Here is a 45,728-nt window from a genome sequence, read left to right as displayed (position 1 = left end):
ATCCGACCCCGGCGATGTACGCCTACGACCGCACCAAGCAGGCCGCCCGGCTGGAGACCGAGCGGCCGTACGTGCTGCGCGAGGCCATCATGGCCTGCCGCAACGGCGGCGTGGTGTCGGTGATCGGCGTCTACGGCGGGTTCGTCGACAAGTTCCCGATGGGCACCGTCATGAACCGTTCGCTGACGATCCGGTCCGGGCAGTGTCACGTGCAGCGCTACATGCGGCCGCTGCTGGACCGGATCCGCTCCGGTGAGATCGACCCGAGCTTCGTCATCTCGCACCGGATGCCGCTCAGCGAGGCGCCGCGCGGCTTCGAGCTGTTCAAGCACAAGCAGGACGAGTGCAACAAGGTCGTGCTCACGACGTAGCCGCCGAGCGCGGGGGAGGAGGCGTCAGCCCCGCCGGCCCTTCTCCCCCGCGTACGCGACCGCCGCCCAGACGGACAGCAGGACGGCGGCGGCCGCGAACACCCACCAGCTCCACGACGCGGTGAGCAGATTGATCAGCGCGCTCACGACCGCCGACAGCACCGCGCAGCCGGCCGCCGCCGCCCCGTTTCTCCGCGATTTCCGGTGCTTTCTTCCGGGCGCTCTTCCGGGCGCTCTTCCGGGCGCCCTTCCGGGCGGTCCCGGAGAAACCGGCTGCGGCGGCTGCGGGGACGACTGGTGTTTCCCGCCGGCCACGATGTCCCCGGTCCCGTGATGCACCGCTTTTCCGATGCTGCCCGGCCCGTATTGGTGGATCTCGTCGCCGCCGTTCATCGCGTCTCGATGTTTCCGGCGCCGTGGTGGGTCGCTTTCCCGATGCTGCCGGCGCCGTACTGGTTGATGACCTCGTTGCGGCCCACGGCGTGGGTGATGTTGAAGGTCATCGGCGGCAGGTCGAGCTTGCCCACGGCGGCGGTGAGATCGGCCGAGAGCTGGTCGATCTCGCCTCGGTCGGTGCCCCAGACGGCCTCGCGCTCGACTCCGGCGGTGCCGATGACCAGGCCGTACACCGGCGGCAGCCGGAGCACCGCCACGAGCCGCCAGATCAGCAGCGCGAGGACGACGACGAGCGCGAGCGTCCAGATGTCGCCCAGCGCCCCCACGAGGACGCCGCCGAAGATCAGGGTGAGCAGGGCGCGGACGACGAATTTCCGCCACGCCGCGCCCTTGTCCGCCACCAATTTCCGCTGTCCGATGTGCGTGATGGTCCGCAGCGCGTAGGTGTCGCTGCCGACCTGCATGACCCCGTCGCGAACCAGCACCTGCACCGGCGCGTATTCAGTTCCCATTGTCCCGCCCCCTTCTGGAGATACGAAGAAATCTATGTTTCGGTGGCGGCCGATGGGCGGATTATTGATAACTAGTTGGATTCATTGGATCGACATTCGCGTAACTGTAAATTCCGAAAAAATAATAAAAGATGAAATGCGGCAATATGTCCGGCGAGGGCTGCGAAGGCGGTCCCGCCTGCGCCGGCGGGAGCTTCTCGGGACGAAACGGGAGAAGTCAACTCTTGCCCTGCGGGAAGATCGCGGGGACACTGCGGTCGGACCCGTGCTCACGTCCGGCTGGAGGCGCCACCGTGCGAAGCCTGCTCCTGACCGTTCTGCTCATCCTGACCGCCGTCACCGCGCCCATGAGCGCGCCGGCCGCCGCGGCGGAGGAGGAGCAGGACCCGCTGGACCAGCTCAGGGCCGTCCCCGGCCTGACCGTGGTGTCGGAGACGCGGCCGGCCGGCTACCGGTTCTTCGTCCTCAGCTACACCCAGCCGATCGACCACCGCGACCCGCGCAAGGGGACGTTCCAGCAGCGCCTCACCCTGCTCCACCGCGCCGTGGACGTGCCCGTGGTCCTCTACACCGGCGGCTACGGCCTGGCCGCCGACCCCGCCCCCTCGCGGACCGAGCCCACCAGGATCCTCGACGCCAACCAGGTCTCCGTCGAGCACCGCTTCTTCCGCTCCTCGCGCCCCGTGCCCGCCGACTGGCGCGACCTGAACATCTGGCAGGAGGCCACCGACGAGCACCGCATCGTCCAGGCGCTCAGGACGATCTACCCGGGGCGCTGGATCCAGACCGGCGCCAGCAAGGGCGGCATGACCTCCGTCTACCACCGCCGCTTCTACCCCGGCGACGTGGACGGCGTCGTGGCCTACGTCGCCCCCGACGACCCGGTCAACCAGCTCGACCGCGACTACGACCGCTTCTTCGCCGAGGTCGGCACCGCCCCCTGCCGGCAGGCGCTGGAGACCCTGCAGCGCGAGGCGCTGCTGCGCCGCGACCGGATGGTCCCCCTGCTGGAGGCGGACGCCGCCCGCAACGGCTACACCTTCACCAGGACGCTCGGCAGCGCCGACCGCTCGTACGAGATGACCGTCCTGGACACGGTGTGGGCCTTCTGGCAGTACTCGACGGTTGCGGACTGCGCCTCGGTGCCGCCCGCCACCGCGACCGACGAGCAGCTCTACGCCTGGATCGACAACGTCGCGTTCTTCGGCTTCTACACCGACCAGGGCCTCGAGTACTACTGGCCCTACTACCACCAGGCCGCCACCCAGCTCGGCTGGCCTGACCTCGCCTTCGCCCACCTGCGCGGCCTCACCCGGTACCGCGGCCTCTACCAGCCCAACTCGGTGCTGCCCGTCGAGCTGCGCGCCCGGCACCAGCCCCTGCCCATGCTCGACGTGGACTTCTGGGTGCGCAGCCAGTCGGAGCGGATGATGTTCGTCTACGGCCAGAACGACCCCTGGAGCGCCGAGCGGTTCACCCCGTCGGGGCGGGACTCGTACCTGTACGTCGTGCCGGGGGCCAACCACGGCGCCAACATCGCCTCCCTGCCCGAGGCCGAGCAGAGGGAGGCCGTCGCGACGCTGCGGCGCTGGGCGGGGGCGACGTCGCTGCTGCGCTCCCCGGGCACCGCGACGCTGCCGGACGACGACATGCTCATCCACCGCCGCCCCGCGTGATCATCCGGCGCGGGTGTCGATCACCCGCCCGAACGGCACCCACCGCTCGCCCTCGAAGCGCGAAAGCTGCTCCGCCTCGATCGGGAAGGCGTCACCCGGCCCGGTGGACAGCGTGATCCCCGGCAGCAGCATGCCGAGCCGGACGTCGTCCAGCCGGTGCGCCGCCGCGCGCAGCGCCTCCCGCGAGGGGCAGCGCATGCTCCGCAGCGTCTTGACGAACGCCTCCGCCGCCAGCCAGCCGAAGACCACCTGCTGGCTGCCGGGGTCGGCCTCGGGGGCGTAGCGCTCCAGCGCCGTCAGATACGTCCGCACGGCCGGGTCGTCGGCCCACTCCGGCGCGGCCGGGTCCTTCTGGAACCCGGCGGTGATCACACCCTGCACCTTGTCGTAGCCGACCGGCTTGAGCACGGCGGGGGAGGCGGCCACGCCGTTCAGTATGTGCAGCGGGTTCCAGCCGGTCATGGCGGCGTCGGCGGCCAGCGCCTGCGCGGCGAACTTCGGCGTGCTCACGTCGAGCAGCACGTCCGCCTTCGACGCGGCGAGGTTGGCGAGCTGGCCCTGCACGCCGGGGTCGGTCACCTCGTAGCCGCGCTCGGCCACGATCCGCACCGAGGTGCCTTCGATCGCGCGGCGGAAGCCGTCCAGCAGCTCGTGGCCGAAGTCGTCGTTCTGGTAGAGTACCGCGACGCGGGCGTGCGGCACCTCCTCGGCGAGGTAGCGGGCGTAGACGCGGGCCTCGGCGACGTAGCTCGGCTGGAAGCCGATCGTCCAGGGGCGGCGCGCGGCCTCGGCCCCCCATGCGGCGGCCCCGGTCGCGACGAACACCTGCGGCACCTTCCACCGGTGGGCGAACTCGCGCACCGCCGCCGTCGAGGGCGTGCCGAGCGTCTGAAACAGCGCGAACACCCGCTCGTGCAGCACCAGCCTGCGGGCCTCCTCGACCGCGCGGGCCGGCTCGTAGGCGTCGTCGCGGACGAGGAAGTCGACGCGCCGCCCGTCCACGCCGCCGTGCCGGTTGACGTGCGCGAAGTACGCGCCCGCGCCCTGCGCCACCGCCGCGTAGGCGGAGGCGGGCCCCGACAGCGGGTAGATCCCGCCCACCTTGACGTGGTCCGCGCCGATGCCGGTGCCGTCCTGGCCCGCGCACTCGCCGGTGAGCACCGCGCCGCCGCCGCCGCCCGTCCGGCACCCCGTCACCAGCAGGAGCATCAGGACCAGCAGGACCCGCCTCATGCCCGCCTCCCCGCCGGGAGCCGGGCGGCCACGGCGGCGGCGGCCCGGCGCAGCAGCCCCGCCAGGCCGGTCGGGGCCGCGTAGACCACCACGACGATGAGCAGCCCGGACACCAGGCCGGGGGCGGCCGGGTCCAGCTCGCGGGCCGCGGCCGGCACCGCCGTCACGACCAGCGCGCCGAGCAGCGGCCCGGCCGGCGTCGCCAGGCCGCCGATCACCGCCCCGGCCAGCAGGGTGATGGACAGGCTCAGCGTGAAGGTGTCCGGCGCGACGAACCCCGTCGTCCACGTGTGGAGGGCGCCCGCCACGCCCGCGTACATCGCGCTCCAGGCGAACGCCCGCGTCAGGTGGGACGCGGCGCGCATGCCGAGCACCTCGGCCGCCGCCGGATGCTGCCGGATCGCGGTGAGCGCCCGCCCGCCGCGCGAGCGCGTCAGGTTGCGGATCCCGGCCACGGCCACCGCCGCCGTCGCCAGCACCAGGAAGTAGATCCACTGGTCGTCGTCGAGCCAGGCTCCGCGCGGCGTGGCCACCGGCATCCCCATCGCGCCGCCGGTGACCTCGGGGAACCGCTTGAGCAGCGGCGGCAGCACCACCGCGACGGAGAAGGTCACCACGGCCAGGTACAGGCCGCGCAGCCGCAGCGCGGGCAGCCCGGCCGCCCAGCCCAGCCCGTACGTGACCAGCGCGGCGGCGGGCAGCGTCACCGGGTACGGCAGCCCCAGCCGCCCGATCATGACCGCCGCCACGTACGCCCCGACGCCGAAGAAGGCCCCGTGCCCCAGCGAGATCTGCCCGCTGTGTCCCACCACGAGGTCCAGCCCGAGCAGCGCCACGGCGTACACCAGCACCAGCGTCACCTGGAACAGCCGGTACGGCGGCAGCACGAACGGCAGCCCCACGGCCGCCACCCCGATCACCACGAGCGCGGCCCGCCGCCACGGCCACGTCGGCCGCCGGTCGCCGGCCGCCAGCCCCACCGCCGGCCGCCGGTGCCCGGTGAGCGCGGCCCCCTGGACGCCGGTCATGCCCGCTCCACCGGAGCCGAGCCGAACAGGCCCTGCGGGCGCAGCAGCAGCACCGCGACCACGATCACCAGCGGCACCGCGATCTTCAGATCCGCCCCGACGAACCCGAGGTACGTGCCCGCCAGCGTCTCGGCGACCCCGACGGCCAGCCCGCCCGCCACCGCGCCGAGCGCGCTGTCGAACCCGCCCAGCGTGGCGGCGGCGAAGGCGTGGACCAGCACCCCCGTCATCATCGAGGGCTCCAGGAAGAGCGCCGGGGCGAGCAGCACCCCCGACAGCGCGCCGACCGCCGCCGCCGCGCCCCAGCCCAGCGCCAGCACCCATCCCACGCGCACGCCCGAAAGCCGCGCCGAGCGGGCGTCCGCCGCGACGGCCCGCATCACCAGGCCGAGCCCGGTACGCCGCACCACCAGCGCGAGCGTCCCGAGCACCGTCCCCGCCACGCCCGCCGCCGCGAGCGCGGCGAGCCCCGGCGGGGCGTCGGGGAACGGGCTCGGAAAGGCCCGCAGCGCCGCCGTCCACACCAGCGTGGCCAGCGCGTTGACCAGCACGTAGAGGCCGATCGTGGTCACCACCAGCGTCACCTCGCCGGCGCCGCTCTCCAGCCTGCGGATGACCAGCCGCTCGGTCACCACGCCCGCGGCGAAGGCGAGCGCCACCGTCACCGGCAGCGCCACCCAGTACGGCATCCCGGACACGACGAGCTGCCAGGCCACGTACGTGGCGAGCATGGCCAGCTCGCCCTGCGCGAAGTTGACGATCCCGGTGAAGCGGTAGGTGAGCACCAGGGCGAGCGCGAGGGCCGCGTACCCCGCGCCCGCGCCCAGCCCTTCCAGGAGTTGCTGGCCGAACACCGGCTCACCACCTCCCTCGGACGCGCCTGGCGGTGATCCGGCCCGCCTCCATGAGGAAGGACCGGTGCGCCACCTCCAGCGCCGCCGGCACGTTGTGCTCGACGATGACCATCGTGGTCCCCTCGTCCCTGTTGATCGCGTGGATGGTGCGGAAGAGCAGGCCCGCCGTCCGGGGGGCCAGGCCGCGCATCGGCTCGTCCATGAGCAGCAGCCGGGGGCGGGCCATCAGCGCGCGGGCGATGGCGAGCAGGCGCTGCTCGCCGCCGCTCAGCGTGCCCGCGGGCTGGCTGAGCTGCGCCCGGAGCACCGGGAACCAGCCGAACAGCCGCTCCAGGTCCTCGCCGGCGCCGCGCCGCGGCCACGGGCGGGCCCGTGCGCCCACCCGCAGGTTCTCCTCGACGGTCAGCGGGCCGAACGTGCCGCCCTCCTGGGTGACGTGCGCGACCCCGAGGCGGGCGATCTCGTCGGGGGCGCGGCCGAGCAGCCGCGTCCCGCCGAGCGTGGCCGTGCCGCGCGCCCGTACCAGGCCGGACAGGGCGCGCAGCAGCGTCGTGCGGCCCGCGCCGTTCGGGCCGAGCAGCACCGCGATCTCGCCCTCCGGCACGGTCAGGTCGACGCCGTGCAGCACGCGGGCCGCCCCGTACTCGGCCCGCAGCCCCCGCACCTCCAGCCCGGCCCCGCCCGTCGGGCCCGTCATGGCGTGACCCCCAGGCAGGCCGCCACCACGGCGGGGTCCCGGCGGACGACCTCCGCCGGGCCGTCGGCGATCTTGTGTCCCCGTTCCAGGCAGACGATCCTGCGGCACAGCGACAGCACGAAGTCCAGGTGGTGCTCCACGACGACGATCGTCAGCCGCAGCTCCGCGTGCAGCCGCCGGATCAGCCCGGCGAACGCCGGCACCTCGGACGGGGCGAGCCCGCCCGCCGGCTCGTCGAGCAGCAGCAGCCGCGGCCCGGACGCCAGCGCCCGCGCGATCTCGACGAGCTTGGTCGTCCCGTACGGCAGCGCCTCGGGCGGATGGTCGGCGTACTCGCCCAGCCCGAACCGGGCCAGCAGCGCGTCCGCCGTCTCCCGCAGCCGCCGCTCCTCGCCGGCCGCCAGCCCGAGCGCCGCCCCCCAGAACCCGGCCCGGCCGTGCCGGTGCGCGCCCGCCATCACGTTCTCCCGCACCGACAGGCCGGGGAACAGCGCCGTGTTCTGGAAGGTGCGGGCCACCCCGCGCCCCGCCACCCGGTGCGCGGGCAGCCGGGCCAGGTCCTCGCCCGCCAGCAGCACGTGCCCCTCCTGCGGCGCGCACCGCCGGGTCAGGCAGTCGAACAGGGTGCTCTTGCCCGCGCCGTTGGGCCCGATGAGGCCGACGAGTTCGCCCTCACCGACGGCGAGGTCCACGCCCGAGAGCGCGGTGACCCCGCCGAAGCGCATGGTGAGCCCGGAGACCTCCAGCAACGCGGCCATGTCGCCGGCTCAGCCCGCCGTGGGGACGGTGTAGCCCTCGGCCAGCTCGGACACGGCGGCCTCCTTGACGAGCGTGGCGCCGCCGACGGCGTCCTTGTCCGGCTTGACGATGTACGACGCGCGCGAGGCGGGCCGGTCGTAGACGCTGAAGTCCATCGGCGTGCCGCCCAGGCCGGCCTCCCACGCCTTCTGCGAGCGGTGGGCCGCGATGATGCCGGCCCGGCTGAGGTCCTTGTTCTCGCACGCCTTGCGCAGGGCGTCGCCGACGATGACGGCCGCCGTCCAGCCCGCCGCCACGCCGCTGTCGAGCGGCTGGCCGGCGTACTTGGCCCGGTAGTCGGCGATGAGCTTCTGGTAGGCGGGCAGCGGCGCGCTGATCGGCGCGCCGGCGGTCACGTAGTAGAAGTCCTTCAGCAGCGCGGGCGCGGCCGGCGTGTCGAGCAGCTGCGGGCTGTAGGCCGAGTTGCTGCCCATGAACGGCACGTCCATCCCGCCGGCCAGGGCCACGCCGACCAGCGAGGCGGCCTGGCGCGGGCCGGCCGAGACCAGCACGGCCTTCACCCCCGCCTTCTTGAACGCCGCCACCTGGGCCGTCATGTCCTGGTCCGTCGCCTTGATCTTCTGTTCGACCACGGTGAGGCCGAGCTTGCCCGCCGCGTACGTGGACCCGGCGAGCGCGCTCTCGCCGTAGTCGCCCTCGAAGTACAGGTGACCGATCTTGTCGCCGGACTTCAGCCCCTTCTCCTTCACCAGGAAGTCCATGCCGTTGATCATGTCCACGTCGTACGTGGTGCCGGTGACCTGGATGGCCTCGCTGCCGAGCAGCCCGGTCGCCCACGCCATCGGGATGGTGAGCACCTTGTCGGCGTTGATCTTGTCCTTGAGCGCGGTCACCATCGGCGAGCCGATGAACTGCGGGATCGCCGCCGTCTTCGGCGCCACCTCGGCGTAGGACGCCATCGCCTTCTGCGCGTCGTAGCCGTGGTCGCGCACGACGGTCTCGATCTTCCTGCCGCAGACGCCGCCCGCCTGGTTGACCTGGTCGAAGTAGAGCTGCTGGGCCTGGGTGAGGCTCTTGCCGAGTGAGGCGTACGGGCCGGTCAGGTCGGTGAGCAGGCTGAGGGTGATCGTGTCGGCGGTCACGCCGGGGCCCGTCTTGACGCCGTCGCCGCCGGTGGCGCTCGCCTGGCCGCCACCGCCGGTGGCCTTGCCGCTGGCGCAGGCGGTGGCGGCCAGCGCCAGGGACACGAGCGCGGCCACGACGGCCTTGCGGTTACTGGACATGTCAGCTCCTGGTCTCGGGGGACGGGGTGGGGTTCGCGGACAGGGGGAGCCGCAGGCCGGGCAGCCGCCGGCGCAGCGAGTGGAGCAGGCCGAGCAGCCCGCCCGGCAGGAAGAGCACGACCGCGACCACGGCCGCGCCGTACAGGAGGCGGGCGGCCTCGGCGGGGGAGACGCCGTCGCCCGAGCCCGGCGCGGCCACCAGCGGCAGCGCGTCGCCGTAGCGGGTCAGCAATTGCGGCAGCAGGGAGACGAAGACCGCCCCGATCACCGCGCCGCCCACCGAGCCGAGGCCGCCGATCACGATCATCGCGAGGTAGTCGAGGGAGAGCAGCATGCCGAAGTAGTCCGGCACCGTACGCTGGAAGACCAGGGCGAGCAGCACGCCGGCGAGGCCGCCGTACATGGACGACAGCACGAACACCCCGGCCCGGTAGCGGGCGACCGGCACGCCCATCACCCCGGCGGCGATCTCGTGGTCGCGGATGGTGTTCATGGCCCGCCCGGGACGGCCGCGCAGCACGCCGCGCGCGAACAGCGCCGCCGCCAGCAGCACCGCCCCGCCGAGGAACCACAGCCGCTCCAGCGCGCCGAACGGCACGTCCATGACGACCAGCTCCGGCGTGTCGGCGAAGGCGAAGCCGAACAGCTCCAGGGGCGGCACCGCGCGGCCGTTGAAGCCGCCCGTCACCGGCCCCGCGTTGAACAGCAGATGCTGGCCCAGGAAGATCAGCGCCAGCGTGGCGATGCCCAGGTAGGCGCCCTTGAGCCGCCCGGCGATCGGGCTGAACAGCCCGCCCGCCGCCCCCGACAGGATCACGGCGAGCACGGCGGCGAGCGGCGTGGGCAGCCCCAGGCCGCCCAGCGCCTCCGTGGGCTCGGCCGCGAAGTACACGTAGGCGTAGGCGCCCACCGCCAGGAAGAACGCGTGGCCCATGGAGAGCTGGCCGGTGGCGCCGGTCAGCAGGTTGATCCCGATCGCGCCGACCGCGGCCGACATCGCGAACAGCCCCGCCTGCAGCCAGAACCCCTCCAGGTAGAAGGGCACCGCCACGAAGGCGGCCAGCACGCAGGCCCTGATCAGATGCCTAGACACGGGCGAGCTCCTTCGTGCCGAACAGGCCCGAGGGCCGCAGCAGCAGGATGGCGATCATGACGAGGAACGGCGCCACGTCGCCGATCCCGCGGCCCAGGAAGGTCAGGTCGTTCTGGTAGCCGGTCATCAGCGCCTCGGTGACCCCGACGACCAGGCCGCCGACCAGCGCGCCCGTCGTGGAGTCCAGACCGCCGAGAATGGCCGCGGGGAACGCCTTCAGCGCCGCGAACGAGGCGCCGCGGTCCAGGCCGGGCGTGGGGAAGACGCACAGGAACAGCGCGGCCACCGCCGCCAGCGCCCCGGCCACCGCCCACGCGCTGAGCGACACCCGGCCGAGCCGCACGCCCATCAGCGCGGCCGTCTCCGGGTCCTCGGCCGTGGCCCGCATCGCCACGCCCCACCCGGTGAACTTGAACGCCAGCAGGAACACCGCGATCAGCAGCGCCGCCGTGACCAGCGCGACCAGCCGGGTCTCGGCCACCGGGACCGGCCCGAGGTGCACCACCCGCGACCCCCACGGGTCGCCCATGGCCAGCACCTCGGTGCCGATCCTGCGGGTCAGCTCGGTCGTCAGCACGATGTCCACGCCGATCGTCACGATCGCGAGCACGCCGTGCGCGGCCGCCTTGGACCGGCGGATGACGAGGAACTCCACCAGCGCGCCGAGCACGGCGGCCACGGCGATCCCGGCCAGCAGCGCGGGCCAGAAGCCGATCGCGCCGTGCAGCCGCGCCACCACGTAGCCGCCGGCCAGCAGCAGCGAGGCGTGCGCGAAGTTCACCACCTCGGTCGCCTTGAAGATGACGACGAAGCCGAGCGCGATGAGCGCGTACACGGCCCCGATGGAGATCCCGTTGACGAGCAGCTCCAGGAACGTGATCACGAGCCCTCCCCGGTGCCCAGGTACGCGCCGACGACCTTCGGATCGTTCTGGACCTCGGCGGGCGGGCCGTCGGCGATGCGGCGGCCGAAGTCCAGCACGGTCACCCGGTCGGCGAGGCGCATGACCATGCCCATGTCGTGCTCCACCAGCAGGATCGAGATCCCGAGGCTCTCCCTGACCGAGACGATCAGCTCGGCCATCTCGACCCGCTCGCCGCTGTTCATCCCGGCCACCGGCTCGTCGAGCAGCAGCAGGCGCGGCTCCATCGCCAGGGCGCGGGCCAGCTCCACCCGTTTGCGCACCCCGTACGGCAGCAGCCCGACCGGCGTGCCGAGCAGGTCGCCGAGCCCGACGAACGCGGCGATCTCCGCGACCCTCGCCTCGTGGGCGCGCTCCTCGCGGCGGGCGCGGGGCAGCCGCAGCCCGGCCGCGACGAAGCCGGCGCGGGTGAGCCGGTGCCGGCCGAGCAGCAGGTTGTCGCGCACCGGCAGGCGGGGGGAGAGCGCGATGTTCTGGAAGGTGCGGGCCACGCCGAGCGCCGCCACCTCATGCGGGCGCAGCGCGGTCAGCTCGGTCCCGCCCAGCCGGACGCTGCCCGAGGTGGCCCGGTAGACGCCGGACAGCACGTTGAAGCAGGTGGACTTGCCGGCGCCGTTCGGGCCGATGAGCGCGTGCACCGTGCCGGGCTCGACGGTGAAGCTGACGCCGTCGAGCGCCGTCAGCCCGGCGAAGCGGACGGTCACGTCACGCACCTCCAGCGGCGGCATACCGCCCGGTCGGTATGTCGCGCTCGCGCCGGACTCCGGGGTCGCGCCTGATGTCGCGGTCACGCCGACCACCTCGACAGCCCGGCGCGGGGGCGCGCCTCGGCCGGGGCCTCGTCGCTGACGCCCAGGTAACGCCGCCTGACCTCGTCGCTGGCGGCCAGCGCCGCCGCCGGGCCCTCCATCGCCACCCCGCCGACCTCCAGCACGTACGCGTAGGAGGCCAGCGACAGCGCCGTGGCCACGTTCTGCTCCACGAGCAGCACCGACGTGCCCGCCGCGTTGATCGCCCTGATCGTGGCGGCGATCCTGGCGGCCATCTGCGGGGCCAGCCCCAGCGTCGGCTCGTCGAGCAGCAGCACCGACGGCCCCGCCATGAGCGCCCGGCCGATGGCCAGCATCTGCTGCTCGCCGCCCGACAGCAGCCCCGCCGGCTGCCGGGAGCGCTCGGCGAGCACCGGGAACAGCTCCCGCACCCGCTCCCTCGCCTCGGCGGCGGCCCGGCGCGGCGTGCCGAGGCCGCCCGCGCGCAGGTTCTCCTCCACGGTCATGCGGGCGAACACCCGCCGGCCCTCCGGCACGTGCGTGACGCCGCACCGCACCACCGCCGCCGCGCCGAGGCCGGACAGGCGGGCGCCGTCCAGCTCGACCGTGCCGCGCGCGATCCGGCCGCGCTGGAACCGGAGCGTTCCCGAGACCGCGCGCAGCAGCGTCGTCTTGCCCGCGCCGTTCGCGCCGAGCACGGCCACGACCGCGCCGGACGGGACCCGCATCGACACGCCGTCCAGGGCGCGTACCGGCCCGTAGTCCACGACGAGATCGCCGACGGTCAGTTCGGCCATACGACTTCCTCCCAAGACCCCATGCCGGCTCACCCAAACCGCTGACGTGCGCCGTCGTCCAGATGCCGGCGGGAAGTCAGGGGGCCTGCCCACCCTGGCCGGGCCCCGGTTGTGCAGCCGCACAACGATGGATCACAAAACGCTACAGAGCCTTGTTCTGGAGCGGCGGGCGATGGCAGCCTCGGGGAATGCGTCCCCCTACGGTCGTGGACGAGGACGTCCGCCAGACGCTCCGCACCGCCGCCATGGTCCTGCTGGAGCACCTGCCCGAGCTGACCGGCGAGCTGGTCGCCCGCACCCGCGACGGCGACGAGGTGTACTGCGCCTGCGTCCCCTACGACGAGCACTGGAAGAGCACGCTCGAAGGCGTCCGGCTGGGGCTCACCGCCATCCTGCAGCCGCCCTCCGAACGCCGCGACCTGGTCTTCACCGCGAACATGGCCCGCCGCCGCGCCGAGCAGGGCCTGCCCCTCGACTCGCTGCTGCGGATGTACCGCCTGGCCGGCCAGGTCGTCTGGTCGGCGCTGGTCGACCACATGGAACGCGAGCGGCCCGAACGGCTGAGCGTGCTGGTGCGCGCCGCCGGGCATGTCTGGCACGCCATCGACCGGCAGTCCATGGTGGCCTGCGACACCTACAACCGGCGCGAGCAGGAGATACTCGGCCGCAGCAGGGAACGCGTCAACGCCCTGCTCGACGCCCTGCTCGACGGCACCGCCGACGCCGGGGTGGTCCGCGCCGCCGAGGCCGCGCTCGACCTGCCCGAGCACGGCAGCTACGCGGTCGTCACCGTACGCCGCGGCGGCCGGCAGGACGACGCCCTGCTGCCCGAGTCGCTGGACGGCATGCGCCTGCTGTGGCGGATGCGCACCGGGCACGAGGTCGCCGTGGCCGCGCTCGGCGGGGCCGGCCTGGACGACCTGTGCAGGGAGCTCAGCTACGTCATCAGCGGCGTGGCCGGCGTCAGCCCCGTCGTGACCGGCCTGGCCGAGCTGGCGGCCGCGCACGAGCTGGCCCTGCTCGCCATGCGCACCTGCGTGGACGGCGGGCCCGAGATCGCCCGCCTGGACGGCCGGGTGCCGGCCGCGCTCATGCTCACCCGGCCCGACCTCGCCTTCCACCTGCTGGACAGCGCGCTCGGGCCGCTGCTCGCGCTCGACTCCGCCGACCGCGACACGCTGCTGACCACGCTGGAGACCTGGCTCGCCTGCGACGGCTCGGCCGCCAGGGCCGCGGCCCGGCTGTTCTGCCACCGCAACACGATCGTCAACCGGGTGCGCAGGATCGAGCAGCTCACCGGCCGCTCGCTGGCCCGCCCCCGTGACCTGGTGGACCTGGCGCTGGCCCTCGACGCGGCCCGCCTGCTGCCGAACAGGAACGCGTGAGGCCGCGGGGGAACACCCCGCGGCCTCACGTCGCTCACGCTCAGCTCACCCTCAGTCGGTGCCGAACTCCATCGCGGCCTGGTCCAGCAGCTCCTCCTCCACCACGGCCTCGCCGCGCGAGGCGATGGCCTCCGCGCCGCCCTCGTCCATGGCGCCGATGAGGCCGGTCGAGGCGGCCTGGGCCGCGCCCACCAGGGTCGGCTGACCGCCGCCGACCATGCCGAGCCGGGCGTACTGCTCCAGCTTGGACCGGGAGTCGGCGATGTCGAGGTTGCGCATGGTGAGCTGGCCGATGCGGTCGACCGGCCCGAACGCGGAGTCCTCGGTGCGCTCCATGGACAGCTTGTCCGGGTGGTAGCTGAACGCCGGGCCGGAGGTGTCGAGGATCGAGTAGTCCTCGCCGCGGCGCAGCCGCAGCGTCACCTCGCCGGTGATGGCCATGCCGACCCAGCGCTGCAGCGACTCGCGCAGCATCAGCGCCTGCGGGTCGAGCCAGCGGCCCTCGTACAGCAGGCGGCCGAGCTTGCGGCCCTCTACGTGGTAGCTCGCCAGGGTGTCCTCGTTGTGGATGGCGTTGACCAGCCGCTCGTAGGCGGCGTGCAGCAGCGCCATGCCGGGGGCCTCGTAGACGCCGCGGCTCTTGGCCTCGATGATGCGGTTCTCGATCTGGTCGGACATGCCGAGCCCGTGCCGGCCGCCGATGGCGTTGGCCTCCAGCACCAGGTCCACGGCGGAGGCGAACTCCTTGCCGTTGATCGTGACGGGGCGGCCCTGCTCGAAGCCGATCGTGACGTCCTCGGGGACGATCTCCACCTCGGGGTCCCAGAACCGCACGCCCATGATCGGCTCGACGATCTCGATGCCGGTGTCGAGGTGCTCCAGCGACTTGGCCTCGTGGGTCGCGCCCCAGATGTTGGCGTCGGTCGAGTAGGCCTTCTCGGTGCTGTCGCGGTAGGGCAGGCCGTGGGCCAGCAGCCACTCCGACATCTCCTTGCGCCCGCCGAGCTCGTGCACGAAGTCGGCGTCGAGCCACGGCTTGTAGATGCGCAGGGAGGGGTTGGCCAGCAGGCCGTAGCGGTAGAAGCGCTCGATGTCGTTGCCCTTGAACGTCGAGCCGTCACCCCAGATCTGCACGCCGTCCTCCAGCATGGCGCGCACGAGGAGGGTGCCGGTGACCGCCCGGCCGAGCGGGGTGGTGTTGAAGTAGGTGCGCCCGCCGGAGCGGATGTGGAACGCGCCGCAGGCCAGCGCCGCGAGCCCTTCCTCCACGAGCGCCGCCCGGCCGTCGACCAGGCGGGCGATCTCGGCGCCGTAGGCGGTGGCGCGGCCGGGGACGGAGGCGATGTCGGGCTCGTCGTATTGGCCGATCTCGGCGGTGTAGGTGCACGGCACTGCACCCTTCTCGCGCATCCACGCGACCGCTACCGAAGTGTCGAGACCACCGGAGAAGGCGATCCCGACTCGTTCACCGACAGGCAGGGAGGTGAGTACCTTGGACACGAGCAGAAGTATATACACACCTCTGCATGTCCATGCAATGCGGCGCGCGGACATGGCGGGGAGCGCTGCGGTGGAAACCGCTTTCCAGCGAACGGCGTAGGATCCCGTTCCATGCCTCTCCCGCCCCCTGACCACCGCCTGTCACCCCGTACCGGCTGGACCCGCGCGCACTGGGAGGCCATGGCCGACCGCCTGCTCGACGCCGTGGTCCCGTACGCTGCCGACGGCTTCGCCCAGTACCGCCTGCCCGGCATCCCGAGCCGGTCCGGGCCCGTCAGCGACGGCCTGGAGGGCTTCGCCAGAACGTTCCTGCTGGCCGCCTTCCGCATCGCCGGCGCCGGCGGCGAGGTCCCGCCCGCGCTGGTGGAACGCTACGCCGAGGGCCTCGCCGCGGGCACCGACCCCGCGCACCCCTGCGCCTGGCCGCCGCTGACCGACATGTCCCAGCCGCTGGTCGAGGCCGCCTCCATCGCGCTGGCGCTGCACGAGACCCGGCCCTGGCTGTACGACCGGCTCGACCCCGCCGTCCAGGAGCGGGTGCTCGCCTGGCTGGCCGGGATGCTGGGGCGGCGTACGCCGGACAACAACTGGGTGATGTTCCGGGTGGTCGTCGAGCAGTTCCTGGCGGAGGCGGGCGGCCCGTACGAGCCCGCCGAGATCGAAGCCGGCCTGGAACGCATCGAGGACTGGTACGCCGGCGACGGCTGGTACTCCGACGGCAAGGGCAAGAACTTCGACTACTACACCGGCTGGGCGCTGCACCTCTACCCGTCGCTGTGGGCCAGGATGTCCGGCGACACCGCCCGCCAGGAGCGCTACGCCGCCCGCCTGCGCCTGTTCCTGGAGGACTACCAGCACTTCTTCGCCGCCGACGGCGGGCCCGTCCACCAGGGCCGCTCCCTCATCTACCGCTTCGCGACCGCCGTCCCGCTGTGGCTGGGCGAGCTCACCGGCGCCTCGCCGCTGCCGCCCGGCCGCACCCGGCGCATCGCGAGCGGCGTCCTGCGCCACTTCGCCGAGCGCGGCGCGCCCGACGAGCGCGGGCTGCTCACCTGCGGCTGGTACGCCCCCTTCCCGCCCGGCACCCAGGACTACTCGGGTCCCGCCTCGCCGTACTGGGCGAGCAAGGCGTTCCTCGGCCTGCTCCTGCCGCCGGACCACCCGGCCTGGGCCGCGCCGGAGGAGCCCGCCCCGGTCGACCTCGCCGACCAGGTCGTGCCCGTGCCCCCGGCCGGCTGGCTGCTGCACGCCACCCGCGCCGACGGCGTCGTACGCCTGCTCAACCACGGCAGCGACCGCGACCGCGTCCAGCGCCAGGACGGCGAGCCCGACCCGCTCTACCTGCGGCTCGCCTACACCAGCCACACCGGCCCCGACTTCGCGCCGGACGCGGCCGACAACCAGCTCGCCGTCGTGTCCCCGGAGGGCGTCCCCTCGCGTCGCCGCCGCATCGAGCCGCTGGCGGTGGGGGAGCGGGTGGCCGCCTCCGCGTACCGGGACGGGGACGTCCATGTGGTGACCACCTCGGTCGCGGACGGGCCGGCCGAGATCCGCGTCCACCAGGTCACCGCGCCCGCCGGCCACCTGGTCCGCGACGGCGGCCACGCCCTCGCCGACGGGCTGCCCCCCGCCACGCACGTCGAGGGCGTCCACGCCGTGGCCCGGCGCCCGGACGGGCTGACCAGCGCGGCACGCGGCCTGCACGGCTTCACCTCGGCCGGCGTCGTCACCGGCGACGGCGTCAACGCCTTCGGCCCGTGCTCGGCCACCCCGTACGTCACCTGCCCGGCCCACCCGGGCGGCACGGCCGTGTACGTCAGCCTGATCCTCCTCACCGCCGCCCCCGGCGAGCCGCCCCTGCCGGAGGTACGGGTGACGGCGGACGAGGCCGTGATCACCCTGTCCACGGGCGAGCCGGTACGCGTCCCCCTGAACGAGGCGGCAGCCGGCGACCGGTGACCGGAGGGTCAGGAGGCGGTGGGGCTCTCCGACGGGCTCGGGGCGGGGGAGGACGTCGAGGGTTCGTGATGCCACCTGCCGTGGCCCGCGCCGCCGTCCCCGCCGCCGTGGCCCTTGCCGCCCCAACCCCGGCCCCAGCCCTTGCCCTGCTCGCGGACCGTGCCCGCGCGGTCGGTCCGGCCACCGCGGCGACCCCGGACAGCACCAGAAAACGGGGATACCGGCGCCTGGGCGGCTCCCCGCCGAGCACCTCCGCGTCGCTGAAGTCGTCCGGCCCAGAGGTGGTCATCGTGTCCTCCCGACACGGTTCGTATGACCACAAGCGTGCACGTAATCCGTTAAGAGCGACGTACCTGCAGGTCACCGGCACGTACGCAGCATGTTGAGCAGTGCCACCCGCTCCCTCCGCGTGACGAACAGCCGGTAGTGGTGTTTCACGGTGATCCACGAGGTGGCGTACTTGCACCAGTAGGCGCGCCGCTGCGGCCGCCAGCTCTGCGGGCCCTGGCCGCCCTTGGCGAGGTTCGCCGAGTGGCTGACCGTGATGAGCTCCGGGCGGGTCAGGTCGTTGGCGAACGCCCGCCGCTTCGCCTGGCTCCACCGGCTGGCCCCGGAACGCCAGGCATAGGCGAGCGGCACCACGTGGTCCACGTCCACCAGGCGCTCGCTCTTCAGCCACTTGCCGTCGTACGGGCTGTACCAGGCCCCCTTGACCGGGTGGCAGGCGGCGTTCCTGCGCACCCGCCGCCCGTCGCGGGCCAACACCGTCTCGCGCGCGTCGCAGGTGCCCTTGTGGTGCGCCCAGCGCGGCATGAACCGCTGGTGGCTGTATCCGCGGATGGGCAGCGGGCGGGCGACCTTGAGCTGATCCAGCAGGCGACGTGCCCGTGCCGCCGACCCCGCCTCGGCCGCGGCCGGTGGCGCGGCGGCGACGAGGACGATCGGGACGGTCAGGGACGCGAGCACGGCGGCCTGGGCCGCCCGCCTGAAGAAGATCATGGTTCAACCCTTACCAGCATTCACGTGCGCTCGGTGCCGATACATCGGGAAGGCGGGCCCGATCCGGCCGGACGGATGCGTCAGAAGGGGCGATTGGTGCAAGATGGATCCCGCACCGACGGAGATCACGGCGAACACACGGGGTGAGCTGGCGATGGGCGGGCTAGAAGTCCACTTCCAGGCGTTGGAGGACTGTGCGTCCGTCGCGCTGCGGGTGGGCAAGGAAGCGACCGAGCTGGCCGGGGGCTATCCCGCCGGCGCCACCGACTCCCTGATCTTCGGCAAGCTGGCCGACTCCTCCGGCCTGGCCTCCGCCGTCGACGCGATCGAGAAGGAGGCGGGCGGCGAGCTGGGCCAGGCCGGCTCCAAGCTCAAAGGCGTCGAAGCGGCGCTGGACAAGGTGCGGCAGAACGTCCGCAACGCCAACCTGGCCAGCGGGGCGGACTCCTGATGGGCGTCGCCGAGCAGGTCGCCGCGCTGCCGGACGGCGCCGAGCTGGCCGAGCTGCTGCGCAAGGTCAGCGGCAGCCCCGAGACCATCCGCGGCATCGCCAAGCGGTGGCGCGGCGCGGCCGGCAAGGTCGACGGCTACGCCGGCCGGGTCAGCGCCGCGGTCCGCACCGTCGACAACGCGTGGAACGGCGGGTCCGCGGACGCCTTCGTCGCCTACATGAGCGGCTACGAGCGCGCGGGCACGGCCTTCCACCACGCCCTGACCAACAGCGCGGGCGCACTCGACAACGCCGCCCAGGCGCTGGAGACGGCCAAGTCGAAGGTCGAGGGGATCTGCAACACGCTGCTGGACGACGTGCGCGCCTGGCGGACGGCCCACCCCAAGGCCGACAAGAAGGAGGACGACGCCGCGGTCAAGCCCCTGGTCGCCAAGGCGCTTTCCGACGCCCGGCCGCACGGCAAGGACGCCGAGACGGCCGTGACCCAGGCCATGAAGGACGTCAAGAAGCTCCTGGGCGACTGGGCGACCGCCGAGACCAAGGCGCCGAGCGACCGGGCGGCGACGTTCGCCGCGATCAAGGCGTCCGGCGACCAGACGTTCGTGCCGGGACCGGGCCACACGGTGAAGTGGGAGCCCGCTCCGCTGCCGAAGACGACCCTGCAGGGCAACGACGGAGGCGGGGCCGGCCCGATGGGCGGAACCGGGGGCGGGCCTGGCGGCGGACCCGGGGCCGGCTACGCCGGGGACGGCCCGCCGCCGACGCCCCTGCCGTTCGAGAAGGGCACCGCCACCGGCGCCCGCATCGTGGAGGCCGCCAGACTGCACATGGGCAAGCCGTACGTGTGGGGCGCCAACGGCCCGTCGGCCTTCGACTGCAGCGGCCTCGTCTACTACGTGCTCAACCAGGCGGGCATCAAGATCGGCGACACCACCGCCGCCGGCTACCAGGCGAGCGGCACGCCGGTCAGCACGCCGCAGCCCGGCGACCTGGTCTTCTTCGGCAACCCCGCCGGGCACGTCGGCGTCTACATCGGCGACGGCAAGATGATCCACGCGCCGCACGCCGGGTCCACCGTCAGCATCGGGACCGTCGCCAACGACGGCCGCGCCGTCAGCTACCGCCGCTTCACCTGATCCTGGTCGCCCTGCCGCCGCTCCTGCTCGGTGGCGGGGGCAGGGGAGAGGTAGATCACGGAGGCGATCGGCACCCGGTCGCGGATGCGCCGCTCGGTCTCGCCGAGCGCCTCGGCGACCGCGTCCGACTCCCGGTGCCCCGCGACGGTGACGCGGGCGGCCACGAGCAGGTCCTCCGGCCCCAGGTGCAGGGTGCGGAGCTGGGTGTAACCGGCGATGACGTCGTCGTCCCTGAGCACGTCCTCGATGGAGCGCTGGATCTCGGGGGAGGCGGCCTCGCCGATGATCATGCTCTTGGTCTCCCTGGCGAGCGTCACCGCCACGATGATCAGCAGGACGCCGATCGCGACCGAGCCGACCCCGTCCCAGACCGTGTTGCCGGTGATCAGGGCGAGGGTGACGCCGATCAGGGCGAAGGCCAGGCCGGTCAGGGCCGCGGCGTCCTCCAGCAGCACCACCGGCAGCTCCGGGGCCTTGGCGTCGCGGATGTAGCGGGTCCAGGACCGGTTCTTGCGCAACCGGTTGGCGTTGCGGACGGCGGTGCGCAGCGACAGGCCCTCCATGACGATCGCGCCCAGCAGCACCCCGACCGCCCACGGCCAGCTCTCCAGCGGGTGCGGGTCGCTGATCTTCTCGTAGCCCTCGTACAGGGCGAACAGGCCGCCGCCGAAGAACAGCACCACCGACACGAGGAAGGCGTAGAAGTACCGCTCGCGGCCGTACCCGAACGGGTGGGCCGGCGTGGGCCCGCGTTTCGAGCGCGACCGGCCGAGCAGCAGCAGCCCCTGGTTGCCGGAGTCGGCGACGGAGTGGATGCCCTCGGCGAGCATCGACGACGAGCCCGTGAAGAGGAACGCCACGAACTTCATCACCGCGATCCCGATGTTGGCCGCCAGGGCCGCCAGGGTCGCCTGCTGGGAACCGCCTCGGCTCACGCCGCCTCCTCTCGATCGGAAGCCTCGCCAGTACCCAGAAGCGGGCGGGAACAACGCGGCGGCGGGCGGACGTTGCCGGAATAAGATGATCATCTTATATTCGGAGGGTCGGACTCACCGGCTGGAGGGCCAAAGCGATGGCTGACGAGATCCCCGCATACCCGTTCGACCGCCCTGCCGCGCTGGAGCCGCCGCCGCGGCTCGCCGAGCTGCGCGAAGGCTGCCCGGTGGCGCACGTACGCCTGCCGAGCGGCGACGTGGCCACCCTCGTCACCCGCTACGACGACGCCCGCTCCGTGATGGCCGACCCGCGCTTCAGCCGCGACCTGGCCAGGGAGGGCGCGGCCCGGCTGGCCACCACCGAGGACGGCGGCGTGTTCAGCCGGCAGCGGGCCGGCGGCTCCGCCATCCGCGACGGGCAGGGCCACCTGCGGTGGCGGCGGCTGCTCAGCGGCTGGTTCACGCAGCGCAAGATGGAGGTGTGGCGGCCCCGCGTCCAGGCCATGGCCGAGGACCTGCTGGACGCCATGCTCGCCAAGGGCTCCCCGGGCAACCTGACGACCGGGCTCGCGCTGCCCCTGCCGGTGCGCGTCATCTGCGCCCTGGTCGGCGCGCCGGCCGAGGACCAGGACAAGTTCGCGCACTGGTCGCGGGTGATGCTCACGCTGACCGCCTACACGCAGCAGGAGGTCGACCAGGCCTACAGCGAGTTCAACGCCTACGTGTCGGACCTCGTCGACCGCAACCGCGCCGATCCCGGCGACGACCTGCTGAGCGAGCTCACCCAGATCAGCGACGCCGAGGACGGCCGGCTCGGCAAGGACGAGCTGATCTCCACCGTGCGCGGGCTGCTGCTGGCCGGGCACGAGACCACCTCCAACATGATCGCGATCATGACGGCCGTGCTGCTGTCCGAGCGCTCCCGCTACGAGGCCGTCGTCGACGACCCCGACCTGATCCCGGGCACCGTCGAGGAGGTGCTGCGCCTGGACAGCACGCTGTCGATCATCGGCGGCGTGCCCCGGTACATCACCGAGGACGTCGAGCTGAGCGGCACCCTCGTGCCCGCGGGCAGCACGGTGATCCCCAGCACCACGGCCGCCAACCGCGACCCGGCGAAGTTCCCCGACCCCGACCGATTCGACCCCAGGCGGCCCAACGTCGCCCAGCACCTCACCTTCGGCGCCGGCCCGCACTACTGCCTGGGCCAGCCGCTGGCCCGCGTGGAGCTGCAGGTCGTGCTCGGCCTGCTCACCCGGCGCCTGCCCGGCCTCGGGCTCCGCGACCACCCGTCCGACCTGCGGCTGCGCACCGGCGGCATCGCCGGCGGGCTCCAGGAGGTGTGGGTGACCTGGTGAGCCGGCCGCGTCCGTGGTGATAATCGGGGAAAGACTGCACCGAATTCATCATTAAGGACGGTCATGAACGTCAGCACGGCGGTCCCCGCGCCGTCCTCCCGGCCGTCCCCGCGCTCGCTGCGCGCCCGGGACAAGCTCATGCGGACCGCCGAACGCCTGTACGCCGAGCACGGCTTCGCCGGCGTCTCCATGCGGATGATCCGCGAGGCGGCCGGGCAGCGCAACAACTCCGCCGTGCAGTACCACTTCAGCTCCCGGGACGAGCTGATCGTCGCCATCCTGGAGCAGCACGCGGCCGCGGTCGAACGGCACCGGTCCCGGCTGGTGGCCGTGCTGGAGGAGCGGGGTGAGGCGTCGCCGCGCGAGTGGATCGCCTGCGTCGTCGAGCCCGGCATCGAGCATCACGTCGAGCTCGGCACCCCCTCCTGGTACGGGCGCTTCCTCGCGCAGGCCGTCGTGGATCCGGGGCTGCGCGAGCACGCGCGGAGGGCGTACACCTGCACGCCCTCCTTCCAGCGCCTCGACCGCCTCCACCCCGTCGCCGGGGCCGGGCGGGACGCCGAGCTCACCGAGCGGCACGCGGCCATGATCCGGCTGCTCCTCGTCCACATGTGCGCCGACCTGGAGACCGAGCTGGCCGCAGGGGAAGCCACGCCGGACGAGGCGGAACGGGCCTGGCGGCGGCTCGGCGACAATCTCGTCACCGCCGTTCTCGGCCTCAGCTCCGCCCTGCTCCCCGGCTGAATTCCGCCGTTCATCCACGCCTGAACGCCCGGGTTTCGGCGTGGCGGCGGGGGGAAGGGGCGGCTGACAATGCTGCGGGACATATGCCGTGAACCGCTGCGGGAGCGTGCCTGACGCCGGATCTGGGCGCCCTCGCCGCGACCACCGCGGGAATCGGACGCGATCAGGTGTGGACCAGGAAGAAACAAGATTGTCGACGACCAGTGAAGACGATTGTGGGCGATTCCCCGAGATGCGGCGCCAGGAGGGGCGTACCGCGGGCCGTCCGCGTCCGCGTAGGCTTGCCGCCTAGCCGCCGCGGGGGTTCCGCGACGGCCCGGACGAGACGTCCGGCCTGGATCACGGACCTTGAGGGGAAAGCGGTGACGGCACTCGCGATCGAGGTGGAGCGCCGGCCTGGCTACTGGTTGCTGACCCTGAGCGGTGAGCTCGACAGGCAGACCCAGCCCGACCTGTCGCGCGCGTTCGACGAGCTGCTCGGCGGCGCGCCGCACGAGTGCCCGCACATCGTCTGCGACCTGGGCGGCCTGGCCTTCTGCGACTCCAGCGGGCTGCGCGCGCTGGTCATCGCGCAGGAGCGGGCGCGCGAGCGGAGCGGCGGCCTGCGGCTCATCGAGGTGAACCCGAGCATGGCGGCGCTGCTGGAGATCACCCAGCTGGAGGAGCAGCTGCCCGCCTACGACGACCTCGACCACGCCACGAACGGGCTGATACGTCCGGAATGACCGTCGTGCCGGCATCAGGAGCCCCCGACTGCCTCTCCGGCGGGCGGGCGGTCTCACAGTGGACGGATCCGCCCGTGAGCCGCGGCACGTTGACGAGACGGGACATGACACGTTGAGCGACCTGCTCGAACTGAGCCTCCCCACCGGCACGGACCTGGGCGCGGTCCGGGCGGTGCTCCGCGATCACGCCCTGACGTCCGGCATGACGGCCAGACGGGTGGAGCTGCTGGTCCTGGCGGTCAACGAGGCCGTCACGAACGTGCTGGACCACGGCGGAGAGGGCGGCCGGCTCGTCGCCCGCGCCGGCGACAAGGGCATGGTCGTCGAGATCCTGGACGAGGGCGGCACCCTCCTCCCCGAGCACCTGAGGCGGCTCCCGGCCCGCAACCCCACGAGCGGCATGGGCCTGTTCATCATCCGCAGCGTCTGCGACCGGGTCGACCTCGACCACCCGGACGGCCACTCCCGGCTCCGCCTCTACATGGACTACGCGGGTCCAACCGCTCACTGAACGGCGCGCGGTGCGCCCCCCACTTTCACGAAAAACTTTTCCGTAATAGTATTTCGCCAGGACGTGCGCACACCACCCATCCGCGACCACCAGGAGGATCAATGGAGCAGGTGCGTTCCTCCCCGGCGGACCGGTCCTGGACGTTCCTGACCAACCACGCCCGGGTGCTCACCGAGATCGCCCGCGATCCCGGCGCGCGGGTGCGCGACATCGCGGCCGCGATCGGCATCACCGAGCGCGCCGCCCAGAACATCGTGACCGATCTGGAACGCGGCGGCTACATCACCCGCACCCGCGTGGGCAGACGCACCCGCTACAGCGTCGACCCCAGCCGTCCGTTCCGCCACCCCGCCGACGCCGACCATCAGATCGAAGGGCTGTTGTCCCTGTTCACCGACGACCACCCGCCCGGCCAGGAGCGACCGGACGGAGACCTCGACCGCCGCGCGCCTTCTCTTCCGTCGTGACAGGAGCCACCCGATGCCGATGACCACCGACGAATCCGGCCACGCGCTGCCCGGCGGCCGCGCGCCCGACTGGCTGACGGTCCTGGTCGAGGAGCGCGACGGGGACGCCGTGGTGCGCCTCGACGGCGAGCTCGACCTCCTCACCCGCCCGCGGCTGAGCGCCGCCTGCGACGAGCTGCTGAGCCGCGGCGTACGCAGGATCGTCATCGACGCGGCCGGCCTGAGCTTCAGCGACTGCGCGGGGCTGAGCGCGCTGCTCGGCGTGCAGCGCGAGGCGTGGCGGCGCGGCGGCTCCCTCGTGCTGACCGGCGTGCACGGCATGCCGGCCCGGCTGCTCGCCATCACCGGCGCCGCGGCCACCCTGCTGCCCGGCGAGGCCACCGGTCCGGCCAAGGCCGTCGGCGAGTGACCGGCCCCGCCCGCCCGCCCGCCCGGGCGGGGCGGTGGGCGGCGGGTGAGCGGCGGAGGTCAGCAGGCGGGCGGTGACAGGCGGGCCGGGGTGCGGGTGTCCTTCGGGTCGGCCGGGATCACCCCGTCCCGTGAGCCCTCCTGCGACCCGAGGAGGGCCCGGGTGAGTGACTGGTCGTCGCCCGCCATCGCCCGCAGCGCCGTGTCGAAGTGCTCGTCGGTGAGCGCGGGCGCGCCGGCGCGCAGCGCGATCAGGATCACCCGCCGCATCAGCTCCTTCACGAACGACGCCGTCACGCCCTCGGTCGCGGCGACCACCTTCCCGGTGTCGGCGTCGATCCGCTGGTCACGCGCGTAGAGCCGGACCAGCCGCTCCCGCGCCGCCGCGTCCGGACGCGGCACCTCCACCGCGAGGTCCACCCGTCCCGGCCGCTGGACCAGGGCCCGCTCCAGCGCCTCGACCCGGTTCGTGGTCAGCACGAACGTCACGTCCGCGTCGCCGCCGATGCCGTCCATCGCGTCCAGCAGGGAGAACAGCAGCGGGCTGGTCTCGTGGTGGCCGCGGTCCTCGGCGATGAGGTCGACGTCCTCGATGACCACGAGGGACGGCTGCAGCGTGCGGGCCAGCGCCACCGCGTAGTCGATGCGCCGCATGGCGGGCCCGGTGATGAGCACCGCCGTGTGCTCGTGCAACCGCCCGATCAGGTAGCGGGTGGTGTGGGTCTTGCCCGTTCCCGGCGGCCCGTACAGCAGCAGGCCGCGGCGCAGGTGCTGGCCGGCGGCGGTCAGCCGGTCGGCGAGCTCGGCGATGCCGACGATGTGCTCCTCGATGGCCTCCAGCCGTCCCTCCGGCAGCACCACCTCCTCGGCGGCCAGTTCGGGGCGGGGCAGGAAGGTGAGCAGCTCGTTGTCCCGGTGCTCGCTGAATCCGAAGCTGAGCACCTGGCCGCGGAGCGGGTCGTGCTCCCGCTTGAGCCGGTCGATCTCCTCGCGCACCGCCGTGGCGGTGCCTCGCTCGGCCGTGAGCACGGTGAGCAGGGTGTGCGGCTCGTGGTCCTCGCGCTCGCTCAGCGCGAGGACCACCGGTGTGCCGTCCGGCGCGACGGTGGCGACCAGGCCGAGCTGCACGACCTCGATCGTGGCCTCGGGCCCGACCGCGGCCGTGCCGTAGTCGGGGCGGCCGAGCAGCCGGCTCCCGTCACGCATCGCGGCCAGCAGCATGTTGATGATGCTCTCCCAGCGGCGCTCGCCGCCGACGATGCCGAACCAGCGGGCGCCCGGCGAGTGGCGGTCGAGGTAGAGATCGGTGGCGATCTGCAGCGCGGCGTGCTCGTAGAAGCGGTACCTCTCCTCGACCACCACCACGTCGCTGAGGGGGCAGCCCAGGTGCTCGGTCACCTGAGTGATCAGGGGGGAGGCCGCGTTGTCGGCGCCGATGCTCTCGGCCACGGCGCTGTAGACCTGCCGCAGGCTCTCGGCCAGGGCCCGCGCGCTCGCGGGATCGATGTCCGTCACGATCGCCATCATGCCGCACAGGCTTCCGGCCCGCGCGGCGTTATTTAACGTGCTTTGTCGCATCTTGGCCGCTCGGTCGTTCGTGGACCTCCCCTGAGGGCATCCGCGTGTACGGGGAGTAGTGAACCGCTTCTCTCCGTGACACGCAGAAAGGGAAGTCGGATGGCTCAGGACGCGCGCAAGCCGAAGAGCGGCGACAAGGACAAGAACAAGGGCAAGGCCAAGGGCGCGATGCCGGGCCGCAACGGCGCCGAGAAGAAGCCCGGCGCCGCCAAGCCCGAGGACTGGAAGAACAACGTGCCGGGCGACCAGGGCTGACGCCTGACGTGCTGGTGCCCTGCGGCCTCCGGCCGCAGGGCACCTTGCGTTGTCCGGGACGACGCCGGCGGGGTCAGTCGCCGGACTCGCTCATCAGCCGGGTCCAGAAATGCTGCAGCTCTTCGGCGATGTAGCGGCGGTAATGGATGCGCTGCCGGCCGTCGTCGTCCCGGTAGACCGAGACCTCGGTATAGGGCGTCCCATCGTCGATGAAACCCGTATGGAGCTGCGCCCAGTCTTCCGCGCGCGGTGTCCACTCCGGAAAAGCCAGCGTCGCGGCGCGGTCCCGGATGGCGGTGTGCCAGCGTTCTTCCCCCAATATGGCCATACTCCACGGTGCCAGAGCAACGGTCAGGACCGGGCAAAACACCCCGTTGCGGAGAGTCAGAGCGTGGCGGTCTCCTCCGCCCCGCGTGCCGACCGGACCCGGGACCAGGCGACGGCGAGCAGGACGACGGCCGCCGCGGCGAAGGCCACGTTCCCCGCCAGGTCCACCGCCGGGGTGGCGGGCAGGGCCGGGGGCTGCGGGAAGGAGTGCCAGGCGTAGGTGAGCATCCAGCCCGCCCCCAGCGCGAACCGCTGGGCCGGCCCCCAACCCGTCCGGCGCGCCCAGCGGGCGACGAGCGCGTACGCCGCCCCGTACAGGGCGAGGTTCGCGGCCACGGCCGGCCATGCGCGGAGGACGTCGATCGTCAGCGCGGCCAGCCAGAAGGCGAGGCCCGCCACGAGCGTGAGCCCCAGCACCGCCCCCGCCCCCGGCGCCCGCTTCACCACCCGTCCCGGCACCTGTCCCCGTGCCCGCTCCTGCGCCTGCGCCCGTTCCGTGCGCGTGGCGGCGGGCCGGTGGCGGCGTAGGGCGAGGGCGGTCAGCAGGGCCGCCGTCACGGCCGCCGCCGCGAGCTGTCCCGCCGGCGCGCGGTAGGCGTCCGGGTTCAGCGCGGTCGCCGCCGCGCCCAGCGCGTACAGCACCCCGGCCACGACCAGGCCGGGCCGGCCCAGCCACGGCTCCTCCGCCCTGGACGGCACCAGGGCCTCCATGACCGCGATCGGCGCGAGAACGCTCCCCGCCGCGTGCACGCCGCCCAGCACGAACGTCGTCCACCAGGCGCTCACGCCCACGCCCGGCAGCCACGCGTACGACGCCAGGTCCATCCCGGCGAAGTGCGGATCGAACAGGGACCGCGTGAGCAGCCCCTCCTCCACCACCCCGTACGCGACCGCGAGCAGCACCATGCCCGGCCAGCCCGCACCCCGCCGACGGGCCAGCTCGCGGATGAGCAGGGCGCCGCCCCCGTACAGCGGGGCCAGGACGATCAGCGCGGGCAGCGCGGTGACGGGCAGGTTCCCCAGCAGGAACTCGCCCGCCAGCGGGGACAGCACGAAAAGCCCGAGAGCGGGCAGAAGCCGTTTTCCCATGAATCCAGCGTCGCCAGGCCCCGGCGGGGCCGGTAGTGACGTTCGTCAGCAGGGCGCGCGGGTCACAGCCAGCCCTTGGCCTCGGCGGCGCGGGCGGCCTCGGCGCGGTTGCGGACGCCGAGCTTGCCGATGGCCGACGACAGGTAGTTGCGCACGGTGCCGTCCGACAGGTGGAGGCGGCGGGCGATGTCGGCCACGGTGCCGCCCTCCGCCGCGGCCCGCAGGACGTCCCGTTCCCGGCCGGTCAGCGGGTTCGCGCCCGTGGAGACGCTGGCGGCGGCCAGCTTGCGGTCGAACACCCGGCCGCCCGCGTGCACCCGCCGCACCGCGTCGGCCAGCTCGCCGGCCCGCGCGTCCTTGACCACGTACCCGGCGACGCCGGCGTCCATCGCCCGCCGCAGGTAGCCCGGCCGGCCGAACGTGGTCAGGATGATCACCCGCACGTCCGTCAGCTCCCCGGCGACGGTGAGGCCGTCGCGGCCGGGCATCTCGATGTCGAGCAGCACCACGTCGGGGCGGAGCGCGGTGACGGCCGGGGCCACCTCGTCGCCGCGGCTCACCTGGCCGACCACCTCCAGGTCCGGCTCCAGGCCGAGCAGGGCCGCCAGCGCCGCGCGTACGAGGTGCTGGTCGTCGGCCAGCAGCACCCGGATCATGCGGCCGCGCCCGCCAGCGGCAGGCGGGCGCTCAGCCGGAAGCCGCCGCCCTCGGCGGGGCCGCCGTCCAGGACGCCGCCCGCCACCTCGACCCGCTCGGCCAGCCCCCGCAGCCCGTTGCCCGCCGCGCCCGCGACGTCCGTACGGCATCCGCCGCCGTCGTCGCTCACCTCCGCGTACGCCTCCCCGCCCCGCACCCCCAGCCGGATGCGGCAGTGGCGGGCACCGCTGTGCCGTACCACGTTGGTCGTCCCCTCCCGCACCACCCAGGCCAGCACCGGCTCCACGTCGGCGGGCAGCGGCCCGGCGGCCACCTCCAGCCGCACCCCGGCGGTGGCGAGCGCCCGCCGTGCGCCGTCCAGCTCATCCGCCAGCGACAGCTCCCGGTAGCCGGTGATCGCCTCCCGCACGTCCGCCAGCGCCTGCCGGGACAGCTCCTCCACCTCCTCGGCCTCCGCCCGCGCCCGCTCCGGGTCGGCGGTGACCAGCCGCGCCGCGAGCTGGCTCTTCACCGTCATCACCGCGAGGCTGTGACCGAGGAGGTCGTGCATGTCGCGGGCGAAGCGCAGCCGCTCGTTGTCCACGGCCAGCCGCTCCACCTCGGCGTTGGCCTGGCTGAGCGCCCGGTTCGCCGACTCCAGCCGCAGGAAGGCGCGCATCGCGACGGCGAAGATCACGCCCTGCAGCGGGAACCACCAGCGTTCGGCCAGCGACAGGCCGAGCAGCAGCGGGAAGGCCAGCGTGACGGCCAGGATCGTCGCCCCCGCCGCCACCGGCAGCGCCCGCTCCGGCAACGACACGGCCACCGCCGCGATGAGGAAGAACCACATCGACAACAGCCACAGCTCGCCCAGCAGCGGCGTCATCGCGGCGGCGACCGCGTACAGCAGGGCCAGGGCGAGCAGGCCCGCCGCGCGGCGCGACCGCTCCACGCACCACATGACCCCCAGGTAGAGCCCGACGAAGGCGGCCAGTCCGGCCGCCGCCAGCGCCACCCGCCCGGGGGAGGGGGAGGAGGCCAGGAACGTGGGCAGCGGCCAGACCAGGACGACGAGGTAGAGACAGTTCCACAGCCTGCCCTTCACGCCAAGCAGCCTATACAGCCCATCGCCGGCCGTCCCCTGACGAATGTCATGGGCACGGTCCGGCGAGGGGCGGATCAGCTGGTCAGCTCGCGCTGCAGGAGACCGTCGGCCAGGTGTAGTTGCCGTTGTGCTGGATCGTCACCCCCCAGTTGTTGCCGCTGCCGTTGGGCCGGGCGGTGAGGGTCTGGGCGCTCGGGTAACTGGCGCTGATGTTCCAGGTGGCGATGACCTTGGCGGGGGAGGGGACGTTCATCGTCACGGTCCAGTTGCTCGATCCGCTGACGGCGACGTTGAGGTTGTAGCGGTCGCTCCACTGCTGCCCGGCGGAGAGCGTCGCGGAGCAGCCGCCGCCACCGCCGCCCCCTCCGCCGCCGCCCCCTCCGCCCCCGGAGGAGCTGCCGAGCGTGATGTTGGAGCTGCCGCTGCTCTGGTAGCCCTCCGTCGCGAGGATCTGGTAGTCGTGGCTGCCGAGGTTCATGCCCTTGCCGGCCCAGGCGTCGAAGTGGTTGCCGGCGGTGATGGTCCCGCCGGTCCGCTTCGACTGCCGGACGCTCCAGTACTGGTCGAAGGTCCTGGTGCCCTCGATGGAGGGGGCGTTGTAGCGGGTGGTCCGGTAGATGTCGTATGTGCCGCCGTCGCTGGTCACGGTGCCCATGTACGTCCCGGTGGGCCGGAAGGTGCCCCAGTTGTCGACGATGTAGTACTCGATGAGCGGGTTCCGGGTCCACCCGTAGAGGGTCAGGTAGGCGTTGCCCGACGGGTTGAAGCTGCCCGAGTAGGTGACCGTCCTGCGGCCGCCGGTGCTCCAGCCCTTGCCGGCGACGAAGTTGCCGGTGTTCCTCCAGGACGTGCTGTAGTTGCCGCCGGAGCCGAGGTTCATGGAGACGGTGCCGGGGCTGTCGGTCCAGAACGAGTAGAAGTAGCCGTTGTCGGTGCCCGTCTGGTTCGAGGTGACGGTCGTGTCGGCGCCGGCGGTGCCGGGCATGACCAGCGCGGACAGGATCAGCGCGAGGGCCGAGGCGCCGCCGAGGAGCAGCCGGAGCCGGCCGCCGCGGCGGGGTCGGTGACGGGTCGGGGCATCGTTCATCGGATCTCCTCTACCTCGAAATTATCGGCAGACTGGCGAAAGTATCGGATTCGTCAAGAGGGATGTCAACGCCTCGTACGGTCGTGGCGACCTCGCCGGTACGTCCACGGCTCTCGCGGTCAGCGAGAACGCGTCCGGCAGCCCTTGAAACTTTCGGAGAGTTTCCGAACAAGAAGAAGGCCGCGCCCCCTGAAGGGACGCGGCCTTGATGGCGAGGGTCAGGCCTTGCCGGCGACCTTCTGCTCGGCGGCCTCACCGGCCGGCTCGGGCAGGTCCAGGCTGTCGCGCAGCTTGGCGGGCCGCAGGAACGCCGCGGCGATCAGGCCCACCACGGCGATGCCCGCCGAGACGAGGAAGATGTGGCCGGTGGCGTCGCCGTACGCGGCCCGGACGATCGGCACGATCGGCGCGGGCATGTCGGCGATGTTGAGGCTCCTGCCCGCCTGGCTTCCCGTGACCGGGATGCCCGCCTTGGCGAGGCCCTCGGCGATGCTGGTCGCCACCCGGTTGGCCAGGATGGCGCCGAGCACCGACACGCCGACCGTGCCGCCGAGCGAGCGGAAGAACGTGATCGCGCCGCTGGCCGCGCCGATCTCGCGCAGCGGGACTGTGTTCTGGATGACCAGCACCAGGTTCTGCATGGACATGCCGACGCCGACGCCGACGGCCAGCATGTAGAGCGACACCAGCACCAGCGAGGTCTCGTGGTCGATGGTCGACAGCCCGACGAAGCCCGCCAGCAGCACGACCAGCCCGACCAGGATGTACGGCTTGGTCTGCCCGCTCCTGGACACCATCCGGCCGCTGATCGTCGAGGAGAACAGCACGCCGACCATCATCGGGATGGTCAGCAGGCCCGCGGCGGTGGGGCCGTACCCGCGGCCGATCTGGAAGTACTGGCCGAGGAAGACCGCGCCGCCGAACATCGCCATGCCGACCGCGAGGCTGGCCAGGATGGCGAGGGCCGGGTCGCGGCGGCGGACGACGTGCAGCGGCACGACCGGCTCGCGCACCTTGGCCTCCACCCACGTGGCCAGGGCGAGCAGCACCACGCCGCCGCCGACCATGGCGGCCGTCTGCCAGGACAGCCACTCGAAGGAGTTGCCGACGAAGGTCACCCAGATGAGCAGGACGCTGACGCCGGCCGCGATGAGCGCGGCGCCCCAGTAGTCGATGGTCACGTCCGTGCGGCGCACGGTGGGCAGGTGCAGGGTCTTGGCCAGCAGCGCGAAGGCGGCGACGGTGAACGGCACCGCGATGAAGAAGCACCAGCGCCAGCCGAGCCACGAGGTGTCGGCGATGAAGCCGCCGAGCAGCGGGCCGCCGACGGTGGCCACGGCCATGACCGCGCCGAGGTAGCCGTTGTAACGGCCGCGCTCCTTCGGGCTGATCATGGCGGCGATGACGACCTGGGCGAGGATCTGCAGCGCGCCCATGCCGAGGCCCTGGATCGCGCGGAAGGCGATGAGCTGCCCGGTGTTCTGGGCGAAACCGCAGGCCAACGAGGACACCATGAAGATCACGATGGCGATCTGGAGCAGCAGCTTCTTGTTGAACAGGTCCGCGAGCTTGCCCCAGATCGGGGTCGAGGCGGTCGAGGCCAGCAGGGACGCGGTGACGACCCAGGTGTACTGCGACTGGCTGCCGTTCAGCGCGCCGATGATCTGCGGGAGCGCCACCGAGACGACGGTGCCGCTGATCATGGCGACGAACAGCACGAGGAGCAGGCCGCTCAGTGCTTCGAGGACCTGCTTGTGGGTCATCGGCTCCGCCGCGGACGGCGCTGCCGGCTGTGCGCTCACGCGCAACCTCCTGTGGGGGAACGAACGTCAGGGATGATCCCGGATCGCGGGACCCGGATACCTTACATGCACATCGGGAAACTTTGCGCACTGGGCATATATTCCCGGCGGGTAGACTTCTTTCCATCATGAGCAGCACGCCAGGGCTGCGTGAGCGCAAGAAGGCCGAGACCCGCCAGGCGGTTCACGAGGCAGCGCTCCGGCTCACCCTCGAACACGGCCTCGACCACGTCACCGTCGAGGCCATCGCCGACGCGGCCAACATCTCGCGCCGCACGTTCAGCAACTACTTCGCCGGCAAGGAGGACGCCCTCCTCTACGGCGACGAGCAGCGCCTCGGCACGCTCGTGCGGCGCGTACGCGACCAGCCGCCCGAGCTGACCGCCTGGCAGGCACTGCGCGCCGCCATGGACGTCCTCTACCACGAGGCCGGCGGCGGCGACCGCGACCTGCTAGTCCGCACCCGCCTCGCCATGCGCCACCCCTCCCTGCTGGCCCGGCAGCTCACCGTCAGGGTCCGGCTGGAGAACGAGCTCACCGAGGCGGTCACCGGCCGCGCCCTGCCCGACGGCGTACGGCCGGAGGTGATCACCGCCGCGTTCCTGGCCGCGCTGCGCGTCGCCACCCAGTGGTGGTGCGCGGGCAACGACGAACGCGACTTCCGCGACCTCATCGACCAGGCGCTCGACCAGATCGCGGGCCGGTTCCGCTGACCCCGGCCCGCCGCTCCACGCCGGCCGCTCTAGGCTGGCCGGTGTGCTGATCCGCCCGAGAACCCCCGGCGACCTGGAGGCGTGCGTCAAGGCCCTCGCCGAGGTGCAGGTCGTCGACCGCTACCCCGTGGACTGGCCGGACGACCCCGGCGGCTGGCTGACGCCTCGCGGGCTGGAGCGGGCGTGGGTGGCCGTCGAGGACGCGGCGGTGCTCGGGCACGTGGGGCTGACCGCCGATCTGGAGGTCACCCGGCTGTTCGTCGTCGCGGCCGCGCGGGGGCGGGGGCTCGCCGGGCTGCTCCTCGACACCGTACGCGCCGCCGCGGGCGGGCGGCCGGTCACGCTGGAGGTCTCCTCCGAGGGGAAGGCGGCCATCGCCCGCTACGAGCGCTCCGGCTGGCGGCGCACCGGCAGCAGCCGCGCCACCTGGCTGAACGCGGCCGGCGAGCCCGCGCTCCTGCACCACTACGTCAGCCCGCCCTCCTGACCGGCGCCCGCGCAAAGACCCGGCAATGATCGCGCCCGCCGGGCCGGCCCGTCCTGACGGCCGGGGTAGAGCTCCGGAAGCGGGACGAGGGCGGAGGCGCGGATGAGGCTCACCGGGGCGGGGACGACGCCCGGCACCCGCGCGCCCGCGCCCGGCTGATGCCCGCCGGCCCGCCGGCGCCGGTCCCGCCGGCCGAGGGCGGAGGGCGGCTGGCCGTGCTCGCCGTCACGCTCACCGTCGGCACCGGCGCGCTGGACGTGGCCGGGTTCGCCCGGCTCGGCGGCGTGTTCAGCAGCGTCATGACCGGCAACCTGGTGGTGTGCGGGTTCGCGATCGGCACCGCCGCCTTCGCCCAGCTCCTGACCGGGGTCACGGCCATCGGCGGTTACGTGGCGGGCGTCCTCGGCGGCACCCGCATCACGAGCCGCTTCCGGAGCAGGCGGGAGACGGCGGCCGGGGCCGGGTGGAGGTGCCCGCGAGGGGTGATCGCGGCGCTGGCGGCGGAGCTGGCCGTGCTCGCCGTGTTCGCCGCCGGCTGGGTGGCCGCCGGTCCCCGGCCCGCCGCCGTCCCGCTGCACGGGCTGCTCGCCCTGGCGGCCGGGGCGATGGGCCTGCAGAGCGCGGCGATGCGCGGGCTCGGCGGTGGCCATCCGGTGTCGACGACGTACCTGACCGGGACGCTCACCGGCGTCGTCGCCGCGCTCATCACGGTCGGCCGCCCGCAGGGGGCCCGATTGCGCGACCTGACGGTCCTGACCGCGGTCCCCGTCGGGGGCGCCGGGGGAGCGCTGGTGCTCGCGTACGCGCCCGCCCTCCTTCCCGCCATCCCTCTCGCGACGGTGCTGACCGCCGTGACGGTGGCGACTCTCCTGCACTGACCCGGCCGGCGCCGCATCCGGATCATGGACCGCGGACCCCTTCTGCTCTACTGGAGGTAGTACTACCAACGGTAGAGGGGTGGGTCATGCGCATCGTCATCGTGGGAGCCGGCATCGCCGGGCTGGCGGCGGCCAGGGGGTTACGGACGGCGGGACACGAGGTCACCGTCCTCGAACGCGCGCCCGCGCCGCGGGACGGCGGCTGCGCGATCATCCTGTGGAGCAACGGCACCACCGTCCTGCGCGACCTCGGCGTCCCCCTGGAAGGGCTGGGCCGGCGGCTCGACACCCTGGAGGCGCGCAGCGCCCGCGGCCGGCCGCTGATGACGGTGGACACCGCCCGGCTGGAACGCGAGCTCGGCGCCCCGACGATGGTCATCCCCCGCCGCACCCTGATCGCCCGGCTCGCCGAGGGCCTGCCGGAGGACACCGTACGGTTCGGCGCCCGCGTCACCCGGCTCCACGACGACGGCCGGACCGTGCGCGCCGAGACCGAGGACGGCACGCAGCACGCCGCCGACCTGCTCATCGGCGCCGACGGCGCCAACAGCCCGGTCCGCGCCGCCCTCTTCGGCGCCGCCCCGGCGACCGGCGCCCGCCCGACCGGCGCGGCCTCCTGGCAGGGACTGATCCCCGCCCCCTTCGACCTCGGCTCCCGCTCCCTGCTCTTCCTCGGCCGCCTCGGCCTCGTCGGCCTGCTCCCCGCGGGCGACGGCATGCTCCAATGGCTCATCGACCTGCGATGGCGGCCCGGCGACGAGGCCGACCCCGAACGCGCGCTGGCCGCCCTGCGCGAACGGTACGCGAGCTACGGCGCGCCCGTCCCCGCCCTGCTGGCGGCGCTGTCGGAGAAGGACCTCCAGCTCTTCCCGCACACCAGGCGCCGCGCCTCCCTGCCCTGGCAGCGCGGGCGGAGCGTGCTCATCGGGGACGCGGCGCACGCCATGCCGCCCATCCTGGCCCAGGGCGCGGGCCAGGCGCTGGAGGACGTCGCGGCGCTGACCCACGTCCTCACCGGAGTCACCGGCGAGAACGCCGCCGCGGCGCTGCCCGCCTACGAGCGCGCCCGCAGACGGCGGGCCGCCCTGGCCTCGACGGCCGCCACCCGGGGCGTGGCGACCGCCGGGCCGCGTACGGCGTTCCAGAGCGAGGCCGCACTGCGCGGCGCCGTCGCGCTGCCCGACCGGCTGGCCACCTGGCTGTTCGGCCGGCTCGTCACCGGCGTCAGCACCCGCCTCGCCCGCTGACCCGGCCGGGCGAGCGGCCACTTGCGGACGACTGAAGCGCCCGCTTGAGTCCGCCACAAGAGGGTCATGGCACAAATCGGGTCGTGCCACGAACACGGCATCACCGACCCGGGAGGAAGACGATGTCCAAGACGATGTCCAAGGCGATGTCCAAGGCGATGTCCCCGTACGACCTGATCATCACCGGCGGCCACCTCATCACCATGGACGCGGCGGTCCCCGACGGCCCGGCGACCGTGGCCGTGCGCGACGGCCGCATCGCGGACGTGCTGCCCGCCGGCCGCGAGCTGCCGCCCGCCGCCGACGTCCTCGACGCCGGCGGCGCCCTGGTCCTGCCCGGCCTCGTGGACGCCCACCGCCACACCTGGCAGTCCGCCACCCGGCACTTCGGGCTCGACTGGAGCCTGATGGACTACCTCGGGGCCGCCTTCCTGCGCCTCGGCCCGGCCTTCCGCCCGGCCGACGTGCACGCGGCCACGCTGCTCGGCGCGCTCGGCGCGATCGAGGCGGGCATCACCACGCTCGTCGACTGGGCGCACATCCAGAACACCCCCGAACACTCCGACGCCGCCGTCGCGGCGCTGCGCGAGAGCGGGATCAGGGCGGTGTTCGCCTACGGCTGGCCGCAGACCGACCCGATGCGCTGGGTGGGCGACAGCGACGCCGTGCTGCCCGACGACGTCCACCGCGTCCGCGCCGGGCTGTCGGAAGACTCGGCCCGGGTGACGATGGCGCTCGCCGCCCGCGGCCCCGAGATGTCGCGGGCGAGCGCGGTCAAGCGCGACCTGGAGCTCGCCAGGGCGCTCGGCCTGCGCGCCACGATGCACCTCAGCAACGCCGGCAGCCTCACCCAGCTCGACACGCTCGGCCTGCTCGACGAGACGATCACCATCGTGCACGCCTGCGGCTGCGGCGACGACGAGCTGAAACTGGCCGCGGACCTCGGCGTCACCGCCACCGTGTCGCCGCTCATCGAGCTGACCATGCCCGGCCTCGGCACGCCCGCCACCGGCCGGCTCAAGGCGGCCGGGATGGTGACCGGGCTCAGCGTGGACACCGAGATCGCCACGTCGGGCGACCTGTTCGCGCAGATGCGGGCCGCCCTCGCCCAGCACCGGCAGTCCGGGCACCCCGAACCGCTGTCCGCACGTGACCTGCTCGCCATGGCGACCGCCGGCGGCGCCGCCGCGGCCGGCCTCGGCGACCGTACGGGCAGCATCACCCCGGGCAAGCGGGCCGACCTCATCGTGGTCGCCACCGGCGGCGCCGCCACCCCGCCGGTCGTCGAGCCCGCCGCGAGCCTCGTGCTCGGCGGGCACCCCGGCCTGGTACGGGACGTCATGGTCGAAGGACGGCTGCTCAAGCGCGACGGCGTCCTGCTGGGCCCGCTGCGGGAGGCGCTCGACGCGGCCGTACGCACCCAGGAGCACCTGCGCGAAGCCGCGCCGGAGGTCTTCCCGGCGCTCTGAGCCGGGTGACAGAACCGAAGATCGTGGCACAATCTCCGCATGGCGGTGGAGTTCCACGTCCTCGGCCCCTTCTCCGTGAGCGTCGACGGACGCCCGGTCGACGTCGGCGGGCCGCGTCCCCGGCTGCTGCTGGCCCGCCTGCTCCTCGCGCGCGGCGCCACCGTCTCCGTGGACGCGCTGCTGGACGCCCTCTACGGCGGCGAGCCCCCGGGCCGCGCCGTCGGAACGCTCCACACCCACGTCTCCCACCTGCGCCGCCTGCTCGAACCCGGCCGCGCCCCCCGCACCCCGTCGGCCGTGCTCGTCAACCGGCCGCCGGGGTACGCGCTCGGCCCGCACCGGCTCGACGCCGACGAGTTCGCCCGCCTGTCGGCCGAGGGGGACCAGGACGCGGCGCTGGCGTTGTGGCGGGGGACGCCGTACGAGGAGTTCGCGGACGTCCCCTGGCTGCGGCCCGAGGTCGAACGCCTGCACCAGGCCCATCTCGCGGCCCGCGAGCAGCGGCTGGCCGCGCTTGCGCCCTCGCCGGCGACCGCCGCCGAGCTGGCGGAGCTGGCCCGCGCGCACCCCCTGCGCGAGAGCCTGTGGGAGGCGCTGGCACGGGTTTTGTACCGGCTCGGGCGGCAGGCCGACGCGCTCGAGGCCCTGCGCACCGCGCGGCGGCACCTCGCCGAGGAGCTCGGGCTGGACCCGGGGCCCGGCCTCCGCCGCCTGGAGTCCATGATCCTGACCCAGGACCCGGCACTCGGCGAGACCACCCCGGCCTTACCTGATCCCGCGCCCGGCGGCGCGTCACCGGGTGCGGAGGTGACCGGCGGGGGGCCGGTGGTGGTGGGGCGGGCGGGGCCGCTCGACCGGCTGGCGGAGCTGGCCGCCGAGGTCGAGGCCGGGCGCACCAGGATCGCGGTGATCTCCGGCGAGCCGGGGATCGGCAAGACGTGGCTGGCTGAGGAGTTCGCGCGCGGGCGGCAGGCCCGGGGCTGGCTCGTCGCCTGGGGGCACTGCCACGAGAGGTCGGGCGCTCCGCCCCTGTGGCCCTGGCGGCAGATCGCCAGAGAACTGCTGGAGCAGGGCGGAGCCGAGCCGCCCGCCGCGCTCCTCGACGCTGGCGACGCTCCAGGGGACCCGGAGGGGGAGACGGGGGAGGCCAGGTTCCGGCTGCACCGCGAGGTGGCCCGCCACTTCGCCGCCGCGGCGGCCGGACGCCCCCTGCTCCTGCTCATCGACGACCTCCAATGGGCGGACACCGCCTCGCTCGGGCTGCTCGCCGACCTGGCCCGCCTGCTGCGGGGCCGCGTCGCCGTGGTGATCACCGTGCGCTCGGGCGAGGGGCCGCCCGCCATGTACGACGCGCTCGCCATGGTGAGCCGCAGTCACGCCCTGCGGCTGCCGCTGGCCGGGCTGGACGCCGCCGCGGTGGCCGAGCTGTCCGGGCTCGACCACGGCCAGGCCGCGGCGCTGGCCCAACGCACCGGCGGCAATCCGCTGTTCATCCGCGAGACCCTGCACCTGGCCGCCGGAGGAGGGCTCGCCCGCGCTCTCGCCACCGTGCCCGAGGGGCTCGCCGACGTGCTCCGCCAGCGCATCGGCCGCCTGCCCGCGCCGCACCGCGCCGTCCTGGAGGCCGCCGCCGTCGCCGGCGACGCCACCGACCACCTCCTCCTCGCCGGGGCGCTCGCGGCGGTGACGCCGGCCGAGGCAGGCGCCGTGCCGGTCGAGGAGGCCGTCGCCGCCGCTCGCGCCGCCCGGCTGCTCGCCGACGACCGTACGTTCACCCATGACCTGATCAGGGAGACCTGCTACGCCGACCTGCCCCCGGCCCGCCGCGCCGCGCTGCACCTCGCCGTGCTGCGCGGACTCGCCAGCCGCCCCGCCGCCGACCCCGCGACGATGGCCGCGCACGCCCTCGCCGCCGGGCCGGCCGCGACGGCCGAGGCCGTGGAGCTGTGCGTGGCGGCGGCCGGGCGGGCCGCGTCCCGCCACGCCTACGACGACGCGGTCACCTGGTGGCGGCGGGCCGCCGACACGCACGGCCGGATCCCCGGCGCGGACCCGTCCCGGCACGTGCGGCTGCTGCTCGGCCTGGTGCGCGCCCAGCTCGACGCGGGCGACGGCTTCTCGGCTCGGGCCACGCGCAACGAGGCCGTGCTCGCCGCCGACGCCACCGGCGACGACACCCTCACCGCGCAGGCGCTCACCAGCCTGGACGCCCCCGGACTGTGGAAGTTCTACACCTACGGCGACACCGAGGTCCACATCGTCGAACGCGTCGAGGACGTGCTCGACCGGCTCCCCGCCGGCGACTCCGAGCTGCGCTGCCGCCTGCTCGGCTGCCTCGGTATGGAACGCTACGACGGCTCGGCCGACCCCCGGTGCGACGACGCGACCGCCGAGGCGCTCGCCATGGCCCGCCGCCTGGTCGCCGCCGGCGCGGGCAAACGCCTGCTGGCGGTCACGCTCAACGCCCGCTACCTCGGCATCCAGCTTCCCGAGCGGCTGCGCGAGCTCGACGCGATCGGCGACGAGCTGACCCGCCTCGGCCTGCCCGGCTTCGAGCTGCTCGGATGGCTGATCCAGGAACGCACCCGCCTGGAGCTGTACGACGTGCGCGCCGCCGACGAGGCCGCCCACCGCGCCGACCGGCTGGTGGAACGGCTGGACCTGCCCTGGCCCCGCTTCCAGCACCTCATCTACCGCGGCGCCCGCCGCCTGATGGAAGGCGACCGGGCCGGGGCGGAGGAGGCGTACACCGCCGCCGCCGAGGCGGGGGAGCGGCTCAACCTGTGGCACACCCGGCCCGCGCTGGACTCGGCGGTCGTCGCCACGCACCTGCTGCACGGCGAGCCGGTCGAGGACGAGGAGCTGATCGAGCGCTTCTCGCCGTTCCCCGCGCACCGGCAGGCCGTCCGCATCCTGACGGCGGCGGCCAAAGGGGACGGCGCGGCGCTGAAGGCGGCCCGGCGCGAGGGCCGCCCGCCGATGCCCCGCGACTTCGGCGAGCTGCCCGCGCTCTGCCTGGTCGGGCTCGCCTGGCAGGCGGCGGGGGACGCGGAGGCGGCGCGGGAGATGTACCGGCGGCTGCTGCCGTACGAGGACCGCCTGGCGATCGGCGCGGGCACCTTCCCCGCCGGGCCGGTCGGCTACTACCTCGGCCTGCTGGCCGAGGACCCCGGCACCCGCCGCGCCCACCTGAGCGCGGCCGTCCGCCGCTGCGAGCAGGCGGGCCTGACCTGGTGGGCGCAGCGCGCCGCAAGCGCCGCTTGAGTCGTCCTGCAGTGCCCCGTCGCATCGTGGCCGCATGACGACGAACACGACACCTGCCACGAACGCCGGCCCGGACCTCACCCTGTTCCTGGCCTTCCACCGCGGGCTGCGCCGCGACTTCGGCCGCCTGGCCGACGCGCTCGACCGCTGCCCCGACACCGACGAGGCCCGCCGCGCGCTCATCGACGAGCACACGGCGATGCAGCTGCGGGCGCTGCACCACCACCACAGCGACGAGGACGAGAACATCTGGCCGCTGCTCCGCGGCCTGGTGCCGGCGGCCGTCGAGGTGCTGGACCGGCTGGAGTCCGACCACCAGGAGATCGACGTGGTGATCGAGCGCCTGACCGGCCCGAGCCGCCCGGCCGCCGAGCAGGCGGCGGACCTGCGCCGCCTGCACGAGCTGCTGAACGCGCACCTCGACCTGGAGGAGTCCCAGGTCGTGCCGCTGATCCGGGCGCACGTCACGCCGGAGTGGTGGGAGGAGGCGGGCAAGGCGGTCAGCAAGAGCCACGGGCGCGACCTGCCGATGGTCGCCGCCTGGACGCTGGACGCCGCCAGTGAGGAGCAGCGGGCGCACATCTTCGCGACCGCGCCCTTCCTGCTGCGGGTGCTCTACCGGCTGAGCTGGCGCCGCGCGTACGAGCGGCGCGCCGCCCAGATCTTCGGCTGATCAGCGCTTCAGCCAGCGCCGCCCCGGCGGCAGGAACAGCGTCACCAGGGCGGCGGCGACGGCGAGGGCGAGAACGAGCAGAACACGACGCATGACTTCTCCTATGGGTGAAAACGTGGCTGACAGACCACGAATACCCACAGTAGTTGTCCGATTACACCTGCCGATCAGTGCCGGTCCTGTCGCGGCAGCGTCACCTCGTACAGGACGAGCTGGATCGCCGCCGCGATCGGGATGGCGAGCAGCGCGCCCACGACGCCGAGCAGCGTCCCGCCGATCAGGGCCGCGATGATGGTGACCGCGGCGGGCACGTCCACGGACGACATCATGATCCGGGGCGCGATCAGGTAGTTCTCGATCTGCTGGTAGACGATGAAGAAGATCAGGCAGGCGATGCCCGTCGGCACCGACACGAACAATCCGACGAGCGTCCCGACGGCCGCCCCGATCGTGGCGCCGACCAGGGGGATCAGGTCGGTGATCGCCACGATGAGGGAGATCGCGAGCGCGTACGGCACGCGGGCGATCGACAGGAAGACGAACGTCGTGACGCCCGCGATCAGCGAGATCAGCAGGTTGCCCGCCACGTACCCGCCGATCCGTTTGATGACCTCGTCGCCCAGCAGCTGGACGCGCTCGCGGCGGCTCGCGGGCACCAGCCGGTAGCCGAGGGAGGTGATCGAGCGCAGCGACGCCAGCAGGTACAACGTCAGGATGAGCACCGTCAGCGCCGAGAACACGGCGCTGACCACCACCGTCGCCGCGCCCAGCAGCCCGCCGAAGACCTGCCGGCCGAGATCGCCGCTGAGCAGGTACTGCTGCAGCCGGTCGAGCAACTGGTACTGCTGGTCGAGCGCGCGGATCTGCGGGTGGTTCTGCAGCTCTCCGATGTAGGTGGGGAGCTGCGTGACGAAGTCGCCGGTCTGCGTGGCGAGCGGGGGCACCACGGCCACGCCGAAGCCGACGAAGAAGACGATCACGGCGGTGAAGACCGCCGCGATCGCCCACTGCCGCGACAGCCCGCGCTCCTCCAGCCACCGCACGGCGGGGTTGAGCCCGATGGCGAGGAACAGCGAGACCGTGATGAGGATGAGCACCGACGCCGACGCGGCCAGCGCCTGCACCAGCAGCCACGCGCTCAGCACGCCCAGCGCGGCGGTGAAGCCGAACACGAACGGATGGCGGGTCAGGGCGCGTCCGGGGCGGCCGAAGTAGGCTTCGGCCTCGCCGCGCCGAGCCAGCGAGGCGGCGGGCTCACCACGCGCCTCGTCCGCGGGCAGGCGGGAGGAGTCACCGCCGGCCGCGCCGCCTGAGGCATCGGCGGGGCCGCCTGGGGCGCCGGCGGGTCTGTCGGCGGCGGCGCCGGCGGGGGTGGGGTGATCGGCGCCGGGGCCGGTCGGGGGGAGCGGGCGCGTCATGTCGGCCTCTTCTACGCAGGGCCCGAATCGGGGAGAACCGGCATGGCTACTGTCCCGGCCGCCGCCGGATATTCACCCCGTGATGGAATCGTTGCCGGACGGTCAGGGCACCCCCTGCGACCCGCCGTCACATGTCAGACTGCCGACATGACCCACACCCACGACGAAGACCCGGCCTGCGAGGTCGCCCACGGCGACGCCCCCGCCCAGGAGAGCGGCGGCGAGACCGGTCGCACCCTGGTCGCCGTCTTCGCCTCCCCGGTGGCCGAGAGCCTGCTGCGCATCGGCGCCGAGCTGGGCTTCCGGCCGGTCCTGCTGGAGCCCGACCCCGCGCGCGGCCTCGACGGGTTCCCCGCCGTACGCGAGATCGGCGGGCACGTGGACGCCACCGCCGACGTCGTGCTCACCGACCACCACCGCGACGAGATCGGCCCCGTCCTGCGCGACCTGCTGAAGTCGCCGGCCCGCTGGATCGGCATCATGGGCAGCCCCCGCCACGTCGGCCCGCACGTGCGGGCGCTGGCCGACCTCGGCGTGCCGCCGGAGGAGGTGGCCCGCGTCCACCGACCGGTCGGGCTCAACATCGGCTCCCGCACCCCGCCGGAGATCGCCGTCGCCACCCTGGCCGGGCTGATCGCCGACCGCAACGGACGCCCCGGCGGGTTCGCGTTCTAGCAGTGCCGCCCCGCTGCCGCTCGCTTCCAAGCGGTCCGCAAGTCGGCCCCGGTACCTCTGGTACACGTGAAGAGACCTCTGCTGACCCGCGCCCTGACCACCGCCGCGGTCGCCGCCGCCGTCGCGCTGACCGCGTCCGCGCAGCCCGCCGCCGCCGCGCCCACGAGCTGGAAGTGGGGCGCCGTCCACTCCACCGACGGCATGGCCACGGCCTGGGGCAAGGTCGTCGTCGGCCAGTCGGGCCTGGCGGTGACGGGCAACCTCGACGACCATTACGGCAAGGGCTGCTCGTGGGCGCTGATCAAATACCAGAGCGCCCGCAACGGCCGCTGGCGCACCCACGGGATCTACAACTGCGCGCCGGGCACCGGCACGTTCCGCAAGAACGTCGGCGGCGTCCTGCAGATCAGGATCCAGGTCTGCCGGGGCACCGCCACGCGGCCGACCGGCAAGTGCTCGCGCTGGCGGACGGTGTGGACCCAGGGCGGCTGACGGCCGCGCGGACGGTGACGGTCAGCGGCCGGGGCCGGCGTCCTCCTGCGCGAGCTGCCCGTGCAGCCGGCGGGCCGCGCGGACGAGCCCGCTCGACCCGGTGCGGGCGGCGAGGTCCGCGACCTCGGGGATCACGCCACGCGCCCCGGCCCACCCGGCCACCTCGGCGGCGAACTCCAGCGTCCGGGTGTGCGCGGTGGTGGCCCGCTCGCCCGGCCCCGGCAGGTAGACCGGCAGCAGGCCGCTCATGATCTGCCAGACCTCCCGGTGGGCGCCCCGCCGCGCGCACTCGTCGAGTGCCCGCACCACCACGGTGGGCCTGACGCGGTCGAGCAGACGCAGGCACCGCCCCAGTTGCCTGCCGCACTCGACGGCGGGGAGGGAACCCGTGGCGACCGCGCGCAGCAGCGGCTCCCTGCAACGTTCGGCGTCCCAGCCCTCCTCGCCCAGCAGGATGCCCAGCAGGAGCGCGACGCCCTCGCCCACGGGCCCCTCCTGGTGGCAGAGCCGGGAGATCGCCGGCTGCAGGCCGCCCGGCCCCCGCCAGTCGCCGTACAGGTAGGGGACGAGGTGCATGGCCAGGACCTCCCGGTCGGAGGGCAGCACGAGCCACCACGCCGACTGGTAGTAGCTCACCCAGCGGCGGGACGGCGAGTCGCAGAACAGCGCGTCCACGAACGCGATCCCGGTCGGCTCGTGCCGGACGAGCGGCCGAGGGCGCTCACCGGGCTTCGCGGGCCACTCGACGCTCGTGACGGGCTCGGGCCGGTCGGCCAGCCAGCGCGCCAGCGTGACGCCCGCCTCCGAGGTCAGCCGGCCGGCGCGAGCCACCACATCGGGGTCCACCGCGCGCGGCAGCCTCAGCAGCGCCTGCCCCAGGTCGTCGGGCAGGTGCCGGACGCCCTCGCGCTCGTAGCCTTCGATCCTGGCGACCAGCTCGGCCGGGTCGAGGTGACCGGAGGTGCAGGTGGGCGTGGCCAGCAGGTACGGCGGCAGCGTCCCCTCCACCAGCGCGGCGTGGACCTCGGCGCAACGCCGCATCAGGGCCCCGTAGAGCGGCGCGACCGGCCCCGGGACGGACAGCCGCCCATCGGCGGCGGGCGCGACGGCCTCCCCGGCGGCGGCGCGGAGCAGCGCCTCCGTCCACCGCTCTAGGTTGAACCACTCGCTCGCCTGGCTTAGGTCCGTCACTTCGTCCGGCGCTCTCCTGGCGTGCGGGTGCCGGACGAAGCCGTCGAGCCAGCGGTCGAAGGCGAACTCGTGATCCAGCCGGTTGAAGGTGCCGGTCAGCGTCTCCATCGCCGGGCGGACCGGGTGGCGGCCGGGCGCGTCGAACACGGGCGGTTCGCCCGGCTCGAAGACATCGGCCGGCGCGGCCTCGGTCTCGACCGCGCCGTAGCCGGGGGTCAGCCGGGCCGCGAGGTCGGGCGGCAGGACGGCCGCCGCCTCCCGCACGGTCTCCGCGCCCACGGCCGACATGCGCCGCGCGTGCTTGACGGCCCAGCGGACCGCGCGCTCCCGCACCTCGTACGACTCGCACAGGAACGCCGAGGCGAGCGCCGGC

At 73.7% G+C, this 45,728-nt stretch carries 45 protein-coding genes and 1 pseudogene (1 of these 46 running past the window's edge); 22 read left to right on the top strand and 24 right to left on the bottom strand.

Annotated features, from left to right (window positions below; all coding sequences use genetic code 11):
• Nucleotides 1-371, top strand: a pseudogene (locus ABD292_RS39075) (glutathione-dependent formaldehyde dehydrogenase); the annotation flags it as partial.
• A 24-nt stretch (nucleotides 372-395) separates the two neighbouring features.
• Here ABD292_RS39075 and ABD292_RS39070 read toward each other — a convergent pair.
• Nucleotides 396-518: a hypothetical protein gene (locus ABD292_RS39070; RefSeq protein WP_344216622.1), complete on the bottom strand. Its 123-nt coding sequence runs from the start codon at nucleotides 516-518 to the stop codon at nucleotides 396-398.
• Nucleotides 519-760: 242 nt separating this feature from the next.
• On the bottom strand, nucleotides 761-1,279 hold the full coding sequence (locus tag ABD292_RS39065) for a DUF6232 family protein (protein WP_344216620.1): 519 nt from the start codon (nucleotides 1,277-1,279) through the stop codon (nucleotides 761-763).
• A 293-nt stretch (nucleotides 1,280-1,572) separates the two neighbouring features.
• On the opposite strand from ABD292_RS39065, the gene ABD292_RS39060 reads away from it, so the two are divergent.
• The gene (locus ABD292_RS39060) at nucleotides 1,573-2,955 is read left to right on the top strand and encodes a S28 family serine protease (RefSeq protein ID WP_344216618.1); all 1,383 of its coding nucleotides are present in this window, start codon (nucleotides 1,573-1,575) and stop codon (nucleotides 2,953-2,955) included.
• Here ABD292_RS39060 and ABD292_RS39055 read toward each other — a convergent pair whose 3' ends face one another.
• From ABD292_RS39055 to ABD292_RS39010, 10 genes are read right to left on the bottom strand one after another with little or no spacing between them, the layout of a single operon-like run.
• A complete protein-coding gene (locus tag ABD292_RS39055) occupies nucleotides 2,956-4,188 on the bottom strand; it encodes an ABC transporter substrate-binding protein (protein WP_344216616.1) in 1,233 nt (410 codons plus the stop codon).
• Complete coding sequence (locus tag ABD292_RS39050; RefSeq protein ID WP_344216614.1) at nucleotides 4,185-5,216, bottom strand: branched-chain amino acid ABC transporter permease; 1,032 nt, start codon at nucleotides 5,214-5,216, stop codon at nucleotides 4,185-4,187. The genes ABD292_RS39055 and ABD292_RS39050 overlap by 4 nt, the downstream gene beginning before the upstream one ends.
• Complete coding sequence (locus tag ABD292_RS39045; protein ID WP_344216612.1) at nucleotides 5,213-6,070, bottom strand: branched-chain amino acid ABC transporter permease; 858 nt, start codon at nucleotides 6,068-6,070, stop codon at nucleotides 5,213-5,215. The genes ABD292_RS39050 and ABD292_RS39045 overlap by 4 nt, the downstream gene beginning before the upstream one ends.
• Nucleotides 6,071-6,074: 4 nt before the next feature.
• On the bottom strand, nucleotides 6,075-6,767 hold the full coding sequence (locus ABD292_RS39040; RefSeq protein WP_344216610.1) for an ABC transporter ATP-binding protein: 693 nt from the start codon (nucleotides 6,765-6,767) through the stop codon (nucleotides 6,075-6,077).
• Nucleotides 6,764-7,525: an ABC transporter ATP-binding protein gene (locus tag ABD292_RS39035; protein ID WP_344216608.1), complete on the bottom strand. Its 762-nt coding sequence runs from the start codon at nucleotides 7,523-7,525 to the stop codon at nucleotides 6,764-6,766. Before ABD292_RS39035 ends, ABD292_RS39040 begins: the two co-directional genes overlap by 4 nt.
• Before the next feature lie 9 nt (nucleotides 7,526-7,534).
• A complete protein-coding gene (locus tag ABD292_RS39030) occupies nucleotides 7,535-8,809 on the bottom strand; it encodes an ABC transporter substrate-binding protein (protein WP_344216606.1) in 1,275 nt (424 codons plus the stop codon).
• Between the two features lies 1 nt (nucleotide 8,810).
• Nucleotides 8,811-9,902, bottom strand: coding sequence for a branched-chain amino acid ABC transporter permease (locus ABD292_RS39025; protein ID WP_344216604.1), 1,092 nt, complete (start codon nucleotides 9,900-9,902; stop codon nucleotides 8,811-8,813).
• Complete coding sequence (locus tag ABD292_RS39020) at nucleotides 9,895-10,785, bottom strand: branched-chain amino acid ABC transporter permease (RefSeq protein WP_344216602.1); 891 nt, start codon at nucleotides 10,783-10,785, stop codon at nucleotides 9,895-9,897. The genes ABD292_RS39025 and ABD292_RS39020 overlap by 8 nt, the downstream gene beginning before the upstream one ends.
• Nucleotides 10,782-11,552, bottom strand: a complete 771-nt coding sequence (locus ABD292_RS39015; RefSeq protein ID WP_344216639.1) for an ABC transporter ATP-binding protein — start codon at nucleotides 11,550-11,552, stop codon at nucleotides 10,782-10,784. The genes ABD292_RS39020 and ABD292_RS39015 overlap by 4 nt, the downstream gene beginning before the upstream one ends.
• Nucleotides 11,553-11,611: 59 nt before the next feature.
• Nucleotides 11,612-12,391 (bottom strand): ABC transporter ATP-binding protein, encoded by a 780-nt coding sequence (locus ABD292_RS39010; protein ID WP_344216600.1) that lies wholly within the window; start codon nucleotides 12,389-12,391, stop codon nucleotides 11,612-11,614.
• A gap of 188 nt (nucleotides 12,392-12,579) precedes the next feature.
• Here ABD292_RS39010 and ABD292_RS39005 point away from each other — a divergent pair, with 188 nt between their 5' ends.
• Nucleotides 12,580-13,776, top strand: coding sequence for a helix-turn-helix domain-containing protein (locus ABD292_RS39005; RefSeq protein WP_344216598.1), 1,197 nt, complete (start codon nucleotides 12,580-12,582; stop codon nucleotides 13,774-13,776).
• 51 nt (nucleotides 13,777-13,827) lie between these two features.
• On the opposite strand, the gene argG is transcribed toward ABD292_RS39005, so the two are convergent.
• Nucleotides 13,828-15,276: an argininosuccinate synthase gene (argG, locus tag ABD292_RS39000; protein WP_344216596.1), complete on the bottom strand. Its 1,449-nt coding sequence runs from the start codon at nucleotides 15,274-15,276 to the stop codon at nucleotides 13,828-13,830.
• 111 nt (nucleotides 15,277-15,387) lie between these two features.
• On the opposite strand from argG, the gene ABD292_RS38995 reads away from it, so the two are divergent.
• Nucleotides 15,388-17,235 carry a DUF2264 domain-containing protein gene (locus tag ABD292_RS38995; RefSeq protein ID WP_344216594.1) on the top strand — a complete coding sequence of 616 codons (1,848 nt, stop codon included), beginning with the start codon at nucleotides 15,388-15,390 and terminating at the stop codon, nucleotides 17,233-17,235.
• 360 nt (nucleotides 17,236-17,595) lie between these two features.
• Here ABD292_RS38995 and ABD292_RS38990 read toward each other — a convergent pair whose 3' ends face one another.
• On the bottom strand, nucleotides 17,596-18,234 hold the full coding sequence (locus ABD292_RS38990) for an HNH endonuclease family protein (RefSeq protein WP_344216592.1): 639 nt from the start codon (nucleotides 18,232-18,234) through the stop codon (nucleotides 17,596-17,598).
• Between the two features lie 154 nt (nucleotides 18,235-18,388).
• On the opposite strand from ABD292_RS38990, the gene ABD292_RS38985 reads away from it, so the two are divergent.
• Both ABD292_RS38985 and ABD292_RS38980 read left to right on the top strand, forming a co-directional pair.
• Entirely contained in the window at nucleotides 18,389-18,685 is a 297-nt protein-coding gene (locus ABD292_RS38985; RefSeq protein WP_344216590.1) for a hypothetical protein, read from the top strand.
• Nucleotides 18,685-19,821, top strand: a complete 1,137-nt coding sequence (locus ABD292_RS38980; RefSeq protein ID WP_344216588.1) for a bifunctional WXG100 family type VII secretion target/C40 family peptidase — start codon at nucleotides 18,685-18,687, stop codon at nucleotides 19,819-19,821. The genes ABD292_RS38985 and ABD292_RS38980 overlap by 1 nt, the downstream gene beginning before the upstream one ends.
• On the opposite strand, the gene ABD292_RS38975 is transcribed toward ABD292_RS38980, so the two are convergent.
• Complete coding sequence (locus ABD292_RS38975) at nucleotides 19,803-20,756, bottom strand: cation diffusion facilitator family transporter (RefSeq protein ID WP_344216586.1); 954 nt, start codon at nucleotides 20,754-20,756, stop codon at nucleotides 19,803-19,805. The genes ABD292_RS38980 and ABD292_RS38975 overlap by 19 nt on opposite strands.
• A gap of 137 nt (nucleotides 20,757-20,893) precedes the next feature.
• Here ABD292_RS38975 and ABD292_RS38970 point away from each other — a divergent pair, with 137 nt between their 5' ends.
• From ABD292_RS38970 to ABD292_RS38945, 6 genes are all read left to right on the top strand, one after another.
• Nucleotides 20,894-22,114 carry a cytochrome P450 gene (locus ABD292_RS38970; RefSeq protein ID WP_344216584.1) on the top strand — a complete coding sequence of 407 codons (1,221 nt, stop codon included), beginning with the start codon at nucleotides 20,894-20,896 and terminating at the stop codon, nucleotides 22,112-22,114.
• A 63-nt stretch (nucleotides 22,115-22,177) separates the two neighbouring features.
• Nucleotides 22,178-22,858: a TetR/AcrR family transcriptional regulator gene (locus ABD292_RS38965; protein WP_344216582.1), complete on the top strand. Its 681-nt coding sequence runs from the start codon at nucleotides 22,178-22,180 to the stop codon at nucleotides 22,856-22,858.
• A 362-nt stretch (nucleotides 22,859-23,220) separates the two neighbouring features.
• Entirely contained in the window at nucleotides 23,221-23,583 is a 363-nt protein-coding gene (locus ABD292_RS38960; RefSeq protein WP_344216579.1) for an STAS domain-containing protein, read from the top strand.
• Nucleotides 23,584-23,695: 112 nt separating this feature from the next.
• Nucleotides 23,696-24,094 (top strand): ATP-binding protein, encoded by a 399-nt coding sequence (locus tag ABD292_RS38955; RefSeq protein ID WP_344216577.1) that lies wholly within the window; start codon nucleotides 23,696-23,698, stop codon nucleotides 24,092-24,094.
• A gap of 101 nt (nucleotides 24,095-24,195) precedes the next feature.
• Nucleotides 24,196-24,561: a MarR family transcriptional regulator gene (locus ABD292_RS38950; RefSeq protein WP_344216575.1), complete on the top strand. Its 366-nt coding sequence runs from the start codon at nucleotides 24,196-24,198 to the stop codon at nucleotides 24,559-24,561.
• A gap of 13 nt (nucleotides 24,562-24,574) precedes the next feature.
• Nucleotides 24,575-24,970, top strand: coding sequence for an STAS domain-containing protein (locus tag ABD292_RS38945; protein WP_344216573.1), 396 nt, complete (start codon nucleotides 24,575-24,577; stop codon nucleotides 24,968-24,970).
• 59 nt (nucleotides 24,971-25,029) lie between these two features.
• Here the strand turns inward: ABD292_RS38945 and ABD292_RS38940 are convergent, their stop codons facing one another.
• Nucleotides 25,030-26,484, bottom strand: a complete 1,455-nt coding sequence (locus ABD292_RS38940; RefSeq protein ID WP_344216571.1) for an AAA family ATPase — start codon at nucleotides 26,482-26,484, stop codon at nucleotides 25,030-25,032.
• A 162-nt stretch (nucleotides 26,485-26,646) separates the two neighbouring features.
• Here ABD292_RS38940 and ABD292_RS38935 point away from each other — a divergent pair, with 162 nt between their 5' ends.
• Nucleotides 26,647-26,802, top strand: a complete 156-nt coding sequence (locus ABD292_RS38935) for a hypothetical protein (protein ID WP_329576518.1) — start codon at nucleotides 26,647-26,649, stop codon at nucleotides 26,800-26,802.
• 73 nt (nucleotides 26,803-26,875) lie between these two features.
• On the opposite strand, the gene ABD292_RS38930 is transcribed toward ABD292_RS38935, so the two are convergent.
• The 6 genes from ABD292_RS38930 to ABD292_RS38905 form a co-directional block, all read right to left on the bottom strand.
• The gene (locus ABD292_RS38930) at nucleotides 26,876-27,130 is read right to left on the bottom strand and encodes a hypothetical protein (RefSeq protein WP_344216568.1); all 255 of its coding nucleotides are present in this window, start codon (nucleotides 27,128-27,130) and stop codon (nucleotides 26,876-26,878) included.
• Nucleotides 27,131-27,186: 56 nt separating this feature from the next.
• Nucleotides 27,187-28,218, bottom strand: a complete 1,032-nt coding sequence (locus tag ABD292_RS38925; RefSeq protein ID WP_344216566.1) for a hypothetical protein — start codon at nucleotides 28,216-28,218, stop codon at nucleotides 27,187-27,189.
• A gap of 62 nt (nucleotides 28,219-28,280) precedes the next feature.
• A complete protein-coding gene (locus tag ABD292_RS38920; RefSeq protein WP_344216564.1) occupies nucleotides 28,281-28,874 on the bottom strand; it encodes a response regulator transcription factor in 594 nt (197 codons plus the stop codon).
• A complete protein-coding gene (locus ABD292_RS38915) occupies nucleotides 28,871-29,959 on the bottom strand; it encodes a sensor histidine kinase (RefSeq protein ID WP_344216562.1) in 1,089 nt (362 codons plus the stop codon). The genes ABD292_RS38920 and ABD292_RS38915 overlap by 4 nt, the downstream gene beginning before the upstream one ends.
• Before the next feature lie 82 nt (nucleotides 29,960-30,041).
• Nucleotides 30,042-31,046, bottom strand: a complete 1,005-nt coding sequence (locus ABD292_RS38910) for a glycoside hydrolase family 11 protein (protein ID WP_344216560.1) — start codon at nucleotides 31,044-31,046, stop codon at nucleotides 30,042-30,044.
• Between the two features lie 218 nt (nucleotides 31,047-31,264).
• The gene (locus ABD292_RS38905) at nucleotides 31,265-32,809 is read right to left on the bottom strand and encodes an MDR family MFS transporter (protein WP_344216637.1); all 1,545 of its coding nucleotides are present in this window, start codon (nucleotides 32,807-32,809) and stop codon (nucleotides 31,265-31,267) included.
• A 167-nt stretch (nucleotides 32,810-32,976) separates the two neighbouring features.
• Between ABD292_RS38905 and ABD292_RS38900 the strand changes: the two genes are divergently transcribed.
• From ABD292_RS38900 to ABD292_RS38870, 7 genes are all read left to right on the top strand, one after another.
• Nucleotides 32,977-33,561 (top strand): TetR/AcrR family transcriptional regulator, encoded by a 585-nt coding sequence (locus ABD292_RS38900; RefSeq protein ID WP_344216558.1) that lies wholly within the window; start codon nucleotides 32,977-32,979, stop codon nucleotides 33,559-33,561.
• A 43-nt stretch (nucleotides 33,562-33,604) separates the two neighbouring features.
• Nucleotides 33,605-34,048, top strand: coding sequence for a GNAT family N-acetyltransferase (locus ABD292_RS38895; RefSeq protein WP_344216556.1), 444 nt, complete (start codon nucleotides 33,605-33,607; stop codon nucleotides 34,046-34,048).
• Between the two features lie 158 nt (nucleotides 34,049-34,206).
• On the top strand, nucleotides 34,207-34,926 hold the full coding sequence (locus tag ABD292_RS38890; protein ID WP_344216554.1) for a DUF1275 family protein: 720 nt from the start codon (nucleotides 34,207-34,209) through the stop codon (nucleotides 34,924-34,926).
• An 86-nt stretch (nucleotides 34,927-35,012) separates the two neighbouring features.
• Entirely contained in the window at nucleotides 35,013-36,173 is a 1,161-nt protein-coding gene (locus ABD292_RS38885; protein ID WP_344216552.1) for an FAD-dependent oxidoreductase, read from the top strand.
• Between the two features lie 122 nt (nucleotides 36,174-36,295).
• Nucleotides 36,296-37,642 carry an amidohydrolase family protein gene (locus tag ABD292_RS38880; RefSeq protein ID WP_344216550.1) on the top strand — a complete coding sequence of 449 codons (1,347 nt, stop codon included), beginning with the start codon at nucleotides 36,296-36,298 and terminating at the stop codon, nucleotides 37,640-37,642.
• A 39-nt stretch (nucleotides 37,643-37,681) separates the two neighbouring features.
• Nucleotides 37,682-40,906, top strand: coding sequence for an ATP-binding protein (locus tag ABD292_RS38875; RefSeq protein ID WP_344216548.1), 3,225 nt, complete (start codon nucleotides 37,682-37,684; stop codon nucleotides 40,904-40,906).
• Between the two features lie 34 nt (nucleotides 40,907-40,940).
• Nucleotides 40,941-41,579, top strand: coding sequence for a hemerythrin domain-containing protein (locus ABD292_RS38870; RefSeq protein WP_344216546.1), 639 nt, complete (start codon nucleotides 40,941-40,943; stop codon nucleotides 41,577-41,579).
• Nucleotides 41,580-41,746: 167 nt separating this feature from the next.
• Here the strand turns inward: ABD292_RS38870 and ABD292_RS38865 are convergent, their stop codons facing one another.
• Complete coding sequence (locus tag ABD292_RS38865) at nucleotides 41,747-42,997, bottom strand: AI-2E family transporter (RefSeq protein ID WP_344216544.1); 1,251 nt, start codon at nucleotides 42,995-42,997, stop codon at nucleotides 41,747-41,749.
• 147 nt (nucleotides 42,998-43,144) lie between these two features.
• Between ABD292_RS38865 and ABD292_RS38860 the strand changes: the two genes are divergently transcribed.
• Both ABD292_RS38860 and ABD292_RS38855 read left to right on the top strand, forming a co-directional pair.
• Nucleotides 43,145-43,672: an XdhC family protein gene (locus ABD292_RS38860; RefSeq protein ID WP_344216542.1), complete on the top strand. Its 528-nt coding sequence runs from the start codon at nucleotides 43,145-43,147 to the stop codon at nucleotides 43,670-43,672.
• Between the two features lie 66 nt (nucleotides 43,673-43,738).
• Nucleotides 43,739-44,164 carry a hypothetical protein gene (locus tag ABD292_RS38855; protein ID WP_344216540.1) on the top strand — a complete coding sequence of 142 codons (426 nt, stop codon included), beginning with the start codon at nucleotides 43,739-43,741 and terminating at the stop codon, nucleotides 44,162-44,164.
• A gap of 21 nt (nucleotides 44,165-44,185) precedes the next feature.
• On the opposite strand, the gene ABD292_RS38850 is transcribed toward ABD292_RS38855, so the two are convergent.
• Nucleotides 44,186-45,728, bottom strand: partial view of a hypothetical protein gene (locus ABD292_RS38850; RefSeq protein ID WP_344216538.1) — the 3' portion only. It continues 1,184 nt past the right edge of the window; the window shows 1,543 of its 2,727 coding nt (coding positions 1,185-2,727); its start codon lies beyond the right edge, outside the window; it ends in the stop codon at nucleotides 44,186-44,188.

Source organism: Nonomuraea bangladeshensis, from assembly GCF_039529455.1.
Classification (GTDB): domain Bacteria; phylum Actinomycetota; class Actinomycetes; order Streptosporangiales; family Streptosporangiaceae; genus Nonomuraea; species Nonomuraea bangladeshensis.
The sequence above is the reverse complement of the archived record's forward strand: the minus strand, read 5'-3'. Positions and strand labels throughout refer to the sequence as shown.

Excerpts from the sequence above, each read along its gene's own strand:
- ABD292_RS38900 (WP_344216558.1), top strand. The coding sequence starts at position 32,977 with ATGAGCAGCACGCCAGGGCTGCGTGAGCGCAAGAAGGCCGAGACCCGC.
- ABD292_RS39005 (WP_344216598.1), top strand. The coding sequence starts at position 12,580 with ATGCGTCCCCCTACGGTCGTGGACGAGGACGTCCGCCAGACGCTCCGC.
- ABD292_RS39055 (WP_344216616.1), bottom strand. The coding sequence starts at position 4,188 with ATGAGGCGGGTCCTGCTGGTCCTGATGCTCCTGCTGGTGACGGGGTGC.
- ABD292_RS38995 (WP_344216594.1), top strand. The coding sequence starts at position 15,388 with ATGCCTCTCCCGCCCCCTGACCACCGCCTGTCACCCCGTACCGGCTGG.
- ABD292_RS39065 (WP_344216620.1), bottom strand. The coding sequence starts at position 1,279 with ATGGGAACTGAATACGCGCCGGTGCAGGTGCTGGTTCGCGACGGGGTC.
- ABD292_RS38925 (WP_344216566.1), bottom strand. The coding sequence starts at position 28,218 with ATGGGAAAACGGCTTCTGCCCGCTCTCGGGCTTTTCGTGCTGTCCCCG.
- ABD292_RS38875 (WP_344216548.1), top strand. The coding sequence starts at position 37,682 with ATGGCGGTGGAGTTCCACGTCCTCGGCCCCTTCTCCGTGAGCGTCGAC.
- ABD292_RS38890 (WP_344216554.1), top strand. The coding sequence starts at position 34,207 with ATGCCCGCCGGCCCGCCGGCGCCGGTCCCGCCGGCCGAGGGCGGAGGG.
- ABD292_RS38945 (WP_344216573.1), top strand. The coding sequence starts at position 24,575 with ATGCCGATGACCACCGACGAATCCGGCCACGCGCTGCCCGGCGGCCGC.
- ABD292_RS38860 (WP_344216542.1), top strand. The coding sequence starts at position 43,145 with ATGACCCACACCCACGACGAAGACCCGGCCTGCGAGGTCGCCCACGGC.
- ABD292_RS38970 (WP_344216584.1), top strand. The coding sequence starts at position 20,894 with ATGGCTGACGAGATCCCCGCATACCCGTTCGACCGCCCTGCCGCGCTG.
- ABD292_RS38905 (WP_344216637.1), bottom strand. The coding sequence starts at position 32,809 with ATGACCCACAAGCAGGTCCTCGAAGCACTGAGCGGCCTGCTCCTCGTG.
- ABD292_RS38920 (WP_344216564.1), bottom strand. The coding sequence starts at position 28,874 with ATGATCCGGGTGCTGCTGGCCGACGACCAGCACCTCGTACGCGCGGCG.
- ABD292_RS38880 (WP_344216550.1), top strand. The coding sequence starts at position 36,296 with ATGTCCAAGACGATGTCCAAGGCGATGTCCAAGGCGATGTCCCCGTAC.
- ABD292_RS38935 (WP_329576518.1), top strand. The coding sequence starts at position 26,647 with ATGGCTCAGGACGCGCGCAAGCCGAAGAGCGGCGACAAGGACAAGAAC.
- ABD292_RS38965 (WP_344216582.1), top strand. The coding sequence starts at position 22,178 with ATGAACGTCAGCACGGCGGTCCCCGCGCCGTCCTCCCGGCCGTCCCCG.
- ABD292_RS38885 (WP_344216552.1), top strand. The coding sequence starts at position 35,013 with ATGCGCATCGTCATCGTGGGAGCCGGCATCGCCGGGCTGGCGGCGGCC.
- ABD292_RS38930 (WP_344216568.1), bottom strand. The coding sequence starts at position 27,130 with ATGGCCATATTGGGGGAAGAACGCTGGCACACCGCCATCCGGGACCGC.
- ABD292_RS39030 (WP_344216606.1), bottom strand. The coding sequence starts at position 8,809 with ATGTCCAGTAACCGCAAGGCCGTCGTGGCCGCGCTCGTGTCCCTGGCG.
- ABD292_RS39035 (WP_344216608.1), bottom strand. The coding sequence starts at position 7,525 with ATGGCCGCGTTGCTGGAGGTCTCCGGGCTCACCATGCGCTTCGGCGGG.
- ABD292_RS39010 (WP_344216600.1), bottom strand. The coding sequence starts at position 12,391 with ATGGCCGAACTGACCGTCGGCGATCTCGTCGTGGACTACGGGCCGGTA.
- ABD292_RS38950 (WP_344216575.1), top strand. The coding sequence starts at position 24,196 with ATGGAGCAGGTGCGTTCCTCCCCGGCGGACCGGTCCTGGACGTTCCTG.
- ABD292_RS38910 (WP_344216560.1), bottom strand. The coding sequence starts at position 31,046 with ATGAACGATGCCCCGACCCGTCACCGACCCCGCCGCGGCGGCCGGCTC.
- ABD292_RS38865 (WP_344216544.1), bottom strand. The coding sequence starts at position 42,997 with ATGACGCGCCCGCTCCCCCCGACCGGCCCCGGCGCCGATCACCCCACC.
- ABD292_RS38985 (WP_344216590.1), top strand. The coding sequence starts at position 18,389 with ATGGGCGGGCTAGAAGTCCACTTCCAGGCGTTGGAGGACTGTGCGTCC.
- ABD292_RS39040 (WP_344216610.1), bottom strand. The coding sequence starts at position 6,767 with ATGACGGGCCCGACGGGCGGGGCCGGGCTGGAGGTGCGGGGGCTGCGG.
- ABD292_RS39015 (WP_344216639.1), bottom strand. The coding sequence starts at position 11,552 with ATGCCGCCGCTGGAGGTGCGTGACGTGACCGTCCGCTTCGCCGGGCTG.
- ABD292_RS38870 (WP_344216546.1), top strand. The coding sequence starts at position 40,941 with ATGACGACGAACACGACACCTGCCACGAACGCCGGCCCGGACCTCACC.
- ABD292_RS39050 (WP_344216614.1), bottom strand. The coding sequence starts at position 5,216 with ATGACCGGCGTCCAGGGGGCCGCGCTCACCGGGCACCGGCGGCCGGCG.
- ABD292_RS38990 (WP_344216592.1), bottom strand. The coding sequence starts at position 18,234 with ATGATCTTCTTCAGGCGGGCGGCCCAGGCCGCCGTGCTCGCGTCCCTG.
- ABD292_RS38980 (WP_344216588.1), top strand. The coding sequence starts at position 18,685 with ATGGGCGTCGCCGAGCAGGTCGCCGCGCTGCCGGACGGCGCCGAGCTG.